This is a genomic window from Streptomyces sp. NPDC048416 (genome assembly GCF_043200435.1).
GTDB lineage: Bacteria > Actinomycetota > Actinomycetes > Streptomycetales > Streptomycetaceae > Streptomyces.
This window is the reverse complement of sequence record NZ_JBICXU010000035.1, coordinates 1-57,671: the sequence shown is the minus strand read 5'-3', so window position 1 is coordinate 57,671 and position 57,671 is coordinate 1. Positions and strand designations below refer to the sequence as shown.

The window sequence follows — 57,671 nt, the reverse complement described above, 5'->3', positions numbered from 1 at the left end:
TACGAGGTCGACGAGAAGAAGCGCACCGTCGCCATCCACGAGCCGGGCGTCGCCAAGGTCGAGGACTGGCTGGGCATCGACAACCTCTACGAGTCGGTGAACACCCCGCTCGTCGGCTACCTGAACAACGCCATCAAGGCGAAGGAACTGTTCAAGAAGGACAAGGACTACGTCGTCATGGACGGCGAAGTCATGATCGTCGACGAGCACACCGGCCGTATCCTCGCCGGCCGCCGCTACAACGAGGGCATGCACCAGGCGATCGAGGCGAAGGAAGGGGTGGACATCAAGGACGAGAACCAGACGCTCGCCACGATCACCCTTCAGAACTTCTTCCGCCTCTACAAGCGGCACGACCAGCAGGACAAGGAAGAGCCCGGCCTGTCGGGCATGACCGGCACGGCGATGACCGAGGCCGCGGAGTTCCACCAGATCTACAAGCTGGGCGTCGTCCCGATCCCGACCAACCGGCCGATGGTCCGCAAGGACCAGTCCGACCTGATCTACCGCACCGAGGTCGCCAAGTTCGAGGCGGTCGTCGACGACATCGCGGAGAAGCACGAGAAGGGCCAGCCGATCCTGGTCGGCACCACCTCGGTCGAGAAGTCCGAGTACCTCTCGCAGCAGCTCTCCAAGCGCGGCATCCAGCACGAGGTGCTCAACGCCAAGCAGCACGACCGGGAGGCGACCATCGTCGCCCAGGCCGGCCGCAAGGGCGCCGTCACCGTCGCCACCAACATGGCCGGCCGAGGCACCGACATCAAGCTCGGTGGCAACCCGGACGACCTCGCCGAGGCGGAGCTGCGCCAGGCGGGTCTCGACCCGGTCGAGCACGTCGAGGAGTGGGCCGCCGCGCTGCCCGCCGCCCTGGAGAAGGCCGAGCAGGCCGTCAAGGCCGAGTTCGAAGAGGTCAAGGAGCTCGGCGGTCTGTACGTGCTCGGCACCGAGCGCCACGAGTCGCGCCGCATCGACAACCAGCTGCGCGGCCGCTCCGGCCGTCAGGGCGACCCGGGCGAGTCCCGCTTCTACCTGTCGCTCGGCGACGACCTGATGCGCCTGTTCAAGGCCGCGATGGTCGAGCGCGTCATGGCGATGGCCAACGTGCCGGACGACGTGCCGATCGAGAACAAGATGGTGACGCGCGCGATCGCGTCCGCCCAGTCGCAGGTCGAGCAGCAGAACTTCGAGACCCGTAAGAACGTCCTGAAGTACGACGAGGTGCTGAACCGTCAGCGCGAGGTCATCTACGGCGAGCGCCGCCGCGTCCTTGAGGGCGAGGACCTGCACGAGCAGGTCAGGCACTTCATGGACGACACGATCGACGCGTACATCCAGGCCGAGACGGTCGAGGGCTTCGCCGAGGAGTGGGACCTGGACCGGCTGTGGGGCGCCTTCAAGCAGCTCTACCCGGTGAAGGTCACCGTGGAGGAGCTGGAGGACGCGGCGGGCGACCGGGCCGGCATCACCGCCGAGTTCATCGCCGAGTCCGTCAAGGACGACATCTACGAGCAGTACGCCGCGCGTGAGGAGCAGCTGGGCTCCGACATCATGCGTGAGCTGGAGCGCCGCGTGGTCCTCTCGGTCCTCGACCGCAAGTGGCGCGAGCACCTGTACGAGATGGACTACCTCCAGGAGGGCATCGGCCTGCGGGCCATGGCGCAGAAGGACCCGCTGGTGGAGTACCAGCGCGAGGGCTTCGACATGTTCAACGCCATGATGGAGGGCATCAAGGAGGAGTCGGTCGGCTACCTGTTCAACCTGGAGGTCCAGGTCGAGCAGCAGGTCGAGGAGGTCCCGGTCGTCGACGCGCCCGCCGACGCCCCCTCGCTCACCAAGGAGGACATCCCGGCCGCGCGTCCGGAGATCCGGGCCAAGGGCCTGGACGCCCCGCAGCGCCCGGACCGGCTGCACTTCTCGGCGCCGACGGTGGACGGCGAGGGCGGCATCATCGAGGGCGACTTCGACAACGGTGACGACGAGCCGGTCCGCTCCGAGGGCGACGGCCTGACCCGCGCCGAGCGCCGCAAGGCGCAGAAGACCACGGGTGGGCGCCGCCGCAAGAAGTAGGCGTTAGTACGCGATCGAGGGCCCGGCACGGGAAGGTGCCGGGCCTTCGCCGTGCCGTGGGCGGACGGGCGCGGGGCCGTGCCCACCGCCGTTCCGCCCACGGCGGGCGCGACCGGCAGCTCCGGGTGCCCTACAGGCGCGCGGGAACCCGCTTGCTCGGCCACGCAGGGTCCGCAGCCGGGCTTCTGTAGCCCAGCGGCGCGTGGCTGTGGCGCGCGCGTGTGGTTACACCGGTACGCGTTCCCCGCCCAGCTCCACCGCCGCGCAGCGCCAGCGCAGGTCCGCGCCGCGCTCCAGGCGGAAGGCCATGGCGCGCACCTGGCCGCCCGCCGCGATGCAGGCGGCGGCCTCGACGATCCCGCGGTCCAGCGGGGCCGCGCGGCAGGACCGTACGACGGGACGGGTGCCTCGCGTACGGAAGGGCGTGCGCGGGGCGAGCCGCACCAACTGCTCGTATGCGTCCCCCACGGTCAGGCCCAGCATCCAGTGCACCGGGCGTTCGCCGCTGAGTACGGCGAGCAGCTTCTGCGCGAACAGCTCGTGCGGAGCCAGCCGCTGGGGCCGCCCGCTTCCGGTGCTGCCGGGCCTGCGCTGATCGCCGCGTCCCGCCGGCCCGGTCGTGGTCCTGCTCATGGCTGCCGCCCCCTTCAATACCAGTGGGTAACCTCTGCTGGGGATCTTGTACGGGGCGGGCGGGAACGGCCGCAAGGAGCGGGACTCGGGTGCCGCGGGGCCGCGATGATTCACCTATCCGGGCGATCGGGTGGTCCGTCTTCGCAGGTGGGAGCCGTTCGGGCGGGCTCGGCGGGAGAGAGGCGCCGAACGGGCACCGGCACCTCGAAGGGGGACTCCCGCGCGTATCCTGAACCCGTCTCCCGGCCCCGATGAGACGACGAGAAGAGAGCGGTCTGTCATGCGCGTGTACGTACCCCTGACCATCTCCGGTCTCGCGACGGCGCACCGTACGGGGGAGCTCGGCCCCGGCCCGCTCACCGCCTACGCCGTCACGCCCGGCTTGCGCGAGTGGTACGTCTCGGACGACATCGAGGAGCTGGAGTACGCGGCCCTGAGCCGGGCCGCGGCCGCCTCGCTGCGGCTGCTCGCCGGAGAGCCGGGCACGGCCAGGCGCCGCGTCGTGATCGCCGCCGACGTGCCGGACGGCGCCGCGGCCGCCGACCCGGACAGCGCACTGGACGCGAGCTCGGTGGGCGAGGTGCGGATCGCCTCGGCGGTGGCGCTGGCCAAGGCGGCCGCCGTCCACGTGGACGCCGAGGACGCGGTCGCCGACGTGACGGCGGCTGCGGACGCGCTCGGCGCCGCCGACCACGGCGACGACGACGCCCAGTTCGTCGTGGACGGGGCCGAGGACCACGAACTGCTGTGGTTCGGCGTGCAGGAGATCCCCAACCTCATCGCCTGACTCCGCGCCTGCCCCCGACCCCCTCCGACCCCCGCCGGGTCCGCCGCCGGACCCCCTCTGACCTGCGCATACGGGCGGCCATGGTCGATTGTCAGTGGGGCTAGGTACCTTTTTGGCATGGGGAACGGCAGGCAGCAGACGGTGAAGCGCCCGGCGCATCTGGTCTGGGACTGGAACGGCACACTGCTCGACGACATCGCGACGGTCATCGAGGCGACCAACGCCGCCTTCGCGCACATCGGCCTTGAGCCGATCACGCTGGAGCGGTACCGCGATCTGTACTGCGTGCCGATACCGCTGTTCTACCAGCGGCTGATGGGGCGCCTGCCCACGGACGACGAGTGGCTGGTCATGGACGCGGCCTTCCACGAGCAGTACTGGGCACGCGCGGATTCCTGCGGGCTCACCGCGGGCGCCGCGGAGCTCCTTGCCGCGCGCTGGACGGCCGGTCTCAGCCAGTCCCTGCTGTCCATGGCGCCGCACGAACACCTGGTGCCCATCGTGCGGCGGCACGGCATCACCGAGCACTTCCTGCGCGTCGACGGACGTACCGGGCCCTCGCACGGCAGCAAGGCCGAGCACATGGTGCGCCACCTGACCGCGCTGCGCGCGGCGGACCCGGAGATATCCGGCGAGCGGATCGTCGTGATCGGGGACGCGGTGGACGACGCGGTGGCCGCGGCCGCCGTGGGCGCACGGGCCGTGCTGTTCACCGGCGGCTCGCACAGCCGGGCCGGCCTCGCGGTCGCGGGCGTCCCGGTCGTCGACACCCTCACGGAGGCGGTGGCGGTGGCCGAGGAGCTGGTGGGCTGAGGGCTGAGGGCGGCCGTCCGCGCACCCCGTCGGACGTGCCCACGGACGCGAGGCCGGTTCCGGACGTCACGTCGCTGTCCAGACTGTCAAACTTCGGGCCCAGCTTTTGTACACATAAGGCTCATGACGGTTCGGGGGGAAGGGGCGATAGCCTTGTCCCGTGATCAGCGCGATATGCCGCGGAGGCACTGATGCCTCTGCCCTGCGCCCGGAGCGCCACCGTGCCCGGGCAGTCGCTGATTCCCTCCGCCCGGAAACAAGCCCCGAAGCCACAAAATTGGCCGGTATGCGCCCGGGTATCTCTCATCGCGGCATAGCGTCGACTCCGACCGGACACCCCGCGTCGTGGCGTTGCGTCGCTTCTTTCCCCTACGTCACGCAACGGCGCGCGACAGGAGCCAGAGGACATGCAGACCAAGCTGGACGAAGCCAAGGCCGAGCTGCTCGCACGGGCGGCCCGGGTAGCTGAGAACAGCCCGGCCGGGGGGCCCGGAGCCCTGGGGGACACCCCCAGGAGCGACCGGGCGGCCACGACCGAGGCCACGAGCGAGGAAGGTCCCGACCAGGGCGTCCTCCTCGGATACCTCCAGCGCTACTACCTGCACACCGCACCCGAGGACCTGGCCGACCGCGACCCGGTCGACGTCTTCGGCGCAGCGCTCTCCCACTACCGCCTCGCGGAGAACCGGCCGCAGGGCACCGCCAACGTCCGGGTGCACACCCCGACCGTCGAGGAGAACGGCTGGACCTGCAGCCACTCCGTCGTCGAGGTCGTCACCGACGACATGCCCTTCCTGGTCGACTCGGTCACCAACGAGCTGTCCCGGCAGGGCCGCGGCATCCATGTGGTGATCCACCCGCAGGTGGTCGTGCGCCGCGACCTGACCGGCAAGCTCATCGAGGTCCTGGACACCGGGGCCCAGACCGCAGAGCTGCCGCACGACGCGCTCACCGAGTCCTGGATCCACGTCGAGATCGACCGTGAGACCGACCGGGCCGACCTGAAGCAGATCACCGCCGATCTGCGCCGCGTCCTGTCCGACGTACGGGAAGCCGTCGAGGACTGGGAGAAGATGCGCGACGCCGCGCTGCGCATCGCCGACGAGCTCCCCAAGGAGCCCAAGGCCGGTGACCTGCTCGACGAGGACATCGACGAGGCCCGCGAACTGCTGCGCTGGCTCTCCACCGACCACTTCACCTTCCTCGGCTACCGCGAGTACCAGCTGACCGACGACGACTCGCTGTCCGCCGTCCCCGGCACCGGGCTCGGCATCCTGCGCTCCGACCCGAAGCACGGCGAGGACGACGCCCACCCCGTCTCGCCGTCCTTCAGCCGGCTGCCCGCCGACGCCCGCGCCAAGGCCCGCGAGCACAAGCTGCTCGTGCTGACCAAGGCCAACAGCCGCTCCACCGTGCACCGCCCGTCCTACCTCGACTACGTCGGCGTGAAGAAGTTCGACGAGCAGGGCAACGTGATCGGCGAGCGCCGCTTCCTCGGCCTGTTCTCCTCGGCCGCGTACACCGAGTCGGTGCGCCGGGTGCCGGTCGTGCGCCGCAAGGTCCAGGAAGTCCTCAAGGGCGCCGGCTTCTCGCCCAACAGCCACGACGGCCGCGACCTGCTCCAGATCATGGAGACCTACCCGCGCGACGAGCTGTTCCAGACCCCCGCCGACCAGCTGCGCTCCATCGTGACGTCGGTGCTCTACCTCCAGGAGCGGCGCCGGCTGCGGCTCTACCTGCGCCAGGACGAGTACGGCCGCTACTACTCGGCGCTGGTCTACCTGCCGCGCGACCGCTACACCACGGGCGTACGGCTGCGGCTCATCGACATCCTCAAGGAGGAGCTCGGCGGCACCAGCGTCGACTTCACCGCCTGGAACACCGAGTCGATCCTGTCCCGGCTCCACTTCGTGGTCCGTGTCCCGGCCGGCACCGAGCTCGCCGAGCTCACCGACGCCGACTCCGAGCGCATCGAGGCCCGCCTGGTCGATGCCGCCCGCTCCTGGGCCGACGGCTTCTCCGACGCGCTGAACGCCGAGTGCGGCGAGGAGCGCGCCGCCGAGCTGCTGCGCCGCTACGGACACGCCTTCCCCGAGGGCTACAAGGCCGACCACTCGCCGCGCGCCGCGGTCGCCGACCTCGTACACCTGGAGCAACTGACCCACGGGCGCCGGGACTTCGCGCTCTCCCTGTACGAGCCGGTCGGCGCCGCACCCGGCGAGCGCCGCTTCAAGATCTACCGGATCGGCGAGCAGGTCTCCCTGTCCGCGGTGCTCCCGGTGCTCCAGCGCCTGGGCGTCGAGGTCACCGACGAGCGCCCCTACGAGCTGCGCTGCGCCGACCGCACCCACGCCTGGATCTACGACTTCGGCCTGCGTATGCCGAAGAAGACCGACGGCGCCGGGGACTATCTCGCCGACGACGCCCGCGAGCGCTTCCAGGAAGCCTTCGCCGCCACCTGGACCGGCGCCGCCGAGAACGACGGCTTCAACTCCCTGGTGCTGCGCGCCGGCCTCAACTGGCGCCAGGCGATGGTGCTGCGCGCCTACGCCAAGTACCTGCGCCAGGCCGGCTCCACCTTCAGCCAGGACTACATGGAGGACACCCTCCGCGACAACGTCCACACCACCCGGCTGCTGGTCTCGCTCTTCGAGGCACGGCTCTCGCCGGAGCGCCAGAAGGCCGGCACCGAGCTCATCGACGGCCTCCTCGAAGAGCTCGACGGAGCCCTCGACCAGGTCGCGAGCCTGGACGAGGACCGCATCCTGCGCTCCTTCCTCACCGTCATCAAGGCGACGCTGCGCACCAACTACTGGCAGAAGAACGCCGAAGGCAAGCCCCACGCGTACGTCTCGATGAAGTTCGACCCGCAGGCGATCCCCGACCTGCCCGCGCCCCGCCCGCAGTTCGAGATCTGGGTGTACTCGCCGCGCGTCGAGGGCGTCCACCTGCGCTTCGGCAAGGTCGCCCGAGGCGGCCTTCGCTGGTCCGACCGCCGTGAGGACTTCCGCACCGAAATCCTGGGCCTGGTCAAGGCGCAGATGGTGAAGAACACCGTCATCGTGCCGGTCGGCGCCAAGGGCGGTTTCGTCGCCAAGCAGCTCCCCGACCCGTCGGTGGACCGCGACGCCTGGCTCGCCGAGGGCATCGCGAGCTACAAGACGTTCATCTCGGCGCTGCTCGACATCACCGACAACCTGGTGGCGGGCGAGGTCGTCCCGCCGGCCGACGTGGTCCGCCACGACGAGGACGACACCTACCTGGTGGTCGCCGCCGACAAGGGCACCGCGACGTTCTCGGACATCGCCAACGACGTGGCGATCAGCTACAACTTCTGGCTCGGTGACGCCTTCGCCTCCGGCGGCTCCGCCGGCTACGACCACAAGGGCATGGGCATCACCGCCCGCGGCGCCTGGGAGTCCGTCAAGCGGCACTTCCGCGAGCTCGGCCACGACACGCAGAGCGAGGACTTCACGGTCGTCGGCGTCGGCGACATGTCGGGCGACGTCTTCGGCAACGGCATGCTGCTCTCCGAGCACATCCGTCTGATCGCGGCCTTCGACCACCGGCACATCTTCATCGACCCGAAGCCGGACGCGGCGGTCTCCTACGCCGAGCGCCGCCGCCTGTACGACCTGCCGCGCTCCAGCTGGGCCGACTACAACAAGGAACTGCTCTCGGCGGGCGGCGGCATCCACCCCCGCACCGCCAAGTCGATCCCGCTGAACGCGCACGTCCGTGAAGCCCTCGGCATCGAGGCCGGCGTCACCAAGCTGACCCCGGCCGACCTGATGAAGGCGATCCTCAAGGCCCCGGTCGACCTGCTGTGGAACGGCGGCATCGGTACGTATGTGAAGTCGTCGGCGGAGTCCAACGCGGACGTCGGCGACAAGGCCAACGACGCGATCCGCGTCAACGGCGAGGAGCTGCGGGTCAAGGTCGTCGGCGAGGGCGGCAACCTGGGTCTGACCCAGCTCGGCCGGATCGAGTTCGACCGCAAGGGCGGCCCCGACGGCGAGGGCGGCAAGGTCAACACCGACGCCATCGACAACAGCGCGGGCGTGGACACCTCCGACCACGAGGTGAACATCAAGATCCTGCTCAACGGGCTCGTCACCGACGGCGACATGACCGTCAAGCAGCGCAACAAGATCCTCGCGGCGATGACCGACGAGGTCGGCCACCTGGTGCTGCGCAACAACTACGCGCAGAACGTGGCGCTGGCCAACGCGGTCGCCCAGTCGCCTTCGCTGCTCCACGCCCACCAGCGCTTCATGCGCCGCCTGGGCCGCGACGGACACCTGGACCGGGCGATCGAGTTCCTGCCCAACGACCGCCAGATCCGCGAGCTCCTGAACAGCGGCAAGGGGCTCAGCCAGCCCGAGCTCGCCGTGCTGCTCGCCTACACCAAGATCACGGTGGCCGAGGAGCTGATCCACACCGTTCTGCCGGACGACCCGCACCTGGCCGAGCTGCTGCACGCCTACTTCCCGCAGGAGCTCCGCGAGAAGTTCACCGAGGCGGTCGACGGGCACGCGCTGCGCCGCGAGATCATCACCACGGTGCTGGTCAACGACACCGTCAACATCGGTGGTTCGACCTTCCTGCACCGGCTCCGCGAGGAGACCGGGGCGTCGCTCGAGGAGATCGTGCGGGCGCACGCCGCGGCCCGCGAGATCTTCGGCGTGAACGCGGTCTGGGACGCCGTCGAGGCGCTGGACAACAAGGTCGACGCCGAGGTCCAGACCCGCATCCGGCTGCACTCGCGCCGCCTGGTGGAGCGCGGCACCCGCTGGCTGCTCAACAACCGGCCGCAGCCCCTCCAGATCGCCGAGACGATCGAGGACTTCTCGGCCGGTGTCGCCCAGGTCTGGGACGCGCTGACGGGTCTGCTGCGGGGCGCCGACCTGGAGTGGCACCAGGGCATCCTGGACGAGCTGATGGGCGTGGGCGTGCCGGAGGACCTGGCACGCCGGGTCGCCGGGTTCTCCTCGGCCTTCCCCGCGCTCGACATCGTGGCCATCGCGGCCCGTACCGGCAAGGAGCCGCTGGAGGTCGCCGAGGTCTACTACGACCTGGCCGACCGGCTGCGCATCACCCAGCTCCTCGACCGGATCATCGAGCTGCCGCGGGCCGACCGCTGGCAGTCGATGGCGCGTGCCGCCATCCGCGAGGACCTGTTCGCGGCACACGCCGGCCTGACCCAGGACGTCCTGTCGGCCGGCAACGACGCCAGCTCGCCGGAGGAGCGCTTCAAGGCGTGGGAGGAGAAGAACGCGGCGATCCTGGGGCGTGCGCGCACGACCCTGGAGGAGATCCAGTCCTCCGACGCGTTCGACCTCGCGAACCTCTCGGTGGCGATGCGGACCATGCGGACGCTGCTGCGTACGCACAGCTGAGCACGCACGGCTGAGCACGCACGGCTGAGCACGCACAGCTGAGTACGCCCAGCTGAGTACCGTGAGCATCTGAAAGGGGCGTCCACCGCCATGGTGGGCGCCCCTTTCGCGTGCCCCGCGCCGGACGGTGCAGGACGGGCGCGCGCGGCGTCGTACGGCTCCCCGCGAGGAGCGAGCAGCCGAGGAGGTACTGGTCCGGCCTGAGAGGGAGGCTCCCAACGGCCGCTCCTCAGGCGTCCGATGGCCTTGCGTCGCGGCGGCCGGGCTTCGTGGTGCCCGTGACCGTGGTCGCGGACGTCGTGACGGTGGAGGCCCACAGCCTGCGGCAGGAGAGCAGCGCGGCGGCCAGGAGCAGGGCGTTGCGCGCGGCCATGACGGCGGTGCCGAGGGCGGTTCCGGCGATCACCTCGTCGTACAGACAGGGGAAGGCCAGCGCGCTCAACGCGGCGGCGGGGAGCAGGAGATGGGCCACCGGGCGCTGGGTGGTGCGGCCCGATGTGAGGCAGACGGCGGCGAGGCCGAGGAGCCAGACCAGGTACTGGGGGCTGATGACCCGGCTCGTCACCGTGAACAGGAGCACCGCGCACAGCGCCGCGTCCAGCGGCACCGCCACCGTCCATCGCCGGGCGCGTACCCGCCAGAACACCAGCCAGCAGAACGCGAGCACGGTCAGGGCGAGGCTGAGTGCGGCGACGGCCGACACGTACGGGCCGGTGAACTCGATGGCCCCGTACCGGTGGACGACCCGGCCGGGACGGCCCGTGGCGAGGTGGGCGAGCTGGAACGCGGTGCCGCCCAGCGATTCGATCTGGAGGCCCCGGCTGCCCTGCTGACGGGCGAAGTCCAGGGTGTGGTCGAAGGCGAGGACGAGCACGGCGAGCAGGGCGCAGGCCGAGGCGAGGGCGCCGAGCAGGGCGCGGCGGGTGCCGCGGCCCGGCGGGGCACCGACGAGGGTGAGCAGCGGCCACACCTTGACCGTCGCCCCGAGGCCCGCGAGTACGCCGCCGAGCCCGGGTCTGCGGCGCAGCGCGAGCAGGGCGCCCACCGCGAGGGCGGTGACCTGGACGTCGTAGCGGGCGTAGGGGACGTGCAGGAGCAGCGGGAGGCCGCCGACCCACAGCCAGGCGCCGGCCGTGCTGCCGCCGGGCCGGGCGCCGGCCCGGGCCAGGGCGCGGGTGATCAGCGCGTCGCAGCCCACGGTGACGGCGGTGAAGGCCTGGAAGAAGGTGAGGAAGGGAAAGAGGGAGGGGGCGAGGAGGGCCGCGCCCGCGCCCGGCGGGTACTGCCAGGCGGGGTCCCCGAACGGGAAGACGCCCGTGCTGAGCTGGTCGTACCAGCGGCGGTAGAGGACGTACACCTCGCCGCTCACCCCGCCGACGCCGAGCCGGTCGGTGACCAGGAGGTGGAGCATCACCACGCGGGTGGCGAGCCAGCTCGCGACCAGCGCGGCGTACCGGGCCCGGCGGCCGAAGGCACCCGGGTCGGGCGCGGCCGCGGGAGCGGGGATGCGGACCCGGGCGGGTGGCGGCGGCATCTGAGAGGGCGTCATCGCGCGAAGTTTATGCGCGCTTTGTCCAGTTTACGGGGGCGCCGCGACGGGGTGGTTCGGGGGCGCGGTGCGGGGTGGTCCGGGGGCGTGGTGCGGGGCGTGCTGCGGCGCGGTGGGGTGTAGTGCGGCGTGGTGCGGGGCGGTGGGGTGTAGTGCGGCGTGGTGCGGGGCTCCGCGAGCGGGAGGCCCCGCACCATGGGGCGCGGCTACTTCTTCTTCGTGAACTGCTCGTACGCGGCGATCACCTCGGCCGTCGGGCCGTCCATCCGCAGCGTGCCGGACTCCAGCCAGAGCGTCCGCTCGCAGGTCTCCTTGATCGAGTGGTTGCTGTGGCTGACGAGGAAGACCGTGCCGGCCTCCTTGCGGAGCTCGGCGATGCGTTCCTGGCTGCGCCGCTGGAACCGGGCGTCGCCCGTGGCAAGGGCCTCGTCGATCAGCAGGACGTCGTGGTTCTTGGCGGCCGCGATGGAGAAGCGCAGCCGGGCGCCCATGCCGGAGGAGTACGTGCGCATGGGGAGCGAGATGAAGTCGTCCTTCTCGTTGATGCCCGAGAAGTCGACGATGTCGTCGTAGCGCTCGCGCACCTCCTCGCGGGACATGCCCATGGCGAGGGCGCCGAGCGTGACGTTGCGCTCGCCGGTGAGGTCGTTCATCAGCGCCGCGTTCACGCCGAGGAGCGAGGGCTGGCCCTGGGTGTAGATCTTGCCGCGTGCGGTCGGAAGGAGGCCCGCGATCGCCTTGAGGAGAGTCGACTTGCCCGAGCCGTTGGACCCGATCAGGCCGATCGCCTCGCCGCGGCGCGCCACGAAGCTCACGCCCTTGACGGCGTGCACCTCGCGCATGCCGGGGCGCTCCGCGCGGGAGACGATCCGGGTGAGCGCGGCGGTGGCCCCGCCCTTGCTCTTGGAGCCGGCTCCGTTGACCTTGTAGACGATGTGTACGCCGTCGGCGATCACGGTCGGGGTGCCGAGGGGATCCGCCTGGGCTCCCTCGCCCAGGGTCCGCGGCGGGCTCTCGGTGTGCGCGCGGGTCTTGGTCTGCGTCTGGGGCTGCGTCTGCGCCTGGGTGTGTGTCGGGGGCTGCGCCTGGACGCGTGTCTGGGTCTGGGTCTGTGTTCGGGTGTCAGCCACGGCCGTACTGCTCCTCTGCCTTCCAGAAGTAGATGAACCCCGCGGCCAGCGCCACGAACGCCCAGCCGCCGGCCACCAGCCACACGTGCGGGGGCAGCTGCTTGGCGTGGAAGCTCTTGATCATCGAGAACCTGACGAGGTCGATGTAGACCGCCACCGGGTTCAGTCCGAGCAGCCGGGCCACCACGTGCGGCAGCTTGTGGAGCTGCGGCGCGAGGTTCCACATCACGCCGGACATGTACATCCAGGTGCGCAGGATGAACGGCATCACCTGCGCGACGTCCGGGGTCTTCGCGGTGACGCGGGCCATCACCAGGGACAGGCCCGTGTTGAACATCGACTGGAGGACGAGAGCGGGGACGAGCAGCAGCCAGGAGACGCTGGGCAGCTGGCCGAAGCCCATGATGATGATCGCCAGCGCGGCCAGGGAGAACAGCAGCTGCTGGAGCTGCTGGAGCGCGAGCGAGACGGGCAGCGAGGCGCGCGGGAAGTGCAGCGCCCGCACCAGGCCGATGTTGCCGGTGATCGCGCGGGTGCCCGACATGATCGAGTTGGCCGTGAAGGTCCAGATGAACACGCCCGTGACCAGCCACGGGATGTAGTCGGGCGTGCTGCTCTTGTTGCCCATCAGGATGCCGAAGATGAAGTAGTACACCGCCGCGTTCAGGAGCGGGGTCATCAGCTGCCAGATCTGGCCCAGCTTCGCCTCGCTGTACTGCGCGGTCAGCTTGGCGGTGGCGAACGCGGTGATGAAGTGGCGCCGGGCCCACAGCTGCCGCGTGTACTCGGGCAGCGTCGGGCGGGCGCCGCTCACCTTCAGGCCGTACTTGGCGGCCAGCTCGGCCGGCGTGAGGGCCTGGTCGCCGGTGTGGCGGGCGGACTGCGTCGGGATGGAGGCCGACGCGGCCGGTGGTGCTGCGGTCGTCGGGCGCGCAGCTGCGGTCTGGCTCACTACGGTCGCTTTCGCCGGGCCCCGGGAGGCTCTTGGGGGCGGGGGATCACTCGCGACGGGAGGTTTCCCGGGGCGGGGGGATGACTCGCGACGGAACGGAACCGTATCGTCGCTACGGCGAGAGTAGGACGGCAGTACGTCGCAACGCAACCGTCTCGTCGCAACGCTATGCTCAAGGCATGACCAAGACGGACCCGGAGACCGCCGACAACCGCCCGCCGTCACGCCGCGCTCCGGCCGGTGCGGCCGTTCTGCGCGAGGACGTGACGGACGCGATCCGGGGGGCCGTTTTCGAGGAGCTCGCCGCGGTCGGTTTCGCCCGGATGTCCATCGAGGGCATCGCGCGGCGCGCCGGGGTCGGCAAGACGGCGGTCTACCGGAGGTGGAAGTCGAAGCTCGCCATGGTGCTCGACCTGGTGTCCGTCTTCGCCGAGCAGGGCCTTCCGGTGCCGCACACCGGGTCGCTGTACGGGGACATCCGGGCTTTGCTCGCCGTCGCCTCGATGGCCCTGCGCCATCCGATCGCCTCGCAGGTCATTCCGGACCTGCTCGTGGAGTCGGTGCGGCATCCGGAGATCGCCGACGCGATCAAGGCGGCGCTGCTCGATGGGCAGCAGGGGGTGGCGGTGGTGGTGGTGCGCGAGGCCGTCGAGCGGGGTGAGCTGCCGGCCGGGGCCGATCCCGACCGGGCGCTCGATCTGATCGTGGGCCCGCTGTACTGGCGGCTTGTGGTGGTGAAGGGCGGGTTGCCCAAGGGGTACCTGGACGACTTGGCCAAGTCGGCGGTGGCGGCGCTGACGGCTGTCGCCTAGCGAGAGAGTCCGGTTGAGGTACAGGCTCCTGGGGCTCCGCCCCAGACCCCGTTCGCGCCTGAACGGTGCTCGTCCTCAAGCGCCGGACGGGCTGAGGGTGCCGAAACTGGCCACGCTGCCGAGGCCGACCCTCCTGGGGGCGCGGGGAACTGCGCGGGTGCCCCGGCACGGTCTGCGGCCGCAGGCGGCGGGGTTGCTGGGGCTCCGCCCCAGACCCCGGGAGGTGCCCCACCCCGCCCCTTCCCGAAACCCTCCGGGGGTGAGAGTCCGGTTGAGGTACAGGCTCCTGGGGCTCCGCCCCAGACCCCGTTTCGCGCCTGAACGGCGCTCGTCCTCAAGCGCCGGACGGGCTGAGGGTGCCGAAACTGGCCACGCTGCCGAGGCCGACCCCCCTGGGGGCGCGGGGAACTGCGCGGGTGACCCAGCATGGTCTGCGGACGGAAGCGGCGCGGCCGGTTTCCTCACTTCACCGCCCCCGCCATCACCCCCGACACGAACTGCCGCTGGAACGCGAAGAAGACGGCCAGCGGGATGACCATCGAGACGAAGGCGCCGGGGGCCAGGACGTCGATGTTGTTGCCGAACTGGCGGACCTGTTGTTGCAGGGCCACCGTGATCGGCGGGTGCTTGGAGTCGGCGAAGATCAGCGCGACCAGCATGTCGTTCCAGACCCACAGGAACTGGAAGATGCCGAGCGAGGCGATTGCCGGGCCGCCCAGCGGCATCACGACCCGGGTAAAGAGGCGGATCTCGCCGGCGCCGTCGAGCCGTGCCGCTTCCAGGAGTTCCCTCGGGATCTCCGCGAAGAAGTTCCGCAGCAGGAAGATCGCGAACGGCAGGCCGAAGGCGACATGGAAGATGATCACGCCGATGGTCGTCTCGAAGATTCCGACCTGCCCGAAGAGCTTGGCCACCGGCACGAGGGCGACCTGCACCGGCACGACGAGCAGGCTCACCACGACCATGAACCACCAGTCGCGCCCGGGGAAGTCCATCCAGGCGAACGCGTAACCGGCGAGCGAGCCGATGACGACGACCAGGAGCGTGGCCGGGACGGTGATCGCGACCGTGGACAGCAAGGAGTTGGTGATCGTGCTGTTGTCGAGCAGGCTCGCGTAGTTGTGGAAGGTGAGGCGGGACGGGTCGGTGAACGTCCTCCACCAGCCGGACGAGGCGATGTCCGAGGGGCTGCGGAGCGAGGAGAGCAGCAGCCCGACGGTCGGCATCAGCCAGAAGAGCCCGACCAGGATGAGGAACACGCGCAGCACGCCCCCGCCCGCACGCGACGCGATGCGCGCGGGCAGCGACTGCCGGGCCCTGACGACCCCGTCGACAGCGGTCATCGCCTGGCCTCCTTGCGCATGCGCCGTACGGTGCTGTGCTGTCCCGGGGTGCGGCCCCCGGGCCCCCGGCAGGGGGCGGTCGTCGTGCGGCGGGGCCTCATCGCCTGGCCTCCTTGCGCATGCGCCGGATGTTGAAGAGCATCACCGGGATCACAAGGAGCAGCAGCAGGACGGCGATGGCGCTGCCGATGCCGAGGTCCGCCTCGGTGCCGAAGGACGAGCGGTAGAGCTGGAGCGCCAGGACGTTCGCGTCGGCCTGGCTGGAGCCCGGCGCGATGATGAAGACCAGGTCGAAGATCTTCAGGACGTTGATCATCAGCGTGACCAGGACGACCGCGAGGACCGGCGCGAGCAGCGGGACGGTCACCCGCCGGAACACCTGCCACTCGTTCGCGCCGTCCACCCGCGCCGCTTCCAGGAGTTCACGCGGAAGACCCGCGAGGCCCGCCGCGATGAGCACCATCGCGAACCCGGCCCACATCCAGATGTACGAGCCGATGATGGCCGGGTTCACCAGGGCCGGGCCCAGCCACTCGACGCCATTGTACGGGGCGTGGAAGTTGCTTGCGGGCAGCCGGAGTTGGGCCCCGTCGGCCGCGGCGGGCAGGGTGAACGTACCGTCGGCCGCGGCGGTCGTCGACGCGACCACCTTGCCGTCGCGCACGGCCTCCACCTTCATGCCCTTGAGGCCGAGCTCCTTGGCGTCGATGACGGACGGATGCCCGCCGCCGCCCTTGGTGAAGTCGAGCCAGACCGTGCCGGTGACCTTGCCCGGCTCGCTCGGGCCGGGCTTCGCGGGCGCGGCCGACGCGGGCATCGTGCCGGCCGCGACACCCACCAGGGGCAGCAGCACGGGATGGCCGGCACGCACCGAACCCCGGGTGATGAACGTGCCGCCGCCACCGTCCTTCAACGGCGCGGTGGGCAGCGGATGCGCCTTCGGGTACCCGGCCGCGTCGGTGAACGTGTCGTGCACGCCCACCACCACCGCGTTGGCGACCCCGCGCGCCGGGTCCTGCTCGTACACCAGGCGGAAGATGATGCCGGCCGCGAGCATGGAAATGGCCATCGGCATGAAGACGACGAGCTTGAACGCCGTTCCCCAGCGCACCCGTTCGGTCAGGACGGCGAAGATCAGGCCGAGGGCGGTGGCGATGGTCGGGGCACAGACGACCCAGATCGCGTTGTTCTTCACCGCCGTGCGGATGGTGTGGTCGGTGAACAGGGTCTTGTAGTTGTCGAATCCGGCGAACGAGTTCCCCGACTGGTCGAAGAACGACCGGTAGACCGAGAAACCGATCGGATAGACGACGAGCGCACCGAGCAGGACGAGCGCGGGCAGCAGGAACACGACCGCGATCCACTTGCGCGTGGCGGTGACGCTCTTGACGGTCCGGGGCGCGGGGGGCGTGGCGGGAGGCGGTGCGCCTCCCGCCGTGGCGGTGGTCATCGCCGGGTCAGTTCTTGAACGCCGCGGCCGCGTCGGCCTCCAGCTTGGACTGGGTGCCCGCCACGTCGGACGGGTTCTTCAGGAAGTCCTGGAGGTCCTTCCACTCGCCCTTGCCCGGGGTGCCGCCGAAGGACTGCGGGGCCTGGTCCGACATGTCGAAACGTACGTTGTCGCCGGCGCCGATCAGCGCCTTGGCGATGCCGCGCTGCACGTCGTTGGGGTACGCGCCGAAGTCCAGGGCCTTGTTCGGCGAGATGAAGCCGCCCGACCCGGCGGCGATCTTCGCGGCGTCGGTGGACGCCAGCCAGGTCAGCAGGGCCTGGGCGCCCTTGGTGTCCTTCAGGGCCACCGCCGCGTCGCCGCCGGTGACGACCGGGGCCTTGTCGCCGACCGCGGGGAACGGGAACGCCTTGGCGTCGGTGCCGACCTTGGCGGAGGTCTCCGCGATGTTCACCGCGGCGAAGTCGCCCTCGAAGACCATGCCCGCCTTGGGCTGGTCGCCCCCGGTGAAGGTCTGCGTGACGGAGGCGGGGAACTCGGTCTGGAGCGCCCCGTCGGCGCCGCCCGCGATGAGGCTCGGCTTGCCGAAGAGCTGGGCGAGCGTGGTCAGCGCGTCCTTGACCGACGGGTCGGTCCATTTGATCGCGTGCTTGGCCAGCTGGTCGTATTTGTCGGGCCCGGCCTGGGAGAGATAGACGTTCTCGAACCAGTCGGTGAGGGTCCAGCCGTCCGCGCCGCCGACCGACACCGGGGTCACGCCCGAGGCGGAGATGGTGTCGGCGGTGCTGAGGAAGTTCTTCCACGTGGTGGGCGCGGTGGCACCGGCGTTGTCGAAGACCTTGGTGTTGTACCAGACGAGCGACTTGTTGGCGGCCTTGAAGTACACCCCGTACTGGGTGCCGTCGACCGCGCCCAGGTCCTGCCACACCTTCGAGTAGTTCGCTGCGAGCTGCGCCTTGGCCTCGGGGCCGGCCGGCTTGGCCCACTTCTTCGCCACGGCCTGCTGGATCGCGCCGACCTGCGGGAGCAGCGCCACATCGGGCGGGCTGCCACCGGCGATCTTCGTACCCAGGAAGTTGACGATCGGGTCCTGGGCGGGCACGAAGGTGACGGTGGCGCCGGTCCGCTTCTCGAACTCCTTGAGCACCTTCACGAAGTTGGCCTGCTCGGCACCCGTCCACACCGCGGCGACCTCGACCTTCTCCCCGTCCAGCTTGGGGAGTTGGACGCCGCCCGCCGAGGTCGTGGTGGTCGCAGCCGGCGTCTTCTTCGGGCCGTCGTCGCTGCTGCTGCACGCGGCGGCGCCGAGCGCGAGGCCGCCGACTGCCAGGGCGGCGATGAAGGTGCGGCCCGGCGTGCTGGTGCGTGTGCTGGTGCGGCCTGTGCGAGTGGTGCGCATGCGTGCCCCGTCTCTCCCGTGCGCGTACGAACCGCCGCGCCCGGTGACGCAGGCGCCGCCGCTCTCGTCCCGAGCGACAGTCCTACGCCGGGTGCGGGGGCGCCGCAATACCGCCTTCGCCGTCCCTTCGATGATCGTGATGGGCTTGTGACGTTGGGTCATGCGGGATGTCCCGACTACCGGCCATTGCTGCCGTGTTGATCGCCCGCGCTGGGCCCCGTTGGGCACCCCGTCCGGGGCACGATCCGGGGCACCCCCTCTGGGGCAACCCGTTGGGGACACTCCGTCCGGGGCACCCCGTCCGGGACGCCCTGTCCGGGGCACCCCGTCGGGACGCTCCGTCGGGGACACCCCATCGGGACACCCCCGGACAGGACGCCCCCGTCCGGGTCGGCCCATCGGGGCTCGCCCTCGCGACGGCGCGAGGGCGTCCCCGCGCCCGCGTCGGCGCCGGGAGGCCGCGCCGCGAGACCCCTTTACGCCAGCGGTGCCATTACGTCAGCGGTGCCCTTACGTCAGCGGTGCCCTTACGTCAGCGGTTTCTCTACGTCAGCGGTGCCATCGGAGGCGCATTGACCAAGGACGCCGCGCGCTCCAGGGCGCTGGCCAGCAGGGCCAGGTCCGTCGGGCCGTTGCCGAGCTCGCGGACGGGCCGGCGGGCCGGCGGGTCGCCCATCCGCTCCCACTCCAGGACCACGACCGTCGGCCGCTGCGTCGCGGTGCGCGGTATGCGCCCCGTGACCCGGCCGCTCTGGAACGGCACGGACACCCCGTCCGCCTGGTGCAGCCAGCCACGGCCCGGTGACGGCTCGTCCGGTGACGGCGTGGCGGGCGGCGCGTCGAGCACCACCCGGTGCCGTACGCCCCGCGCGAGCTCGGTGTCGGCCGTCCGGTCGGGCCTGGCCGACGCCGCCACGAGGTGCACCCCAAGCCGCTCGCCGTCCCGGGCCACCGCCTCAAGGGCCCGTACGACGGAACCGGCGGCAGGGCGGCCGGGGCTGCCCAGGGCGGGCGCGACCAGCGCATCCAGATCGTCGACCAGGACGACCAGACGGGGCAGCGAGGGCCCCTCGTCAGCGCGGCTGCGCGACACCGGACGCAGCCGCAGAGTGCTGCTTCCCGGCGGGTCGAGGTCGCCGCGATGCTCAGTGGCGGGCGCCTGGCGCTGGCCCACCAGCCGGCCCGCGACTTCGCGCCGGGTCTGCCACTCCGCGAAGCCGAGCCCGCCGAGCAGTTCCGCCCGGCGCTTCAGCTCGGCCCCCAGCGCCTGGGCGAACTCCCGCATGCGGACCGGGTCGGACGCGACCAAGTGGGTGGACACATGCGGCAGTTCGGTACAGGGGCGCAACCCCTCGCCCCGCTCGCCACCCGCGCCGTCGACCAGGATCAGGCCGAGCCGGTCGGGCCGCGCTCCTGCGGCGAGCGAGGCGGCGACGGCGCGCAGCAGCTCCGTACGCCCGCTGCCGGGCGGTCCCTCGACCAAAAGATGGGGGCCGTCGGACGCGAGGTCCACACCGATGGGGCCGCGCGGCCCGGTGCCGAGCACGACCGCGCCGTCCGGCGCCGACTCCCAGCGGGCCATCAGGGAGGCGGGGGTGGCCCGTGCGAGCCCCAACTCGTCCAGCAGGCGCGAGGTTTGGGGAAGTGACGAGGCGAGACGCCCGGCCGATGACGCCGAGCCGTCATGGGTGCGCAACGGGGCGAGGGCCCGGGCGAACCGCTCGGCCCAGGGGCGCGACACCGCGTCCACCGTCGCCACCGTGCCGTGCCCCGCCGGGCGGCCGCCGGCGATGCGTACGAGGCGCAGGGCGGTGGCCACGTCACCGCTGAGCAGGGCGACCGCCCCGCACTCCCGGAACGCGAGCGAGGCCGCGCACGCCGTCTCGTACGTGGCGTCGACGGGGGACGCCGGGGAGGCCGCCGGGGTGTCGGCCAGGCACAGCAGATGGATGCCGGCCGCGGCACCGGCCGCGGCAAGGCGCGCGGTGGTCTCGCGCAGCGGGGCCGAGCCGGGGTCGCCGTCCACGACGACCACGGTGAACGGGCCCGTGTGGCGGGCGGCCGCCTCGGCCACCGCCGCCCGGTCCGCCGAGGCCCAGCCGGGCCCGAGCGGGCCCGCGTCGAGCCGTCTGACCAGCTCGGACGTGCGGGCCGTGGCCTGGTCGCGGTCGTAGGCGAGGAGCAGCCGGCAGTCCTGGCCGTGCGCGGGGCGTACCTGGGGGAGCCAGCCAAGCCAGTCCCACTCGGCGGTGCGCGCCTGGAGGCCGCGCGCCCGGTCCGTGCTGATGAGGACGATCTCCAGGGTGGTCGGCGCGTGCAGCGCGGCAAGCTGGGCGATCACCGAGCGGGCCAGACCGGCCAGACGTTCGCGGGGCCCCGCGAGGCCCAGTGAGCCGGCCTCGCCCAGTCCCACCGTGACCGGCACGGCCGCAAGCTCGCCCCGGTCCGCGGTGCCGACCCGGACGGCGAGCGCTTCCGGGTGGCCGGGCTCGCGCTCCCACAGCCGGGGCCCGGGGCCGAGCGCGGTCAGGAGCAGGGTGGCCGGGTCGGGCCAGCTCTCGGGTGCCGGCTCGGCCGGGACATGCCGCGCCTGCGGTGGCTCCTGCTCGGGTGCCGCCTCGCCGCGCGCGCCGGTCAGCCGCCGCGCCCAGGCGCCTATGCCGCCCCGCCTGCGGCCGCCGTCCGCCTGGTCCGCGCGGTCGTGCTCGACCTCGTCCACGGTGCGGGCACCGTCGGGCAGACGGGTGCCGCGTGTCGGAGTGCCCTGGCGGCTGCTGGGGCGCGGCTCACGCTGGTCGTCCCGGCCGTCGTGCCCGTACCCCTGGGGCACGTCGTACCCCAGGGGCGCGCCGAGCGCATCGAACCGCTCGCCGTACCGCGGGTCGTGCGCGCCCGACCCGCCGTACCGCTCCTCGTGCGCGCCCGGCCCGCGGACCGCACCGGAAGGTCCCGAGGTGCCGGGAGGAGTCGACGCGCCGAAAGCACCGGGAGAACCCGGGGAACCGAAAGAAACGGGAGACCCGGGAGATCCGGGAGCACCAGAGGAGCCGAAGGAACCAGAGGAACCAGAGGAACTGGAAGACCCAGAGGAACCGGAAGAGCCAAAGGAACCGGAACCGGAAGGACCAGAGGACCCAGCCGAGCCGGAAGCGCCCGAACGACCGGCAGGGCCGGAAGGACCGGCAGGACCGGACGGACCGGAAGAGGCGGACGCGCCCATGGCGGACGGGCCCGCAGGAGGCGGGGTCGCGCCGAAGGCGTACGTGCCTCCGGCGGTCACAGCGGTCACGGCGGTCACGGCGTCCCGTCGGCCCGCGGTGCCTGCCTGGGGGGAACCCGGCGGACGCCGCACCTCCGGAGTCGGCGTCACCCGGAGGTGGCCCTCACCGTCCGGCGTGGTCGCGAGCGAGGGCTCCGCCTCGGGGCCGCCCGGCGTGAGCCGCAGCGCGGACTCGCCGATCCGCAGTAGCGCCCCGGGGGCGAGGCGGACGGGCCGGGCGCCGATCTCCCTGCCGTCGACCCGCGTGCCGTTGGTGGAATTGAGGTCGGCGACGCTGACGCGGCCGTCCTCGCCGACGGTCACCGCGCAGTGCCGGCGCGACACGTCCGGATCGTCGAGCGCGACGTCGGACTCCGTGGAGCGGCCGATGCCGATGTGACCGCCGTGCAGCAGATGGACGCCGCCCGCGTCGGGCCCCGCCACCACGTGCAGCCTGGCCGGGGCCGGGCCGTCGTGGGCCGGCTCGTCCTCGGCGGGGGCGGCGAGCGAGAGCACCGCGCCGTCCAGCAGGGGAGGCTCGCCGAGGACGCGGCGCTGGGCGTCGAGCCGCTCGCGGCCCGCGAACAGCACCACGGAAGCGCCCGAGACCTCGGCGCCGGAGGCGGCCGACGCCAGGCCGGAGGCGACGGCCGCGAGGGCCGTCCCCGCCGGGGCGGTCACGAGCACGTCGCAGGCGCGCGCCACAGCGTGGCCGCTGCGCGGCGCGAGGACGGTCAGCCGGATCTGCATCGCCTCGGCGGTCCCTTCTGCGCGGGGGTGCCAAGAACGGGGACCAGCCCTGTGATTCCCCCCACCCGGCACACAATTCGTGCTGGGGGCATCCTCGCACCTGCCACTGACAACACGCCCGTCGCCCACCTCGAATTGATCTTGATTGGTCGGCCGACGACGCAAATGTGGACGCAAAAGTGGCTGGTTGCGATCGAGTGGGGCATGCGCGACGGATGCCTGGCACGGCCGTTCGGCAACCTTCCGTGCGAAGGCCGCGTCTTCCCTGAGAAGCATGAGAAGACGGTGAACAACCTGGTGGCGCCGACGCCACGACCCCTCGGCACCGTCGGGAGCAGCACTAGAGTGGGCCGGAAACCCCCACAGCAGATGACGCGAGTAGCAGGGAGCGCATGACGTGCGGCCGGTAGGCAGTAAGTACCTGCTTGAGGAGCCGCTCGGACGCGGCGCCACGGGCACCGTCTGGCGAGCCCGCCAGCGAGAGACCGCCGGTTCCGAGGCATCCGTCGCGGGTCAGCCGGGTGAAACCGTGGCCATCAAGGTCCTCAAGGAGGAGCTGGCCAACGACGCGGACGTGGTGATGCGCTTCCTGCGCGAACGCTCCGTGCTCCTGCGGCTGCGGCACGACAACATCGTGCGCACCCGCGACCTGGTGGTCGAGGGTGATCTGCTTGCCCTGGTCATGGACCTGATCGACGGCCCGGACCTGCACCGCTACATCCGCGAGAACGGCCCGCTCACGCCGGTCGCCGCGTCCCTGCTCACCGCGCAGATCGCGGACGCGCTCGCCGCGAGCCACGCCGACGGCGTCGTCCACCGCGACCTCAAGCCCGCCAACGTCCTTCTGGACAAGCGGGACGGCGCGATGCGTCCGATGCTCACCGACTTCGGCATCGCCCGCCTCGCCGACTCCCCGGGCCTGACCCGTACGCACGAGTTCGTGGGCACCCCCGCCTATGTCGCGCCGGAGTCCGCCGAGGGCCGCCCGCAGACCTCGGCCGTCGACATCTACGGCGCCGGCATCCTGCTGTACGAGCTGGTCACCGGCCGGCCGCCGTTCGCCGGCGGCACCGCGCTCGAAGTGCTGCACCGCCACCTCAGCGAGGAGCCGCGCCGGCCCACCACCGTGCCGGGCCCGCTGTGGACGGTCATCGAGCGCTGCCTCAGCAAGGACCCGGAGCGGCGCCCGAGCGCGGAGAACCTGGCGCGCGGGCTGCGTGTCGTCGCCTCCGGGATCGGCGTGCACTCCACATCGGCCCAGGTCGAGGCGGCCGAAGGCGTGGGCGCGCTGCTCGCGCCCGACCCGGCGCCCGCGCCCGTGCCGGACGCCCCGGGCGCGGCCGACCCCACGCAGGTGCTGCCGAGCAACGCGGCCTCCTACGATCCGGCCGCGCGCACCTCGGTGCTGCCGCAGACCGGTGGCCAGGGACCGCAGGGCGGCGCCGCCGACCCGACGGCCGTGATGCCGCCCGTGCCGCCGGGGCAGCCCACGCCGCAGGAGCCGCATCCCTGGCAGTCCCAGCTCCAGGCGGCGCGCGACCGCAACGAGCAGACCCAGGTCGGCTACCTCCCGCCCGACCAGGACCCGCTGCGCCGCCGCCCGCACCGCCAGCAGCCCCCGCAGGGTTACGGCCAGCAGGGCCAGCAGCCCCCGCCGGGTTACGGCCAGCAGAACCCCCAGTCGCAGCAGGGGTACGGCCAGCAGCGCCCGCCGCAGGGCCGGCCGCCCCAGCACCAGCAGTACGCGCCGCCGCCGCAGCCCTACCAGCAGCACGCCCCGCAGCGTCAGCAGTACGCGCCCCCGCAGCCGCAGCAGCCGCAGCAGCCGCAGCAGCCGCAAGCCCCGGCGCGTGAGCCGAGGGAGCCGCGCGAGCCGCGTCGGCGCAGCCCGAACCGGATGCGGATTCCGGGCCTCGGCTGCCTCAAGGGCTGCCTGTTCACGTTCGTGCTGCTCTTCGTGGCGGGCTGGCTGATCTGGGAGCTGACGCCGCTCCAGGACTGGGTCGCCCAGGGCAAGAGCTACTGGCAGGCGATCGGTGACGGAATTTCGACGGTATCCGGCTGGATCAAGAGCATCGGCAACTCGGCGAGTCAGTGATCAAGGGGCCCTGAGCGGCCCTGGGAAGCCCGGCCCGGGACACGAGTTCGTGGATTTGTCGACTTCCAGAGGGTGATTTCGGCGCCAGAAGTGAAGGTTGGCGTCCCGGCCGCGTAGCCTCAGCGTGCACAGCCAGCCGCTGAGGGAGCAGTCTTGGCACGGAATATCGGCAGCCGGTACACCGCCCACCAGATCCTGGGCCGGGGGAGCGCCGGCACGGTGTGGCTCGGCGAGGGACCCGAGGGGCCCGTCGCCATCAAGCTGCTGCGCGAAGACCTCGCGGCCGATCAGGAGCTGGTGGGCCGCTTCGTGCAGGAGCGCACCGCCCTGCTCGGCCTCGACCATCCCAACGTGGTGGGCGTCCGCGACCTGGTTGTGGACGGCAACGACCTCGCCCTGGTCATGGACCTGATCCGGGGCACCGATGTGCGGACCCGTCTCGACCGCGAACGCCGGCTCGCCCCCGAGGCGGCCGTGGCCATCGCGGCCGATGTCGCCGACGGGCTCGCCGCCGCCCACGCGGCGGGCATCGTGCACCGCGACGTGAAGCCCGAGAACATCCTCCTGGACATGCAGGGCCCGCTCGGCCCCGGCGGCGCCCACCCCGCGCTGCTCACCGACTTCGGCGTCGCCAAGCTCATCGACACCCCGCGCCGCACCAAGGCGACCCGCATCATCGGCACGCCCGACTACCTCGCGCCCGAGATCGTCGAGGGCCTTCCGCCGCGCGCCGCCGTCGACATCTACGCGCTCGCGACCGTCCTGTACGAACTGCTCGCCGGCTTCACGCCCTTCGGCGGCGGCCATCCCGGCGCCGTCCTTCGCCGCCATGTGACCGAGACCGTGGTGCCGCTGCCCGGCATCCCCGACGAGCTGTGGCAGCTGATCGTGCAGTGCCTGGCCAAGGCGCCGGCCTCCCGCCTGCGCGCGTCCGAGCTCTCGGTCCGGCTGCGCGAACTGCTCCCCCTGGTCGCCGGCATGCCCCCGCTCGACGTGGACGAGCCGGACGCCGAGGGCGAGCAGGACGAAGAGGCGTACGAGGACCCGTACCCCACCGCCCCCACCACCCCCCGCCGCGGCGCGGTCCCGCTGGTGCCCGGCGCGCCCCACGACTCCGCGAACCGCGACACCCACACCAGCATGCGCGTCCCCGCCCCCGACGAGCTGGCCGGCGGACCCCTGGGCACCGCCCGCGCCCCGCGCTCCTCGGGCGCCCCGCGGCCAGGCTCCGCCCGCCACCGCGCCGACCAGGTCCGCAAGCGCCGGCTCGTCCTGACGAGCGCCGCCGTGGTCCTGGCCGCCGCGGTCGGCGTCGGCGGCTGGCTGGCCCTGAACGACGACTCCGGCTCGCAGTCGCCGCCGCAGGACACCAAGAACTCGGCGCCCGTCATCCCCTAGGACCGCCCGCGATCGGACCACCCGGGGAACGCCGGAGCGCGCAGCCGTTACGCTGGACCCGTGGCAGTCGTCGATGTATCCGAAGAGCTGAAGTCCCTCTCCTCGACCATGGGGTCGATCGAGGCCGTCCTGGACCTCGACACGATGAGGGCAGATATTGCTGCGCTCGAAGAGCAGGCGGCCGCCCCGTCCCTGTGGGACGACCCGGAGGCGGCGCAGAAGATCACCAGCAAGCTGTCGCACCTCCAGGCGGAGCTGCGCAAGACCGAGGCCCTGCGCAGCCGGATCGACGACGTCGCGGTGCTCTTCGAGCTCGCCGAGGAGATGAACGACCCGGACACCCGCAGCGAGGCCGAGACCGAGCTGGAGTCCGTGCGCAAGGCGCTGGACGAGATGGAGGTACGCACCCTCCTGTCCGGCGAGTACGACGCCCGTGAGGCGCTGGTCAACATCCGCGCCGAGGCCGGCGGCGTCGACGCGTCCGACTTTGCCGAGCGCCTTCAGCGCATGTACCTGCGCTGGGCCGAGCGGCACGGCTACAAGACCGAGGTGTACGAGACCTCGTACGCGGAAGAGGCCGGCATCAAGTCGACCACCTTCGTCGTCAGCTCGCCCTACGCCTACGGCACGCTCTCCGTGGAGCAGGGCACGCACCGCCTGGTCCGCATCTCGCCGTTCGACAACCAGGGCCGCCGTCAGACGTCCTTCGCGGGCGTCGAGGTGCTGCCGGTCGTCGAGCAGTCCGACCACGTCGAGATCGACGAGTCCGAGCTGCGCATCGACGTGTACCGCGCGTCCGGCCCCGGCGGCCAGGGCGTCAACACCACCGACTCCGCGGTCCGCATCACGCACGTCCCGACCGGCATCGTGGTGTCCTGCCAGAACGAGCGCTCCCAGATCCAGAACAAGGCGAGCGCCATGAACGTCCTCCAGGCCAAGCTCCTTGAGCGCCGCCGCCAGGAGGAGCAGGCGCTGATGGACTCCCTCAAGGGCGACGGCGGCAACTCCTGGGGCAACCAGATGCGTTCGTACGTCCTGCACCCGTACCAGATGGTCAAGGACCTGCGCACCGAGTTCGAGGTCGGCAACCCGCAGGCGGTCCTCGACGGCGAGATCGACGGCTTCCTCGAAGCGGGCATCCGCTGGCGCAAGCAGCAGGAGAAGTAACTCCCCTACTGACAACTACTGACAACCCCCGTACCGGGCACGCCCCGTACGGCTACGACGGCGCCGGACTCCCGACAAGGGACCCGGCGCCGTCGTGTGTCCGGCCCCGGCGCCGAATTCGCTGACGCAATCGGCGACATGGGCGACTCGACGCTTTGTCGACATGGGAACTGCCGGTCCGGGAACGGCAGTTCCCCTCTTGTGTCACAGTCGTATTCCCGTACGACGGGCAAGTAGCCCGATTCCGGACATCGCGTACGCAACGACCTTGACGTCATCTTTAAAACTGGCAAAGCTAGCGCGCGGCATGCGTATCTCTGGGGCGCGTGTGACGGGGAGGGGGTCCCATCGCCCTCCCGCGTTGCCGCCCCGGGCGCTGCTCCATGACGAGATCAGCTACTGGGGGTAGCAAGCAGATGACCAAGAACACGCGGGTCCGGTTCGCGCGGATAGCGGCCGGTGCGGTGATCGCCGCCGGCGCGTCCCTGACCGCCGCGGGGGCGGCCCAGGCCGTCGGCTCCGAGCCCACGGACAGCAAGTCCGTAACCACTTTCGACGACGACTGCATCCCGGGCATGCCCCTCTGCGGCACCTCGGGCACCTCGGGCACGACGGGCTCCACCGGTTCGACCGGCACCACGGGCTCCACGGGCTCCACGGGCACCACCGGTACCACGGGTACCACCGGTTCCACGGGCTCGACCGGTTCGACCGGCACCACGGGCACCACCGGTTCGACCGGCACCACGGGCTCGACCGGCACCACTGGTTCCACGGGTTCCACCGGCAGCACGGGCTCGACGGGCTCCACCGGCTCCACCGGTTCGACCGGCACCACGGGCTCCACCGGTTCGACGGGCTCCACCGGCAGCACGGGTTCCACGGGCTCGACCGGCACCACCGGCACCACGGGTTCCACCGGTTCGACGGGCTCGACCGGCACCACCGGCAGCACGGGCTCGACCGGCAGCACGGGCTCGACCGGCACCACGGGTTCCACCGGCACCACGGGTTCCACCGGTTCCACGGGCTCGACCGGCAGCACGGGTTCCACGGGCTCGACCGGCACCACCGGTTCGACGGGCTCGACCGGCACCACCGGCACCACCGGCACCACCGGCTCGACCGGCACCTCGGGCAACACCGGCACCAACCCCGACACCGTCGGGTCGCAGCCGGTCGAGCAGGGGCAGCAGAAGGAGGAGCTGGCCGCCACCGGTGCGGGCGGGACCACCTTCCTGCTGCTCGGCGCCGCGACCATGATCGCGGGCGGCATCGGCTTCCGCTTCATGCCGCGCCTGGTCAACGGCCGTAACGTCGCGTAACCAGAAGCGACCGCGAGGCACAGTACGCAAGAGGAGGGCCCCGGGTGCGATCACGCACCCGGGGCCCTCCTCTGTCGCATACGGCGCGGAGGCCGTCGCTCAGACGGTCTGGTGGGCCAGCAGGGCAAGCGCCCCGACCAGCACGATCAGCATGGTGACCAGCGCCGCGGGGCTCAGGGACCCCCACTGGTTCTCCTGCTGGAGGCGTTCCCGGTTCGCCCGGCAGACGCGGCAGCGGCCCTCGCTCACGGGCGCCGCGCAGTTGGCGCACACCAATCGGTCATAGGTCATGCGCTCTCCTCCTCCCGCGCGGCGGAGCCGGCGTGCACAGCTGTCAACCCGCTATCTCTCCGCTCAACGCTCAGGGAAACGGAAGGGTTCCCCCTACCACTGTGCCAGCTCCGGCGCGGTTCGGCGCGCCCCGCCGGATTCCTCCCCGTCCCGCCCCCGCGATGTGAGGGACATAAGGGGCATCCCAGGACGGGGCCTGCGCGGGCTCGTCCCGTTCGCGTAAGGTCACGCACACCCATACTCCCGGCCGACCCGTGGTGCACCCGTGATCCGATTCGACAATGTCTCCAAGACCTATCCCAAGCAGAACCGACCAGCCCTGCGGGAAGTCTCCCTCGACATCGAGAAGGGCGAATTCGTCTTCCTCGTCGGTTCGTCCGGTTCCGGCAAGTCGACCTTCCTGAGGCTCGTCCTGCGTGAAGAGCGTGCCAGCCAGGGGCAGGTGCACGTGCTCGGCAAGGACCTGGCCCGGCTCTCCAACTGGAAGGTGCCGCACATGCGGCGCCAACTGGGCACCGTCTTCCAGGACTTCAGGCTGCTGCCCAACAAGACCGTCGCGGAGAACGTCGCGTTCGCCCAGGAGGTCATCGGCAAGCCGCCCGGCGAGATCCGCAAGGCCGTGCCGAGGGTGCTCGACCTCGTCGGGCTCGGCGGCAAGGAGGACCGCAGGCCCGGTGAGCTCTCCGGTGGTGAGCAGCAGCGCGTGGCCATCGCCCGCGCCTTCGTCAACCGGCCCATGCTGCTCATCGCGGACGAGCCGACCGGCAACCTCGACCCGCAGACCTCCGTCGGCATCATGAAGCTGCTCGACCGGATCAACCGCACCGGCACCACGGTCATCATGGCGACCCACGACCAGAACATCGTCGACCAGATGCGCAAGCGCGTCATCGAGCTGGAGTCGGGCCGCCTCGTGCGCGACCAGGCGCGTGGCGTCTACGGCTACCAGCACTGAGCGCCGTAGAGCACTCGTCGAGCACTGAAAGGCTGAAATAGTCGCCATGCGCGCCCAGTTCGTACTCTCGGAGATCGGGACCGGTCTCCGTCGCAATCTCACGATGACGATCGCCGTCGTCATCTCGGTCGCGTTGTCGTTGTCCCTGTTCGGCGGGTCGCTGTTGATGCGCGACCAGGTCAACAGCATGAAGGACTATTGGTACGACAAGGTCAACGTCTCCATCTTCCTCTGCAACAAGGGCGACGCGACGTCCGACCCGAAGTGCGCCAAGGGCGCCGTCACGGCGGAGCAGAAGAAGGGCATCGAGGCCGACCTCAAGAAGCTGGACATCGTCCAGACGGTCATGTTCGAGACGGCCGACGAGGCGTACAAGCACTACCAGCAGCAGTACAGCAGCACCCCGATGGCCAGCACCATCACGCCCGACCAGATGCAGGAGTCGTTCCGCGTCAAGCTGAAGGACCCGCAGAAGTACGCGGTGATCGCGACGGCCTTCGCCGGGCGGGACGGCATCCAGTCGGTCCAGGACCAGAGGGGCACGCTTGACACCCTCTTCAAGATCCTCAACAGCATGAACGCGGCGGCGATCGTCGTCATGGTGATCATGCTGGTCGTGGCGCTCATGCTGATCGTGAACACGGTCCGCGTCTCGGCATTCAGCCGGCGCCGCGAGACCGGGATCATGCGCCTGGTCGGCGCGTCCAGCTTCTACATCCAGGCGCCGTTCATCATGGAGGCGGCCGTCGCGGGGCTGCTCGGGGGGCTCGGCGCCGCGGGTCTGCTGGTCGCCGCCCGGTACTTCATGATCGACCACGGGATGTCGCTCGCCCACAACCTCGTACTGATCAAGTTCATCGGCTGGGGATCGGTGCTGGCGAAGATCCCGCTCGTGCTCGCCGCGAGCGTTCTGATGCCGGCCCTCGCGGCCTTCCTGGCGCTGCGCAAGTACCTCAAGGTCTGACCATAGGTGTGACACACGCCCCGGGCGCCGTAGGAGCAACACCCCCTACGGCGCCCGGCGCTTGTCCTAGACTCGGCGCCATGTCGGGCCCGGACCTCTGTCCCAGGCCCCGCGGTGTGCTCCGCGGGGCTGCTCTGGCATTGGTCTTCGTGACCGTCCTGGCGACGGCTGCCGCCACCAACTGCCTGCCGGGCGCCGCCCAGAGGCCCGCGGCGTCCCCCGTCGGCTCCGCGTCCTTCGGCGACCGCGACCCGCGCGAGGGGCACACGACCCGCGGCGGCGACCGCACCGTCGACGACGTGACCCGCGCGGCCGCCGAGGCCGAGGCCGACGGCAAGTCGGGCACCCGGGCCGCCGAGGAGGCGGTGGGGCGCAGCGGCGACCGGTGGGGCGCGGTGTACGACAAGGCGGAGTACGAGCAGTACGCGGACGCCCTCGACGGCCGGTACACCGGCGTCGGCCTGTGGCTCGCCCGCACGGGCGACGGCCGGACGCAGGTGACCCGCGTCCAGGCCGGTGGTCCCGCCGCCCGGGCCGGCATCGAGCCCGGCGACTATCTGGACAGCGTCGACGGCCGGCCCGCCGACGGGCAGCCCGTCACCGATGTGGTGGCCCGGCTCCGGGGTGACGCGGTGGGAAGCGCTGTCGTCGTCGGTCTGCGGCGGGGCTCGCGCGCCTGGACCAGAACCCTGGACCGGGCGGTGCTCGGCACCGAGGACGTGTCCGTCACCCGCCTCTCCGCCAAGGCCGTGGTGATCAAGGTGGCGGCGTTCAGCAGGGGCTCGGGCGAGCGGGTGCGGGCCGCGGTACGTCAGGCGCCGCGCGGCGCCGGGATCCTGCTCGATCTGCGGGGCAACAGCGGCGGTCTGGTGAGCGAGGCCACCACGGCGGCCTCGGCCTTCCTCGACGGCGGTCTGGTCGCCACGTACGACGTGCACGGCAAGCAGCGCGCGCTGTACGCGCAGGGGGGCGGGGACGGCGCACGCCCGCTGGTCGTGCTGATCGACGGCGGCACCATGAGCGCGGCCGAGCTGCTGACCGGCGCGCTCCAGGACCGTGGCCGCGCGGTCACCGTCGGCTCGCGCACCTTCGGCAAGGGCTCGGTCCAGATGCCCACCGGCCTCGCGGGCGGCTCGGTGGCCGAGCTGACCGTCGGCCACTACCGCACCCCGGCGGGCCACGGGCTCGACGGCTCGGGCATCACCCCCGACCTGCCGGTCACCGAGCACGCCCTTGAGCACGCCGAGACGGTTCTGAGCGGTCTGGGCGGCACGGCTTAAACCGCTTGCGCCGGAGTGCGAAAATGGCCGCACTATGGCTAAGAACACGGGCAAGGACAAAGAGAAGGACAGCAAGCGCAAGATCGTCGCGCAGAACAAGAAGGCACGGCACGACTACCTCATCATCGACACCTACGAGTGCGGTCTTGTGCTGACCGGCACCGAGGTGAAGTCGCTGCGGCAGGGCCGGGCCTCACTGGTCGACGGGTTCGTCCAGATCGACGGCGGCGAGGCGTGGCTGCACAACGTGCACGTCCCGGAGTACGCACAGGGCACGTGGACCAACCACAGCGCGCGGCGCAAGCGGAAGCTGCTGCTGCACCGCATCGAGATCGACAAGCTGGAGTCGAAGTCGGGGGAGTCGGGTCACACGATCGTGCCCCTCGCGCTCTACTTCAAGGACGGCCGCGCCAAGATCGAGATCGCGCTGGCCAAGGGCAAGAAGGAGTACGACAAGCGGCAGACCCTGCGCGAGAAGCAGGACCGGCGCGAGACGGACCGGGCGATCTCGGCGGTCAAGCGCAAGGAGCGGGCGAGCCTGCGCCAGGCCCGCGCGGAATAGGCTGGCACCCTCGGGCGTTGGTCACGTACGATGGCACTGCACCTCAGCGAAGGTGTGGCACCACCTTGAAAAAACAACATGGGGATGATCGGTTTCGACAGCGGATGTCGAAGCAGGGGAAGCGTGTCGAGGAAGCGGCAATGATCTCGTAAACCATATGTCGCAAACAATAATCGCCAACACCAAGCGCGATTCCTTCGCCCTCGCTGCCTAAGTAGCGACTTGCGAAGTGTCAGCCCGGGGCTGTTCCCGACCCGGATCCTGGCATCAGCTAGGGAACTAAACTTCTAGACCCGGTCACGGGGTTTAGAAGGAAATCAAACAGTGGCTGGGCCCGTCGGCGACTTGTTCGCGTGATTGCCGGGGCCGAGAAAATCGCAGCGAACTGCACACGGAGAAGCCCTGTTTTTGCACCGTTGGACGCGGGTTCGATTCCCGCCATCTCCACCGTCGAGGAGCACCGGATGTCCGGTCCCCCTCGCCCCATGTGGGCACGGGCCCGGTCGCTTTCGAGCGGCCGGGCCTTTGTCGTGCCCGGGGCACGGATCAGGCGACCGGCTGTCCGGTCAGCATGCCGAGGAGCTGGTCCATCTCGTTGCGCCAGATGCGGTGGACGTTCATGCGGACCGGCTTCGGCTGCCCCGGCAGCTGGCAGCGGAACGAGCTCCACAGAGTGTTGCGCCGGACGTCGCTGATCATCTGCATCGCCTCGTTCGGCGGAATCGCGGTGACGATCTCCTGCGGGCGGTTGCTCATCCGGCTGGCCCGGTGCAGCACCACGGCCTGCTGGGTCACGGTGATGAAGTAGTACGTCAGGAAGCACTGGCCTATGACGCCGAACATGCTCATCAGCCAGACGCTGGGGCCGGCTATCGCCTGGATCGTGACGATCGGGCGGTCCTGCGGGTTGGCCTGCGCGAGGGCCTCGGCGACCTGTCGCTGGATGGTCGATTTCTTCATGGCCATGAGGAGCGGCCTTTCCTGACACACGGTCATACTCAAGCGGAGGGGGACGTCCCGCTTATCTGCGGGGCGGTGCAGAGTACCGCCCCCGCCCCGCGGCGCATACCGCGAGGGCGAGGGTCGCCGCGCAGACCGGGACCAAGTAGCCCATCGCGGCGCCCGCTTGCTCGATGACCTGACCGCCGGTCGCCGAGCCGAGCGCGATTCCGCCGAGTATCGCGGTCACGGCGAGCGTCATGCCCTCGTTCAACTGGCCCCGCGGGGTCAGGCGCTGCACCAGCGTCATGCCGGTGACCATGGTCGGCGCGGTGGCGGCGCCCGCGCACAGCAGGGCCGCCGCGAGCAGCCCCAGCGAGCCGGTCCGCGCGGCGAGCAGCGGCAGGCACATCAGTACGCTCATGGCCGCGACGCAGGCGAGGAACCGTCCGGGCACGCCGCGTGCCGGGCGCACCGAGCCGTACACGAGCCCCGCGACACAGGACCCGGCCGCCTGGAGCGCGAGCACCCCGCCGGCCGCTGAGCGGTGGCCGAGCCGGTCGGCGTAGGCGATCGTCACCACTTCGAGGGCGCCGAACACCGCGCCGGTGGCGAGGAAGACGGCGAGCAGCGGCACGAAACCCCGGGTGCGGGCAGGGGACTTGGGGCGTGCGGTACGGGGCGTGACGGGCGGCTCGGTCGCGCGCTGGGCGGCGAAGAGCAGCACCCCCGACATCAGCAGGACCGCGCCGGCCAGGGTGCCGGCCTCGGGGAACAGCGCCGAGCACAGGAACGCGGCGGCGACCGGGCCGAGCAGGAAGCAGAGTTCGTCCACGGCCTGCTCGAAGGAGTTGGCGGTGTGCAGGGCGGCCGCGTCCTCGGCCGACGGGCCCCGGTGCAGATGGGCCCAGCGGGCGCGGGACATGCCCCCGGTGTTGGGGGTGGTGGCGGTCGCCGCGTACGAGGCGAACAGGGTCCAGTCGGGGGCGCCGGCGTGCACGCACAGGAGCAGGGCGAGCGAGCCGAGGACCGCGATCGCCGTGGCCGGTACGGCGACCCGGGCCTGGCCGTGCCGGTCCACGAGCCGGGCCGTCCAGGGGGCCACCAGCGCGGTCGCGGCGAGCCCGGTCGCGGTGACCGCGCCCGCGAGGGCGTACGAGCCGCGCGACCCCGCGATCATGAGCACGGCGCTGACGCTGAACATGCCCATGGGGAGCCGGGCCACGAGGTTGCCCAGCGTGAAGGCGAGGGTGCCGGGGGTGCGGAACAGACGGATGTAGGGGTTCGTGCGGCGGCGGGCGAGCGGGGTCGTGGGCGGCATGCCCCGATCCTTTCCGGGGCCGTACGCAGGGGTCCAACACCTGATCGGAGCCCATTGACGCACTCTTGTTGTCAACGCCCGTGTCGTTGTTGACTGCCTGCGTGCCGCACGACACCGACCCCCGCCTGTTGCGCTCCTTCGCCGCCGTCGCCGAGGAGCTGCACTTCACCCGCGCCGCCGCGCGGCTCTTCGTCGCCCAGCAGGCCCTGAGCCGTGATGTCCGGCGGCTGGAGCGGGAGTTGGGCACCGAACTCTTCGTCCGTACCACCCGAGCCGTGGCGCTGACGCCGGACGGCGCCCGGCTTGTGCCGTACGCCCGCCGGGTGCTCGCCGCCCATGACGAACTGCGGGCCGCGTGGTCGGGCGCCGGCCACGAGCGGCCGCTCCTGGTCGACGTCTCGTCGCCCGTCGGCACCGGCGCGCGGGTGCTAGCGGCGGCCCGTGCACACGCCCCGGGGGCCGAGTTCGTGGCGAGGTTCATCAGTGGCCTCACGGGCGCCGCCGCCGAGATCGTCGCCGGTCGCCTCGACGTCTCCTTCGGCCGGGTGGCCGGGCTCGACCCGGCCGTCCTGGCGGGTCTGGGCCACCAGCCGGTGCGCTACGAGCGGATGGCGGTGCTGCTCGACGCCGGGCACCGCCTCGCCCGCCTGCCCGAGGTCCCGGTGGGCGCGCTGGCCGGCGAGACGCTGTACGTGGCGGCCGGCAACCCGGCCACCGCGGAGTGGACCGACCTGGCCGGGCGGCTCTTCGCGGGGCGCGGCATCGAGGCGGCCGCGCCGTTCCCGGAGATCGCGGGGGAGGAGGAGTTCGTGCGGGTGGTGCGCAAGCGGGGCTGGTCGGTGCTGGCGAGCACCGACTTCATCGAGGTCCCCGGCATGGTCGTGCGGCCGCTGACCGCGCCGGTGCCGCTCTCGCCGGTGTCGATGGTGTGGCGCAAGGGGCTTACGCACAGCGGCGTGGGTGTCCTGCGCAGGGTCGCGTCCGACGCCGCGGCGGCCCACGGCTGGCTCGTGCGGCCCCCGGAGAGCTGGCTTCCCGCGCCCGACATGTCCCTGATGGTGGCTGATGCCCCTGATGTGGGGCGCCTAAGGCGAACATCACGCGATACGTGAACACATGTCCACAGCAGCGTGCGCTACATTCAACGCCCGGGTGCGGCGGGATGGTGGGGGCACGCGGAACGGGTGGGTCTTCCCTGTTCCGTATGTGGTGCCCGGGAGTCGTGCGCGCAACCCGCGAACATATTTCAGGGAGTGCGTACGAACATGGACAGTCGGATAGATGGCGGCCCGGGTGGACAGCCCCGCGCCGGCCGCGCGGCCAAGGAACACCCGCAGCACGATGCGACGATGCAACTCGGCGTGTTCACCGCGCAGTTGATCAAGCCAGGGGCGACCACGCCCGGCTCGGACAAGCCCGGTGCGGCCCGGCCCGGCTCGGACAAGCCCGAGGCGAGCAAGCCCGAGCTGGCCAGGACCGGGCAGGTGAACACGCCCGAGCAGGTGGACCGGGTCGCGACCCAGCAGATCCCCGTCTTCAAGCCGCTCTCCGCCATACCGAGCCAGCGGGGCCACGACCGGCCCGTGTTCGTCGACGCCAGCGGGCGCCGCGGCAAGAAGCTGCGCTGGCTCGGCTGGATCTTCGGACTGGCCGCCACCGGCTTCGCCGTGGCGCTCGTCGGCTCGCTGCTCGGCGGCAGCGCCAGCGCCCCCGGCCTGACGATCCCCGACGACGGCACGGACGACGCCGTGACGGCGCCCCCGCAGGCGACCGCATCGCAGGCGCCGGAGCCCAAGGCGTCGCCGAAGAAGATCGTGCTGCCTTCGCACAGCATCCCCAAGGCGCCCTCGCCCAAGGCCCCCAAGTCCTCCAAGGTCCCGCACAACGCGACGCCCGTCACGGGCCACAGCCCGGTGAACACCAAGGCGTCCCCGCCCGCCGGTGCCTCGCACAAGCCGGCCACCGGCGCGGTCTCCCCTTCCGGCGGCAAGACCGGCGCCTGAGTTCCGGCGCCCCGCACCGCCCGCGGCGGCCCTGAAAGCCACCCCACGCGAAACCCCCACGCGCCGGCCCGGCCGGCGCGCCTGAGCACCAACCCCGTACGGCCCCGTCGGCGTACCGGCCCGAAGGCGTAACGACACCTGCCATGAGAACCACCAAGGCCAAGCCGCGGCCCATGCGGCGCAAGCGGCTGCCCATGCGCTATCTGCTGCCGCTCCTGCTCCTCGTCGCGCTCGTCGCGATGCTGATGCTGCGCGGCTATGTGCACAGCGAGATCTCCGCGGACCACCGCGTGCGCGACCCCGCGCCCACCGACAAGGTGCCGGACAAGATCATTGACGGCGGCCCGGTCATCGACGCCCGCGAGCCCGGCAAGCCCGTCAGCCTGGACATACCGGACCACAAGATCGTCCTCACCTTTGACGACGGCCCGGACCCCACCTGGACCCCGAAGGTCCTGGACGAGCTGAAGAAGTACCACGCGCACGCCGTGTTCTTCGTGACCGGAACCAACGCCTCGCGTTACCCGGACCTCATCAAGCGCATGGTCGCCGAGGGCCACGAGGTGGGCCTGCACACCTTCAACCACCCCGACCTGTCCTACCAGTCGAAGTCACGGATCGACCGCGAGCTCTCCGAGAACCAGCTCGCGCTCGCCGGCGCCGCCGGTGTGCACAGCTCGCTGTTCCGGCCGCCGTACTCCTCCTTCGCCGACGCCATGGACAACGACACCTGGCCGATCGTCCAGTACGTCGGCTCCAAGGGGTATGTCGTGGCGCTCGACTCCACCGACAGTGAGGACTGGCAGCGCCCCGGCGTCAAGAAGATCATTCACAACGCCACCCCGGAGGACGACAAGGGCGCCATCGTGCTGATGCACGACTTCGGCGGCGACCGCTCGCAGACCGTGGCCGCACTCGACAAGTTCCTGCCGGACATGCAGGAGTCGGGCTACACCTTCGTCAACCTCACCACCGCGCTCGGCGCGCCCAGCGCCCTGACGCCGGTCAGCGGCATGGACCTGTGGAAGGGCCAGGCGTTCGTCGGCGCCGTCCAGGTCGCCGAGCACACCACCGACTTCCTGGTCGTCGGTCTCGCCGTCATCGGCGTGCTCGTCTTCGCCCGCTTCGGCCTGATGCTGGTGCTCTCCTTCGTGCACGCCCGCAAGGTCCGCAAGAAGGACTTCCAGTGGGGCCCGCCGGTCACCGAACCGGTCTCGGTGCTCGTGCCCGCGTACAACGAACGCGAATGCATCGCCAACACCATCCGGTCGCTCATGGCGAGCGACCATCCGATCGAAGTGATCGTCATCGACGACGGTTCGAGCGACGGCACCGCCGACATCGTCGAAGCGCTCGGCCACCCCAATGTGCGCGTCGTGCGCCAGGAGAACGCCGGCAAGCCCGCCGCCCTCAACAACGGCATCGCGCACGCCCGGTACGAACTCGTCGTCATGATGGACGGCGACACCGTCTTCGAGCCGTCGACCGTACGCGAACTCGTGCAGCCCTTCGGCAACACGCGCGTCGGCGCGGTCGCCGGCAACGCCAAGGTCGGCAACCGCAACTCGCTCATCGGCGCCTGGCAGCACATCGAGTACGTGATGGGCTTCAACCTCGACCGCCGCATGTACGACCTGATGGGCATCATGCCCACCATCCCCGGCGCCGTCGGCGCCTTCCGCCGCCAGGCCCTGGAACGCGTCGGCGGCATGAGCGAGGACACCCTCGCCGAGGACACCGACATCACCATGGCCATCCACCGCGACGGCTGGCGCGTGGTCTACGCCGAGAACGCCCGCGCCTGGACCGAGGCCCCCGAGTCCGTCCAGCAGCTGTGGTCCCAGCGCTACCGCTGGTCGTACGGCACCATGCAGGCGATCTGGAAGCACCGCGGCGCCATCACGGACCGCGGCGCGTCGGGCCGCTTCGGCCGCGTCGGCCTGCCGTTGGTCGCCCTGTTCATGGTGGTGGCCCCGCTGCTCGCCCCGCTCATCGACATCTTCCTGCTGTACGGAATCGTCTTCGGCAAGACCGAACAGACGATCCTGGCCTGGCTGGGGGTGCTGCTGATCCAGGCGGTGTGCGCGGCGTACGCCTTCCGGCTCGACAAGGAACGCCTCACCCACCTCCTGTCGCTGCCCCTCCAGCAGGTCCTGTACCGGCAGTTGATGTACGTCGTGCTGCTCCAGTCCTGGATCACCGCGGTCACCGGCGGCCGGCTCCGCTGGCAGAAGCTGCGCCGCACCGGCGTGGTCGAGGCGCCCGGCAACCCGGCCGAGCGGAAGGCAGCGCGATGAGTTCGTACGTGGAGGTGCCCCAGGCGGCGGCGACGCCGCCCGCCCCGGCGCCCCGGCCGCCCGCGCGCGACCGGTACTTCGACTTCCTGCGCGCCCTCGCCCTGTTCCGGGTGGTGCTCTACCACCTGATGGGCTGGGCCTGGCTGCCGCTCGCCTTCCCCTCCATGGGCGTCATGTTCGCGCTCGCGGGCAACCTCATGGCCCGCTCCCTGAAGCGGCCCGCCGTGCAGGTCGTACGCGGCCGGATGCGCCGCCTGCTTCCGCCGATGTGGCTGCTCGGCGCGGTCGGCATCACCGGCATGCTCGCCCAGGGCTGGGGCCCCGACTTCGACGGGCACCCCGCCTGGTGGTGGGGGCACCTACTGTTCTGGGTGGTCCCGCTCAGCGACCCGCCGTACGCGGCGGGCCTGCCCGGCATCCACCACGTCCTCGGTGACAACTGGGGCGCCAACCTCGCCGAACCGCTCTGGTACCTGCGCGCCTACCTGTGGTTCGTGCTGCTCTCGCCGCTCTTCCGCGCCATGCTCCGCCGCGCCGCCTGGCCCACGGTCCTCGCGCCGGTCGCCCTGTCCGCGCTCCTGGAATTCGTCGACCTCGGCCTTCCCGAGCGCATCGACTCCGCGCTCACCGACTTCGCCACCTTCGGCGCCTGCTGGATCCTCGGCATGGCCCACCAGGCGGGCGTCCTGCGGAAACTGCCGGGCTATCTGGTGCCCTCGCTCGCACCCATCGTGATGGCCATCGGCTACTGGTGGGCAGTGCACGGCGGGTACTCGATCACCGGCGACACGGAACTCGACTCGATCCCGCTCGCCCAGACCCTGTGGTCGCTCGGCTCGGTCCTCCTGCTGCTGCACATCAGCCCCTCATGGGCCCAGTGGCCCGCCCCGCTGCGCCGCTGGGACAAGCTGATCACCCTGCTCAACTCCCGCGCCGTGACGGTCTACCTGTGGCACAACCTGTGCATCCTGGTCGCCGCCACCGTCTGGGACGACCTGTGGAGCATCGACGCGCTCGCGGGCTGGGGCGAGTTCCTCAACAGCTCCTGGCCGGTCCTCGCGGTGACCTGGCTCCTCGTCGGACTGTGCGTGGTGTGCTTCGGCTGGGTCGAGGACGTGGCGGCCAAGCGCAGGCCCCGGCTCTGGCCCGCCTGACACCCGGGTGCGGGCGGCGGTCTCACCACCGCCGCCCGCACCACGTGAAGACACGGTTGCACCCCGGTCACCGGGCGCCACGCGGCCGAAACCCGCCCTCCCTACGGTCGGGTTCGCAACGATGGCGAACCCGACCGTGGAGGCATGATGACCGGCCGTTGGATCGAGCGGTGGGAGCCGGAGGACGACACCTTCTGGCACGAGACGGGCAAGCGCGTCGCCCGCCGCAACCTGTTCCTGTCCGTGTTCTGCGAACACATCGGATTCTCCATCTGGAGCCTGTGGTCGGTCATGGTCCTGTTCATGGGACCGGCTTACGGAGTGGACCCGGCGGGCAAGTTCTTCCTCATCTCGGTGGCGACCCTCGTCGGCGCCCTCGCCCGCATCCCCTACACCTTCGCCGTCGCCCGCTTCGGCGGACGCAACTGGAGCGTCGTCAGCTCCCTGCTGCTCCTCGTCCCGGCACTCGCCGCCTGGTACGCCATGGAGCCCGGCACCTCGTACACCACGTTCCTGGCCGTCGCGGCCCTCGCCGGGGTCGGCGGCGGCAACTTCGCGTCCTCGATGACCAACATCAACGCCTTCTTCCCGCTGCGCGAGAAGGGCTGGGCGCTCGGCCTCAACGCGGGCGGCGGCAACATCGGCGTACCGGTCGTGCAACTCGTCGGCCTGCTCGTCGTCGCGACCGCGGGCGCCGGGCACCCGCGCATCGTGCTCGCCGCGTACCTGCCGCTCATCGCGCTCGCCGGGCTCGCCGCGGCACTGGGGATGGACAACCTGGCGCCCGTACGCAACGACACGGGCGCCGTGCGGGAGGCGCTGCGCGACGCGCACACCTGGATCATGGCGTTCCTCTACCTCGGCACGTTCGGCTCGTTCATCGGCTACAGCTTCGCCTTCGGCCTCGTCCTCCAGACCCAGTTCGGCCGCACCCCGTTGCAGGCCGCCTCCCTCACCTTCATCGGGCCGCTGCTCGGCTCCCTCGTGCGGCCGGTCGGCGGCCGCCTCGCCGACCGCTACGGCGGCGCCCGCATCACCCTCGGCAACTTCGCCGCGATGGCCGCGGCGACCTGCGTCGTCCTGTACGCCTCCCTCCACACCTCGCTGCCCGTCTTCCTCGCCGGGTTCATCGCCCTGTTCGCGCTCAGCGGGCTCGGCAACGGCTCCACGTACAAGATGATCCCCGGCATCTTCCAGGCGCGGGCGCTGAACCGCGGGCTCTGTGGGGAGGCCGCCGCGGCCTACGGGCGGCGCCTTTCGGGGGCCGCCATGGGCCTGGTCGGCGCGGTCGGCGCGCTCGGCGGTCTCGCCGTCAACCTCGCCTTCCGCCAGTCCTTCCAGGCCGCCGGGACCGGCACCGCCGCGTTCACCGCCTTCCTGGCCTGCTACGCGGCGTGCTCCGCGGTGACGTGGGCCGTCTACGTCCGCAAGGCCGCCGAGAGCCCCGCACGCGTCGGGCCCGCACCCGTCAGCGCCGAAGTGTGATCCTTGTCGGCGGGACGCGACGTAACAGCGGGGAAACCACGGCGAACCGTGCGCGTCACGCCCCGTTGACAGGCTCGGCCGTCACCGCACCACCTGGGAGAGTCATGACCGCAGCACCTCAGGCGGCCGCCCCCCACGGGCCGCTCGCCGGGTTCACCGTCGGGGTCACCGCCGCCCGCCGCGCCGACGAACTCGCGGCCCTGCTCACCCGGCGCGGCGCCGCCGTGCTGCACGCGCCCGCCCTGCGCATCGTCCCGCTCGCCGACGACCGCGAACTCCTGGCCACCACGCGGGAGTTGATCGCCTCCGCGCCCGACACGGTGGTCGCCACCACCGCCATCGGCTTCCGCGGCTGGATCGAGGCCGCCGACGGCTGGGGGCTGGGGGACGCCCTCCTCAAGACCCTGGGCGGCGTCGAACTCCTCGCCCGCGGGCCCAAGGTCAAGGGCGCGGTACGGGCCGCCGGGCTCACCGAGCGCTGGTCGCCGGCCTCGGAGTCGATGGCCGAGGTCCTCGACCGGCTGCTCGCCGAGGGCGTGGCGGGCCGGCGCATCGCGCTCCAACTCCACGGCGAACCCCTGCCGGGCTTCGTGGAATCGCTGCGGGCGGGCGGCGCGGAGGTCGTCGGGGTGCCGGTGTACCGGTGGATGCCGCCGCAGGACATGGCGCCGCTCGACCGGCTCCTGGACGCGGCCGTGACGCGCGGCCTCGACGCGCTCACCTTCACCAGCGCGCCCGCCGCGACCTCCCTCCTGAACCGGGCCGAGGAGCGCGGCCTGCTCGACGCGGTGCTGCTCGCGCTCCGCGACGACGTGTTGCCGGCCTGCGTCGGCCCCGTCACCGCCCTCCCGCTCCAGGCCCGCGGCATCACGACCTTCGCCCCCGAGCGCTTCCGCCTGGGCCCGCTCGTCCAGCTCCTGTGCACCGAACTCCCGGCCCGGGCAGGGGTGTTGCCGCTGGCCGGGCACGCCGTGGAGATCCGGGGCCACGCCGTCGTGGTGGACGGCGAACCGCGCCCGGTCCCCCCGGCGGGCATGGCCCTCCTGCGCACCCTGGCCCGCCGCCCCGGCTGGGTGGTCCCCCGCGCCGACCTGCTGCGCGCCCTGCCCGGCTCGGGCACCGACGAACACGCCGTGGAAACGGCGATGACCCGCCTGCGCACGGCCCTCGGCACCCCCCGCGTCATCCAGACCGTGGTCAAGCGCGGCTACCGGCTGGCCCTGGACCCGGATGAGCCCGAGTGACCCGGCCGGGCGCGGTGCCGGGCGGTGCGCATGTCCTTAGGTCGTTTTGCGCAGTTCCCCGCGCCCCTGGACTGTTCGGTGCGGGGCGGTGCGCATGTCCTTAGGTCGTTTTGCGCAGTTCCCCGCGCCCCTGGACTGCGCGGTGCCGGACGCCGCGCAAGTCCGTAGGCCGTCCTGCGCAGTTCCCCGCGCCCCTGGACTGTTCGTGCCGGGCGGCATCTTTAGCCTGTCATGGGGGCCCCTGGCCCTTTAGGCCTTGGGGGAGCTTGAGGACGAGGGCCCTTCAGGCGCGAACGGGGTCTGGGGCGAGCCCCGGAGGCCTGTCCCTCAGCCCACCTTTCACTCCCGGAGGGTTGCGGGAAGGGGTGGGGTGGGGCCGCCCGGGGTCTGGGGCGGAGCCCCAGCAACCCCGTCGCATTTCGGGTGCGGACCGTGCCCGCGTCTCGCGCAGTTCCCCGCGCCCCTAGTAGGGCACCCGGCATGCCGAGTGCTCCCGTGCCTGCCGTGGGGTTCCGGGGGCGGCCCCGGGCGGGCACTCTGGAGGATGGCACTCACCGGTGACTCCCTGGGCGGTGGCAGGCGCATGGTGCGGTTCGACTCCGGGCGGATCTGTCTCGATCTGCTGGCGACCGGGGCGTACGACAGTGAACAGCTCGATGGCACCGCCCAGTTGGAGCGGTGGCTCCTCGATGCGGGGCTGCTGCCGCGGGACGCGCCGTGCGGGGTGGTCGGCGGCGACTGGCCGCCTCGGTTCGTCGAACTGCGATGCTGCGTAGGGGCGTTGGTCGTCGCGGAGCTGCGCGGCGCCTGCCCCGACGGCGCCCCGGATGCCCTCGACCGCCTCAACGCCCTGGCCGCCGCCCCGCCCCCTGGCGTACGGGCCGTCCCTGGCGCCGACGGCGTTCTCGTGCGCACCCTGGACCGCGCCCCCGAGTGCGCCGCGCTGCTCGCCCTCGTGGCCCGGGACGCCATCGACCTGCTCACCGACCCCGGCGCACTTGCCCTGCTGCGCCAGTGCGAGGGCGACTCCTGCCGGCTGCTCTACCTCGACACCTCGCGCGGGCGCAGACGCCGCTGGTGTTCGAGCGAGGCGTGCGGCAACCGCGAACGGGTGGCCCGGCACCGGCGGCGCCTGGCCGCGCTCTGAACCGGGCACTGCGCAGTGTGGCTGAGCCGCGCCGCTGAGCCGCGCCCCGAGCCGCGCCGCTGGGCCGGGCTCCGATCAGCGTTCCGGGCCACGCTGCCGCCCGCCCGGGGGCGACCGCGGCGGCCGTCCGGAGAAAGTGGCTCCGGATTTGAATGGTTCCGGTCAACCGTCCGTATGGAGGGACGTACCGGCTCGCAGCCGCGCGCCGGATGGTCTCGACCTGGAGGTGCCGGTTGCGCAAGGATGCCGCCGTGGCCGATGACCGTCCGCGCGGCGCCCGACACCGCTCCGCGCCCGACGAGGAGCTGATGCGGGCGCTGTACCGCGAACACGCGGGGCCGCTGCTCGGGTACGTCATGCGTCTCGTCGCCGGCGACCGCCAGCGGGCCGAGGACGTCGTGCAGGAGACGCTCATCCGTGCCTGGAAGAACGCCGGTCAGCTCAACAGGGCCACCGGTTCGGTCCGCCCCTGGCTGGTGACGGTCGCACGCCGCATCGTCATCGACGGCCACCGCAGCCGGCAGGCCCGGCCGCAGGAGGTCGATCCGTCGCCGCTGGAGGTCATGCCCGCGGAGGACGAGATCGACAAGGCGCTGTGGCTCATGACCCTCTCCGACGCGCTCGACGACCTGACCCCGGCCCACCGGGAGGCGCTGGTCGAGACGTACTTCAAGGGACGTACGGTCAATGAGGCTGCCCAGGCGCTCGGCGTGCCCAGCGGGACCGTGCGGTCCCGGGTGTTCTACGCCCTGCGCTCCATGAAGCTCGCACTGGAGGAACGGGGGGTGACGGCATGACGAGTGAGTACGCCGAGGGCTCGGCGCACGAGGCTGTCGGCGCGTACGCGCTCGGCATCCTGGACGACGCCGAGGCCACCGCCTTCGAGGCCCACCTCGCGGGCTGCGAGATGTGCGCGGCCGAACTGGACACCCTGGCCGGCATGGAGCCGATGCTGGCCACCCTCAAGGAGTTCCCCGGCCCGGCCGCCCAGCCGCTGCGGCCGGTGCCGCCCGGGATGACCCAGGGCCTGATCAACGAGGTCGCGGCCCAACGCGCCAAGCGCAGGCGCCGCGCCACCTACCTGGTGGCGGCCGCGGCCGCGCTGATCGTGGGCGGCCCGGCGGTCGCGGTGGTGGCGACCTCGTCGGACACCGGCACCCACCAGAGCGCCCAGGCCAACCCGGTCAACCCGGCCGCGGACGCCTTCGACCACATGACCCAGAAGGTCTCCGCGACCGACCCCACCACCGGGACCACCGCGACCGTGGGCACCGAGGCCAAGGCCTGGGGGACCCACACCGTCCTGGAGCTCAAGAACGTCAAGGGCCCGCAGAAGTGCAGCCTGATCGCGATCGGCAAGAACGGCGACCACGAGACCGTGACGTCCTGGGCGGTCCCCGCCTGGGGCTACGGGATCAAGGACAGCCCGCACGAGTCGGCGCGCTACCCGCTGTACGTGCACGGCGGCACCGCGATGAACCGCGACCAGATCGACCACTTCGAGGTCCGTACGTTCGACGGGAAGGCGCTCGTGGACGTCCCCGCGTGAGCCCGGGGCCCAGACGGGGCTCCCGACATGCGGGGCCGCACCGGACAGTGGCCTGACAAGGGGTCCCCCTTCGCGTACGGTTGACGGCTGCCCAATGCACGTCAGAAGGGGGCCTCGGTGGCCGCGCAGGATGCCGCTGTCGATTCCGCTTCCGGTACCGCCCAATCCGTGGCGGATTCGGTCCGGGAACGCGAAATCGCTGGTGAACAGGTACATCTGGACCAGGTGTACCGCCGCCTGGAGGAGAAGATCCATGAGGCGGAGTTCCTGATGAACGACGCCGCCCAGCGCGGTCAGGTCGGCACGCCCGGCGCCCTCGCCGAGCGGGACGCCCAGGTCTTCCGGGCGGGGGTCCATCTGAACCGGCTCAACAACGAGTTCGAGGACTTCCTCTTCGGCAGGATCGACCTCCTGCTCGGCAAGGACGGAAAGAAGGGCCCGGACGGCGCGTACACCTCGGTGGAGGCCGCGGAGGACGCCGTGCGTCCCGACGGCACGGCCGACATCGCCGAGACCCTGCACATCGGCAGGATCGGTGTCCTGGACGCCGACTACTCGCCGCTGGTCATCGACTGGCGGGCGCCGGCCGCGGCGCCCTTCTACCGCTCGACCCCGGTCGACCCCGGCCGCGTCGTGCGCCGCAGGGTCATCCGCTCCAAGGGCCGCAAGGTGCTCGGCGTCGAGGACGACCTGATGCGTCCCGAGCTGACGGCGACCCTGGACGGCGCCGGTCTCGCCGTGGTCGGCGACGGCGCCCTGATGGCCGCGCTCGGCCAGGCCCGCAGCCACACCATGCGGGACATCGTCGCCTCCATCCAGGCCGAGCAGGACATGGTGATCCGGGCGCCCGCCGCCTCCGTCACCTACGTCGAGGGCGGCCCCGGCACCGGCAAGACGGCCGTCGCGCTGCACCGCGCGGCCTACCTCCTCTACCAGGACAGGCGCCGCTACGCGGGCGGCATCCTGATCGTCTCGCCGACCCCGCTGCTCGTCTCGTACACCGAGGGCGTGCTGCCCTCGCTCGGCGAGGAGGGCCAGGTCGCGATCCGCGCCGTCGGCAACCTCGTGGACGGCGCGGAGGCCACCGAGTACGACGATCCCGCGGTCGCCCGCGTCAAGGGCTCCTCCCGCATGCTCCATGTGCTGCGCAAGGCCGCCAGGGGCGCCCTGGAGGGGCCGGGAGAGCGCCCCGGGCGGTCCCGGCGGCGCGGGGGTGAACAGCTCGTCCTCGGCGAGCAGGCGCCCGCACAGCAGCCCGCACCCTCGCAGCGGCTGCGGGTCGTCGCGTTCGGCGCCCGCGTCGAGCTGGAGGGCGAGGAGCTGCGCCGCATCCGCCAGACGGTGCTGGGCGGCACCGCGCCCGTCAACCTGCTGCGTCCGCGCGCCCGCAGACTCCTGCTCGACGCGCTGTGGTCGAAGTCGGGCGCCGGCGGCCGGCACACCGACCCGGAGCTCGCCGCGGAACTGCGCTCCTCCTTCGACGACGACATCGCCTCCGAGGACAGCTTCATCGCCTTCCTCGACGCGTGGTGGCCCGAGCTGACCCCGCGCGGGGTGCTCGCCGCGATGGCCGACGAGCGGCGCCTTTCGCGCTGGGCCCGGCGGGTCCTGAACCAGGGCGAGGTGCGCCGCCTGGCCCGCTCGCTCGCCCGGGCCGCGGAGGGACGGTTCTCCGTGCACGACGTGGCCCTGCTCGACGAGCTCGAAACGCTCCTGGGCGCCCCGGCGCGGCCCAGGAAGAAGCGCGAGTACGACCCGCTGGACGCGCTCACCGGTCTCGAAGAGCTGATGCCGCACCGCGAGGAGACCCAGCGCGAGCGCGCCGAGCGGCTGGCCCTTGAGCGCACCGAGTACGCGCACGTCATCGTGGACGAGGCGCAGGACCTGACGCCCATGCAGTGGCGCATGGTCGGCCGGCGCGGGCGCACCGCCACCTGGACGATCGTGGGCGACCCCGCGCAGTCCTCCTGGTCCGACCCGGACGAGGCGGCCGAGGCCCGTGACGAGGCGCTGGGCAGCCGCCCGCGCCGGCGCTTCGAGCTGACCGTGAACTACCGCAACCCGGCCGAGATCGCCGAACTGGCCGCCAAGGTCCTGGAGTTGGCGATGCCGGGCATGAAGTCCCCGGCCGCGGTCCGCTCGACGGGCGTGCGGCCGAGGTTCGCGGTCGTGGGCGGCGGTGACCTCGCCGACCGCGTACGGGAGGAGGCGGCGCGCCTGCTCGACCAGGTGGACGGCACGGTCGGCGTGGTGGTCGCGATGCGGCGCCGCGACCAGGCCGCGCGCTGGCTCGCCGGGCTCGGCGACCGGGTGGTGGCGCTGGGCAGCCTGGAGGCCAAGGGCCTGGAGTACGACGCCACGGTGGTCGTGTCGCCGGCCGAGATCGCGGACGAGTCCCCGGCCGGACTGCGGGTCCTGTACGTGGCGTTGACCCGGGCGACGCAGCAGCTCACGGTCGTTTCCGGGGACCGGGACGAGCCCGACGCGGACGGGGTGCCGGACCTGCTCCGCGATTAAATTCGCGGTCAACTCGCGATGCGGGGATCACTTGCCGGAGTGGTTTGTTAGCCTGGTTGTGGCACCGGCTCGATCCAAGCCCCCGGGCCCAACCTTAGTCGCTCAGAGCGACCACTTGCCGCGAGGCGAGCATGGCGGGTCGGTGTCATGAACGTGAGCGACAGGCCCACGTCATCTTCGGATGGCGTGGGCCTGTCGTCGTTGGGGGCCCCTGGCCCGCGCCCTGGCCCGCGTCGCGGCTCCGCCACGGCTCCGTCGGCGGGTTGTAGCTTTCGGGGCTTCCGCCGAAGAGACAGTTTCTCGTATGGTGGAAATCACTTTCCGAAAAGGGGCGCCCATTATCGGCTACCAGCCAGTAGGTGCGACCATCGGATGGCACCGCCGCGCCACAGCCGGGGCGGCGCAGCAACGAAGCCAGGGAAAGCAGAGGAACACGGTCATGGCAACGGCGCCAAGCGTCTCGTACTCGATGACGGTCCGTCTTGAGGTGCCCGCAAGCGGCACGGCGGTCTCCCAGCTCACCACGGCGGTGGAGTCCTCGGGCGGTTCCGTCACCGGCCTCGACGTGACCGCATCCGGCCACGAGAAGCTGCGGATCGACGTCACCATCGCGGCCACCTCCACCTCGCACGCCGACGAGATCGTCGAGGAACTGCGCCGCATCGAGGGCGTCACCCTCGGCAAGGTCTCCGACCGTACGTTCCTGATGCACCTCGGCGGCAAGATCGAGATGGCGTCCAAGCACCCCATCCGCAACCGTGACGACCTCTCGATGATCTACACCCCGGGTGTCGCCCGGGTGTGCATGGCGATCGCCGAGAACCCCGAGGACGCGCGCCGCCTCACCATCAAGCGCAACACCGTCGCAGTCGTGACGGACGGCTCCGCGGTGCTCGGCCTCGGCAACATCGGTCCGATGGCCGCCATGCCGGTCATGGAGGGCAAGGCGGCCCTCTTCAAGCGCTTCGCCGACATCGACGCCTGGCCGATCTGCCTGGACACCCAGGACACCGACGAGATCGTGACCATCGTCAAGGCGATCGCCCCCGGCTTCGCCGGCATCAACCTCGAAGACATCTCCGCGCCGCGCTGCTTCGAGATCGAGGCCCGCCTGCGCGAAGCGCTCGACATCCCCGTCTTCCACGACGACCAGCACGGCACCGCCATCGTGGTGCTGGCCTCGCTGACCAACGCACTGCGCGTGGTGGGCAAGGGAATGGGCGACGTACGCGTCGTCATGTCCGGCGCCGGCGCCGCCGGTACGGCCATCCTGAAGCTGCTGCTCGCGGCCGGTGTCAAGAACGCCGTCGTCGCCGACATCCACGGCGTGGTGCACGCGGGCCGCGCCGACCTGGTCGACGCGGACCCCGAGTCGGCACTGCGCTGGATCGCCGACAACACCAACCCCGAGGGCCTGACCGGCACGCTCAAGGAGGCCGTGGTCGGCGCCGACGTCTTCATCGGCGTCTCCGCCCCCAACGTCCTGAACGGCGACGACGTCGCGGCGATGGCCGAGGGCGCGATCGTGTTCGCGCTCGCGAACCCGGACCCCGAGGTGGACCCCGCGATCGCCCGTCAGACGGCGGCAGTTGTGGCCACCGGCCGCTCGGACTTCCCCAACCAGATCAACAACGTGCTGGTCTTCCCGGGTGTCTTCCGCGGCCTCCTGGACGCGCAGTCCCGCACCGTCAACACCGACATGATGCTGGCCGCGGCCGGCGCGCTCGCGGACGTCGTCGCCGAGGACGAGCTCAACGCGAACTACATCATCCCGTCGGTCTTCAACGACAAGGTGGCCGGGGCGGTCGCGGGCGCGGTCCGCAACGCCGCGAAGGCCGCCGGCGCCGCTGTGACGGGCCCCACGTCGGCCTGAGCTCCGGCGCGTCGCGGGATGCGGGCCCAGTAACGCCCCCTTAGGGTGACGGACCATGACCCGCATCCGCACCGGCCCCGTCCCGGGAGTCCAGACCAGGTCGACGGAGCGTCACCTTGATGAGGCAGTGGCGCTTTTCGTGTGACTCGGTGTGACCCGGGAGGGTGCCGGATTGGCTTTCCCGCCGTGGGTGGGGGCAGGATGCTCCCCCAAGGACTTCGTCCAGGGGGGACCCCCAGGACACGAGGTCGTGCAAGCGGACCCGGGTCCGGGGACTGTCCGAGGGCCCTGGCAGCATCGGCTTCGCTGTACCCAACATGCGGCTTCCGCCGCGTGGCACGCCTCACAGGCAAGAAGAACACGGGAGTAAGAACATGAACCGCAGTGAGCTGGTGGCCGCGCTGGCCGACCGCGCCGAGGTGACCCGCAAGGACGCCGACGCCGTGCTGGCCGCTCTCGCCGAGACCGTCGGCGAGATCGTCGCCAAGGGCGACGAGAAGGTCACCATCCCCGGCTTCCTGACCTTCGAGCGCACCCACCGTGCCGCTCGTACCGCTCGTAACCCGCAGACCGGCGACCCGATCAACATCCCGGCCGGCTACAGCGTGAAGGTCTCCGCGGGCTCGAAGCTCAAGGAAGCCGCCAAGGGCAAGTAAGCGTCCTTCGCTCTGCGAGGTCGCTCAGCAGCAACACTGAGGGCGGCCACCCTGGAAACAGGGTGGCCGCCCTCTGCGTCGCCCTGCAGGCCCCGCCGACGCCCGCCCGCGGACCGGCCGCGGCTGGCCGCGCGGTTCCCCGCGCCCCTGAACCCGTCGTCCCCTACGGGTCGTGGCGGCGTCTCGCGCAGTTCCCCGCGCCCCTGAAACCCGTTCTCGTCCGCGGGCCGTGGTCGCTTCTCGCGCAGTTCCTCGCGCCCCTGAAACCCGCCTTCGCCCGCGGACCGTGATCGCTTCTCGCGCAGTTCCCCGCGCCCCTATCAGCACTGGTGCAGGGGCCGTGCCGGCCTGCACGGGCATCCTCAGCCTGTCCGGCGATTGAGGACGAGCGCCGTTCAGGCGCGAACGGGGGTGCAGGGGGCGGAGCCCCCGCAGGGGGTCTGGGGCGCAGCCCCAGGGAGCTGCACCCCCAAGTAGCCGCACGGGCGGGAGGGTGGGAAAACCCCCCGGGGGGCCTGGGGCGGGCGGCCCCAGGGGGGTTAGACCAGTGAACCGTTGGGGAGTTCGACCTTCGCGCCGAGACTCTCCAGCTTCTCCATGAAGTTCTCGTAGCCCCGGTTGATCAGGTCGATCCCATGGACCCGGGACGTGCCCTGCGCAGCCAACGCAGCGATGAGGTACGAGAAACCGCCCCGCAGGTCCGGGATGACCAGATCGGCGCCCTGGAGCTTCGTGGGGCCGCTCACGACCGCGGAGTGCAGGAAGTTGCGCTGCCCGAAGCGGCAGTCCGAACCGCCCAGGCACTCGCGGTACAGCTGGATGTGCGCACCCATCTGGTTGAGCGCGGAGGTGAAGCCGAGCCGGGACTCGTACACCGTCTCGTGGACGATGGACAGGCCGGTCGCCTGCGTGAGGGCGACGACCAGCGGCTGCTGCCAGTCCGTCTGGAAGCCCGGGTGGACGTCCGTTTCGAGCGCGATGGACTTGAGTGAGCCGCCCGGGTGCCAGAAGCGGATGCCCTCGTCGTCGATCTCGAAGGCGCCGCCGACCTTCCGGTAGGTGTTCAGGAACGTCATCATCGAGCGCTGCTGGGCGCCGCGGACGTAGATGTTGCCCTCGGTCGCCAGCGCGGCGGACGCCCAGGAGGCGGCCTCCAGGCGGTCCGAGAGGGCCCGGTGGGTGTAACCGCCGAGTGCGTCGACACCGGTGACCCGGATGGTCCGGTCGGTGTCCATGGCGATGATCGCGCCCATCTTCTGCAAAACGCAGATGAGGTCTTCGATCTCGGGCTCGACCGCCGCGTTGGACAGCTCGGTGACGCCCTCCGCGAGCACAGCCGTCAGGAGCACCTGCTCGGTCGCACCGACCGACGGGTACGGCAGCGTGATCTTGCAGCCGCGAAGCCTCTGCGGGGCCTCCAGGTACTGGCCGTCCGCCCGCTTCTCGATGGTCGCGCCGAACTGGCGCAGCACCTCGAAGTGGAAGTCGATGGGCCGGCCGCCGATGTCGCAGCCGCCCAGGCCCGGGATGAAGGCGTGGCCCAGGCGGTGCAGCAGCGGGCCGCACAGCAGGATCGGGATCCGCGAGGAACCCGCGTGCGCGTCGATGTCGGCGACGTTGGCGGACTCGACGTGGGAGGGGTCGAGGATCAGCTCGCCCGGCTCGTCGCCGGGGCGGACCGTGACGCCGTGCAGCTGCAGCAGACCCCGTACGACGCGGACGTCGCGGATGTCGGGCACGTTGCGCAGTCTGCTCGGGCCGCTGCCGAGGAGGGCGGCGACCATCGCCTTCGGCACGAGGTTCTTCGCGCCGCGGACGCGGATCTCGCCCTCAAGCGGGGTTCCGCCGTGGACAAGCAGTACATCGTCTGTGCCGGTCATGAATCTCGCGTTCCGGAGTCGTCGGGCAAGGGGCAGGGATAAAGGGTAAGGGGCTTTCGACCCTGCCCTGTATGGCCGGGGACGGTTCACGTAGGTAATGAATTCGCTACAGCACGCTCCGCGCAGGACCGCTCTGCGGAGGGTCACCCTCCGGGCGGTGAGCCGAGCGCGCGGCGAGTGCGAGGTGGGCGGGAGGTGGGCGCGCGGCGCGCGCGAGGTAGGCGGGAGGCGGGCGCGAGGTGGGCGCGCGGCGGTGGTGGTCCGGTCCGTGCGCCCCGCTGCGTCCGTACGCCCGCCGGCCGCTCCGGCCGCCACCCCCGGGTGACCCGGTCCGCGCCGCACCCCGTCTCCCGCGGGGGCCCGTTATGCGGGATCATGTCGGCATGACCGAGGTGTCCTCGCTCACAGGGCGGCTGCTCGTCGCCACTCCGGCCCTCGCGGACCCGAATTTCGACCGCGCGGTGGTGCTGCTCCTCGACCACGACGAGGAGGGCACGCTCGGCGTGGTCCTGAACCGGCCGACGCCCGTCGGGGTCGGCGACATCCTGGAGTCCTGGGCGGCCCTCGCAGGCGCGCCCGGTGTGGTCTTCCAGGGCGGTCCCGTCTCGCTCGACTCCGCGCTCGGAATCGCCGTCATCCCCGGTGACGAGGGGCCCCTGGGCTGGCGCCGGGTGTACGGGGCGATCGGCCTCGTCGACCTGGAGGCACCGCCGGAACTGCTCGCGGCGGCCCTCGGCTCGCTGCGGATCTTCGCGGGGTACGCGGGCTGGGGACCGGGCCAGCTGGAGGGCGAGCTCAGCGACGGCGCCTGGTACGTGGTCGAGTCGGAGCCCGGTGACGTCTCGTCCCCGGAGCCGGAGAGTCTGTGGCGGGCGGTGCTGCGCCGCCAGCGCAGCGATCTCGCCATGGTCGCCACCTATCCGGACGACCCCTCGCTCAATTGACGCCCTGACGACGCCCTTCCCCTCGATCCGGTTGCCTTCAGTACCCTTGGTGGTTATGAGCACTCTTGAGCCCGAGCGCGGGGCAGGTACGGGGACCCTCGTAGAGCCGACACCCCAGGTGTCGAACGGCGACGGCGACCACGAGCGCTTCGCCCACTACGTCCAGAAGGACAAGATCATGGCGAGCGCGCTCGACGGCACACCCGTCGTCGCGCTCTGCGGCAAGGTCTGGGTGCCGGGGCGCGACCCGAAGAAGTACCCGGTCTGCCCGATGTGCAAGGAGATCTACGAGTCCATGAGCGCCGGTGGCGACAAGGACAAGGGCGGCAAGGACAAGAAGTAGCGGTAGTCCCTTCCGTTCGAACGGCCCCCGGGGTGTGCGCCACGCACACCCCGGGGGCCGTTCTGTGTGCCCGGGTTGTCCAGACCTCTTGCCGGAGGCTTTGGCTCCGCCATAACCTCCTCCCTGTCGTGCAGTATGCGAAACGCTCGTTGCGTATGTTGCAACGCACTAGGGGAGGATCACGCCGTGAAGCTGTCTGCCCGAACCGCCCTGCCGTGGGCGGCACTTGCCCTCGCCGGTCTGGCCGCCTGCGCCCCGCAGACGTCCGACAACAGAGCCACGAGCGACGACCGGAGCGGCACCCTGCGGGTCTGGCTCTTCCAGGAGGTGAGCAACGGCCCCAAGCAGCAGGTGGTGGACAAGGCCGTGGCGGCGTTCAAACAGGCGCACCACGGCTCCGACGTCCAGGTCGACTACATCCCGGTCGACACCCGCGCCCAGAAGATCAAGGCTGCCTTCAACGACCCCGGCTCCGCGCCCGACCTGATCGAATACGGCAACACCGACACGGCGGGCTACGTGAAGGACGGCGGACTCGCCGACGTGAGCGCCGAGTTCGCCGCGTGGAACGAGGCCAAGGACACCGACCCGACGGCGAAGCAGTCCGTCACGGTGGGCGGAAAGGTGTACGGCGCGCCGCTGTTCGTCGGCGTACGCGCGCTGTACTACCGCACCGACGTCCTGAAGGACCTGGGGCTCGCCGCGCCCACGACACAGGACGAACTGATCACGACCGCGAAGAAGGTGCACCGGGCGAAACCCGATCTGTACGGGCTCGCGGTCGGCGGTGCCTACACCTATGGGGCGCTTCCGTTCATCTGGGCCCAGGGTGGAGAACTGGCCACCGAGAACGGCGGAAAGTACACCTCGGCGCTCGACAGCGAGGCGGCCCGCAAGGGCATCACGGCGTACACCTCGCTCTTCGGCGACGACAACTGCCCCGCCGCCAAGTGCGCCCAGATGGGCGGCAACGCCACCATCACCGCCTTCGCCAACGGCAAGGCGGCCATGGCCATCGGGGGCGACTTCAACCACGCCGCCGTCGAGGCCGGCACCGTCAAGGGCACGTACGCGGTCGTGCCGCTGCCCGGCCAGACGCCGGGCTCGGTCGCCCCGGCGTTCGCCGGCGGCAACAACATCGGCGTCCTGAAGAGCAGTTCGCACCGCACGCTCGCCGTCGACCTGATGGAACAGCTCACCGGGAAGGCCACCCAGCGCGAGATGTTCGACGCGATGGGTTTCCTGCCGACGTACACCGACGTACGGGCCGACGTCGCCAAGAAGCAGCCGTTCGTCGAGCCGTTCGTCCGCACGCTGGCGTCGGGCACCAAGTTCGTCCCCGCATCGCCCGGTTGGGGACAGATCGACTCCTCGCTCGTCCTGCCGACGATGTTCCAGGAGGTCGTCAGCGGCAAGAAGGACGTCGCGAAGGCGTCGTCGGACGCGGCGAAGAAGATGAACAACGCGTTCGGGTCGGCGGGTTGAGCACCGGGCGAGGCGGGACGGAGGCGGGGCCCGCGCGCCTGGCGGTGGCGAAGGCCACGGCCACGGCCGGCGCAGGGCGCCGATCGCGCGGCCGCGCCCCTGGGCGGGCCGGGGCGACGCCGTGGCTGTACCTGGCCCCCGCCCTCGCCGTCCTCGGCGCACTGCTGGCCTACCCGATCTACCAACTCGGCCTGATCTCCTTCATGGAGTACACGCAGGCCCAGGTCAGCGGCGGCGAACCGGCCGGCTTCCAGGGCCTCGGGAACTACGCCACGCTGTTCTCCGACCGCCAGTTCTGGTCCGTCCTGCTGGCCACCCTCGTCTTCGCGGCGGCCTGCGTCCTGAGCACGCTCGCCGTCGGATGCGCACTGGCCATGCTCCTGACCCGGGTACGGGCGCTGCCCCGGCTCGCGCTGATGCTGGCCGCGCTCGGCGCATGGGCGACGCCCGCGATCACCGGCTCCACCGTGTGGATGTTCCTGTTCGACCCCGACTTCGGGCCGGTCGACCGAGTACTCGGCCTCGGCGACCACTCGTGGACGTACGGCCGCTACAGCGCCTTCTCGCTCGTGCTGCTCGAAGTGGTGTGGTGCTCCTTCCCGTTCGTCATGGTCACCGTGTACGCCGGGATCCGGGCCATCCCGGGCGAGATCCTGGAAGCGGCCGCCCTGGACGGGGCCTCGCAGTGGCGGATCTGGCGGTCCGTCATGGTGCCGATGCTGCGCCCGATCCTGACGGTGGTCACGATCCAGTCCGTCATCTGGGACTTCAAGGTGTTCACGCAGATCTACGTCATGACGAACGGGGGCGGCATCGCGGGCCAGAACCTGGTCCTCAACGTGTACGCGTACCAGAAGGCGTTCGCCTCGTCGCAGTACAGCCTCGGCTCCGCGATCGGGGTGGTGATGCTGCTGATCCTGCTGGCGGCGACGCTGGTGTATCTGTGGCTGCTGCGGCGCCAGGGGGAGGGGGAGGAGCTGTGAGAGGGCGTAGGTCTGTTGGCGCCGTTGACTCCGTCGGTTCTGTGGGTTCTGTCGGTTCTGTGGGCTCTGTCGGCTCTATCGGTTCTGTCGGCTCTGCGGGGTCCGGCCGTTCTGTTGGCTCTGGTGGTGGTGTCCGACCGGCCGGGTCTGGCCGTTTCGGTGGGTCTGGGTCTGGGTCTGGGTCTGGTTCTGATTCGGGTGCTGGTGCTGGTGCTGGTGCCGGTGCCGGTGCCCGGTCGGCCGGGTCTGGCGGCGTCGGGGGTTCTGTCGCGTCGTTGCTGCGGATACGCCGGCCGTGGCGGCTGCTGGCCGAAGGGGCCGCGCTGGTCGTGGCCGTGGTGGTCGCCTTCCCCCTCTACTGGATGATCCTCGCCGCCTTCAAACCGGCCGGGGAAGTACAGTCCGCGCACCCCAGGCCCTGGACGCTCTCCCCCTCCCTCGACTCCTTCCGGCGGGTCTTCACCCAGCAGGACTTCGGGCGGTACTTCCTCAACAGCCTGATCGTGGCGGGGAGCGTGGTGGTGGCCTCCGCGCTCATCGCCTTCCTGGCGGCGACGGCGGTGACACGCTTCCGGTTCAGGTTCCGTACCACGCTGCTGATCATGTTCCTGGTGGCGCAGATGGTGCCGGTGGAGGCGCTGACCATCCCGCTCTTCTTCCTCATGCGGGACTTGGGGCAGCTCAACACGCTGGGGTCGTTGATCCTGCCGCACCTCGCGTTCTCGCTGCCCTTCGCGATCTGGATGCTGCGGGGGTTCGTGAAGGGGGTGCCGGTCGCCCTGGAGGAGGCGGCGGCCCTCGACGGTGCGAGCCGCACGCGCTTCCTGTGGCAGATCCTGTTCCCGCTGGTCTTCCCGGGGCTGGTGGCGACGAGCGTCTTCTCCTTCATCTCCGCGTGGAACGACTTCCTGTTCGCGAAGTCGTTCATCATCAGCGACACCTCGCAGTCCACGCTGCCGATGGCTCTGCTGGTCTTCTTCAAGCCGGACGAGAACGACTGGGGCGGGATCATGGCGGCGTCCACGGTGATGACCGTGCCGGTGCTGGTGTTCTTCGTGCTGGTGCAGCGGAGGCTGGTTTCGGGGGTGGGGGGTGCGGTCAAGTGAGAGGGGTTGTTCTGCCCACCCGCCCGCCCGTACGCGGGGAGTTGGCCGGCCCCGCCCCCTGGGCTGCGCCCCTGAGCCCCGGGGGTTTTCCCACCCTCCCGCCCCGTGCGGCTACTTGGGGGTGCGGCTCCCTGGGGCTCCGCCCCAGGCCCCGGGGGGTTTTCCCACCCGCCCGCCCGTGCAGCTACTTGAGGGTGCAGGTCCCTGGGGCTGCGCCCCAGACCCCGGGGGGTTTTCCCACCCGCCCGCCCGTGCAGCTACTTGAGAGTGCGGCTCCCTGGGGCTGCGCCCCAGACCCCATGCGGGGGCTCCGCCCCCTGCACCCCCGTTCGCGCCTGAACGGCGCTCGTCCTCAATCGCCG

Annotated in this window: 42 protein-coding genes and 1 other RNA gene (1 of these 43 running past the window's edge); 31 read left to right on the top strand and 12 right to left on the bottom strand. The window is 71.4% G+C overall.

Annotated features, from left to right (window positions below):
• Nucleotides 1–2,067, top strand: partial view of a preprotein translocase subunit SecA gene (secA, locus tag ACGFW5_RS30770; RefSeq protein WP_393837593.1) — the 3' portion only. It extends 783 nt beyond the left edge of the window; 2,067 of the gene's 2,850 nt are visible here — the last part of the coding sequence; the start codon falls outside the window, past its left edge; its stop codon occupies nt 2,065–2,067.
• Between the two features lie 225 nt (nt 2,068–2,292).
• On the opposite strand, the gene ACGFW5_RS30765 is transcribed toward secA, so the two are convergent.
• Entirely contained in the window at nt 2,293–2,700 is a 408-nt protein-coding gene (locus ACGFW5_RS30765) for an Rv3235 family protein (RefSeq protein ID WP_393837592.1), read from the bottom strand.
• A gap of 280 nt (nt 2,701–2,980) precedes the next feature.
• On the opposite strand from ACGFW5_RS30765, the gene ACGFW5_RS30760 reads away from it, so the two are divergent.
• From ACGFW5_RS30760 to ACGFW5_RS30750, 3 genes are all read left to right on the top strand, one after another.
• Nucleotides 2,981–3,487 carry a DUF6912 family protein gene (locus ACGFW5_RS30760; protein ID WP_393837591.1) on the top strand — a complete coding sequence of 169 codons (507 nt, stop codon included), beginning with the start codon at nt 2,981–2,983 and terminating at the stop codon, nt 3,485–3,487.
• Between the two features lie 117 nt (nt 3,488–3,604).
• Complete coding sequence (locus ACGFW5_RS30755) at nt 3,605–4,300, top strand: HAD family hydrolase (RefSeq protein WP_393837590.1); 696 nt, start codon at nt 3,605–3,607, stop codon at nt 4,298–4,300.
• A 407-nt stretch (nt 4,301–4,707) separates the two neighbouring features.
• Nucleotides 4,708–9,699 (top strand): NAD-glutamate dehydrogenase, encoded by a 4,992-nt coding sequence (locus tag ACGFW5_RS30750; protein ID WP_393837589.1) that lies wholly within the window; start codon nt 4,708–4,710, stop codon nt 9,697–9,699.
• A 229-nt stretch (nt 9,700–9,928) separates the two neighbouring features.
• Here ACGFW5_RS30750 and ACGFW5_RS30745 read toward each other — a convergent pair whose 3' ends face one another.
• The 3 genes from ACGFW5_RS30745 to ACGFW5_RS30735 all read right to left on the bottom strand — a co-directional run bounded on the left by ACGFW5_RS30745 (nt 9,929) and on the right by ACGFW5_RS30735 (nt 13,270).
• Nucleotides 9,929–11,248, bottom strand: a complete 1,320-nt coding sequence (locus tag ACGFW5_RS30745; RefSeq protein ID WP_393837588.1) for a glycosyltransferase 87 family protein — start codon at nt 11,246–11,248, stop codon at nt 9,929–9,931.
• A gap of 206 nt (nt 11,249–11,454) precedes the next feature.
• A complete protein-coding gene (locus tag ACGFW5_RS30740; protein WP_393837612.1) occupies nt 11,455–12,246 on the bottom strand; it encodes an ABC transporter ATP-binding protein in 792 nt (263 codons plus the stop codon).
• A gap of 124 nt (nt 12,247–12,370) precedes the next feature.
• Entirely contained in the window at nt 12,371–13,270 is a 900-nt protein-coding gene (locus tag ACGFW5_RS30735; RefSeq protein WP_393837611.1) for an ABC transporter permease, read from the bottom strand.
• Nucleotides 13,271–13,509: 239 nt separating this feature from the next.
• On the opposite strand from ACGFW5_RS30735, the gene ACGFW5_RS30730 reads away from it, so the two are divergent.
• Nucleotides 13,510–14,142: a TetR/AcrR family transcriptional regulator gene (locus ACGFW5_RS30730; protein WP_393837587.1), complete on the top strand. Its 633-nt coding sequence runs from the start codon at nt 13,510–13,512 to the stop codon at nt 14,140–14,142.
• A 461-nt stretch (nt 14,143–14,603) separates the two neighbouring features.
• On the opposite strand, the gene ACGFW5_RS30725 is transcribed toward ACGFW5_RS30730, so the two are convergent.
• From ACGFW5_RS30725 to ACGFW5_RS30710, 4 genes are all read right to left on the bottom strand, one after another.
• A complete protein-coding gene (locus tag ACGFW5_RS30725) occupies nt 14,604–15,485 on the bottom strand; it encodes a carbohydrate ABC transporter permease (RefSeq protein ID WP_393837586.1) in 882 nt (293 codons plus the stop codon).
• 97 nt (nt 15,486–15,582) lie between these two features.
• Entirely contained in the window at nt 15,583–16,935 is a 1,353-nt protein-coding gene (locus ACGFW5_RS30720; protein WP_393837585.1) for a carbohydrate ABC transporter permease, read from the bottom strand.
• 7 nt (nt 16,936–16,942) lie between these two features.
• Nucleotides 16,943–18,334: an ABC transporter substrate-binding protein gene (locus tag ACGFW5_RS30715; RefSeq protein WP_393837584.1), complete on the bottom strand. Its 1,392-nt coding sequence runs from the start codon at nt 18,332–18,334 to the stop codon at nt 16,943–16,945.
• 544 nt (nt 18,335–18,878) lie between these two features.
• Complete coding sequence (locus tag ACGFW5_RS30710) at nt 18,879–22,343, bottom strand: FtsK/SpoIIIE domain-containing protein (protein ID WP_393837583.1); 3,465 nt, start codon at nt 22,341–22,343, stop codon at nt 18,879–18,881.
• Nucleotides 22,344–22,740: 397 nt separating this feature from the next.
• Here ACGFW5_RS30710 and ACGFW5_RS30705 point away from each other — a divergent pair, with 397 nt between their 5' ends.
• From ACGFW5_RS30705 to ACGFW5_RS30690, 4 genes are all read left to right on the top strand, one after another.
• The gene (locus ACGFW5_RS30705; RefSeq protein ID WP_393837582.1) at nt 22,741–24,441 is read left to right on the top strand and encodes a serine/threonine-protein kinase; all 1,701 of its coding nucleotides are present in this window, start codon (nt 22,741–22,743) and stop codon (nt 24,439–24,441) included.
• 153 nt (nt 24,442–24,594) lie between these two features.
• Nucleotides 24,595–25,839, top strand: coding sequence for a serine/threonine-protein kinase (locus tag ACGFW5_RS30700; protein ID WP_393837581.1), 1,245 nt, complete (start codon nt 24,595–24,597; stop codon nt 25,837–25,839).
• Nucleotides 25,840–25,899: 60 nt separating this feature from the next.
• Nucleotides 25,900–27,006, top strand: coding sequence for a peptide chain release factor 2 (prfB, locus tag ACGFW5_RS30695; protein WP_393837580.1), 1,107 nt, complete (start codon nt 25,900–25,902; stop codon nt 27,004–27,006).
• A 416-nt stretch (nt 27,007–27,422) separates the two neighbouring features.
• Nucleotides 27,423–28,331, top strand: a complete 909-nt coding sequence (locus tag ACGFW5_RS30690) for a hypothetical protein (protein WP_393837579.1) — start codon at nt 27,423–27,425, stop codon at nt 28,329–28,331.
• Nucleotides 28,332–28,430: 99 nt separating this feature from the next.
• On the opposite strand, the gene ACGFW5_RS30685 is transcribed toward ACGFW5_RS30690, so the two are convergent.
• The gene (locus ACGFW5_RS30685) at nt 28,431–28,622 is read right to left on the bottom strand and encodes a hypothetical protein (RefSeq protein ID WP_393837578.1); all 192 of its coding nucleotides are present in this window, start codon (nt 28,620–28,622) and stop codon (nt 28,431–28,433) included.
• Nucleotides 28,623–28,887: 265 nt separating this feature from the next.
• Here ACGFW5_RS30685 and ftsE point away from each other — a divergent pair, with 265 nt between their 5' ends.
• The 5 genes from ftsE to ssrA all read left to right on the top strand — a co-directional run bounded on the left by ftsE (nt 28,888) and on the right by ssrA (nt 32,833).
• Nucleotides 28,888–29,577 (top strand): cell division ATP-binding protein FtsE, encoded by a 690-nt coding sequence (ftsE, locus tag ACGFW5_RS30680; RefSeq protein ID WP_393837577.1) that lies wholly within the window; start codon nt 28,888–28,890, stop codon nt 29,575–29,577.
• A 46-nt stretch (nt 29,578–29,623) separates the two neighbouring features.
• Entirely contained in the window at nt 29,624–30,541 is a 918-nt protein-coding gene (gene ftsX, locus ACGFW5_RS30675; protein ID WP_393837576.1) for a permease-like cell division protein FtsX, read from the top strand.
• Between the two features lie 80 nt (nt 30,542–30,621).
• Nucleotides 30,622–31,821 (top strand): S41 family peptidase, encoded by a 1,200-nt coding sequence (locus ACGFW5_RS30670; RefSeq protein WP_393837575.1) that lies wholly within the window; start codon nt 30,622–30,624, stop codon nt 31,819–31,821.
• A gap of 34 nt (nt 31,822–31,855) precedes the next feature.
• The gene (smpB, locus tag ACGFW5_RS30665; protein ID WP_393837574.1) at nt 31,856–32,383 is read left to right on the top strand and encodes an SsrA-binding protein SmpB; all 528 of its coding nucleotides are present in this window, start codon (nt 31,856–31,858) and stop codon (nt 32,381–32,383) included.
• 80 nt (nt 32,384–32,463) lie between these two features.
• Nucleotides 32,464–32,833, top strand: a transfer-messenger RNA (tmRNA) gene (gene ssrA / locus ACGFW5_RS30660).
• 96 nt (nt 32,834–32,929) lie between these two features.
• Here ssrA and ACGFW5_RS30655 read toward each other — a convergent pair.
• Entirely contained in the window at nt 32,930–33,349 is a 420-nt protein-coding gene (locus tag ACGFW5_RS30655) for a hypothetical protein (protein WP_393837573.1), read from the bottom strand.
• Between the two features lie 55 nt (nt 33,350–33,404).
• The gene (locus ACGFW5_RS30650; RefSeq protein ID WP_393837572.1) at nt 33,405–34,643 is read right to left on the bottom strand and encodes an MFS transporter; all 1,239 of its coding nucleotides are present in this window, start codon (nt 34,641–34,643) and stop codon (nt 33,405–33,407) included.
• A 101-nt stretch (nt 34,644–34,744) separates the two neighbouring features.
• Here ACGFW5_RS30650 and ACGFW5_RS30645 point away from each other — a divergent pair, with 101 nt between their 5' ends.
• The 12 genes from ACGFW5_RS30645 to ACGFW5_RS30590 all read left to right on the top strand — a co-directional run bounded on the left by ACGFW5_RS30645 (nt 34,745) and on the right by ACGFW5_RS30590 (nt 50,568).
• Nucleotides 34,745–35,755, top strand: a complete 1,011-nt coding sequence (locus tag ACGFW5_RS30645; RefSeq protein WP_393837571.1) for a LysR family transcriptional regulator — start codon at nt 34,745–34,747, stop codon at nt 35,753–35,755.
• A gap of 153 nt (nt 35,756–35,908) precedes the next feature.
• Complete coding sequence (locus tag ACGFW5_RS30640) at nt 35,909–36,646, top strand: hypothetical protein (protein WP_393837570.1); 738 nt, start codon at nt 35,909–35,911, stop codon at nt 36,644–36,646.
• 194 nt (nt 36,647–36,840) lie between these two features.
• Nucleotides 36,841–38,943, top strand: coding sequence for a bifunctional polysaccharide deacetylase/glycosyltransferase family 2 protein (locus ACGFW5_RS30635; RefSeq protein ID WP_393837610.1), 2,103 nt, complete (start codon nt 36,841–36,843; stop codon nt 38,941–38,943).
• Nucleotides 38,940–40,097 (top strand): acyltransferase, encoded by a 1,158-nt coding sequence (locus ACGFW5_RS30630; protein WP_393837569.1) that lies wholly within the window; start codon nt 38,940–38,942, stop codon nt 40,095–40,097. The genes ACGFW5_RS30635 and ACGFW5_RS30630 overlap by 4 nt, the downstream gene beginning before the upstream one ends.
• A gap of 147 nt (nt 40,098–40,244) precedes the next feature.
• Complete coding sequence (locus tag ACGFW5_RS30625) at nt 40,245–41,582, top strand: nitrate/nitrite transporter (protein WP_393837609.1); 1,338 nt, start codon at nt 40,245–40,247, stop codon at nt 41,580–41,582.
• A gap of 104 nt (nt 41,583–41,686) precedes the next feature.
• Nucleotides 41,687–42,826, top strand: coding sequence for a uroporphyrinogen-III synthase (locus tag ACGFW5_RS30620; RefSeq protein WP_393837568.1), 1,140 nt, complete (start codon nt 41,687–41,689; stop codon nt 42,824–42,826).
• 544 nt (nt 42,827–43,370) lie between these two features.
• Nucleotides 43,371–43,973: a CGNR zinc finger domain-containing protein gene (locus ACGFW5_RS30615; protein ID WP_393837567.1), complete on the top strand. Its 603-nt coding sequence runs from the start codon at nt 43,371–43,373 to the stop codon at nt 43,971–43,973.
• A gap of 209 nt (nt 43,974–44,182) precedes the next feature.
• Nucleotides 44,183–44,770: a sigma-70 family RNA polymerase sigma factor gene (locus ACGFW5_RS30610; protein ID WP_328315186.1), complete on the top strand. Its 588-nt coding sequence runs from the start codon at nt 44,183–44,185 to the stop codon at nt 44,768–44,770.
• Nucleotides 44,767–45,522: an anti-sigma factor family protein gene (locus ACGFW5_RS30605; protein WP_393837566.1), complete on the top strand. Its 756-nt coding sequence runs from the start codon at nt 44,767–44,769 to the stop codon at nt 45,520–45,522. Before ACGFW5_RS30610 ends, ACGFW5_RS30605 begins: the two co-directional genes overlap by 4 nt.
• A 117-nt stretch (nt 45,523–45,639) precedes the next feature.
• Nucleotides 45,640–48,039 carry a HelD family protein gene (locus ACGFW5_RS30600; RefSeq protein WP_393837565.1) on the top strand — a complete coding sequence of 800 codons (2,400 nt, stop codon included), beginning with the start codon at nt 45,640–45,642 and terminating at the stop codon, nt 48,037–48,039.
• 439 nt (nt 48,040–48,478) lie between these two features.
• Entirely contained in the window at nt 48,479–49,912 is a 1,434-nt protein-coding gene (locus ACGFW5_RS30595) for an NAD-dependent malic enzyme (protein WP_393837564.1), read from the top strand.
• A 374-nt stretch (nt 49,913–50,286) separates the two neighbouring features.
• Nucleotides 50,287–50,568 carry an HU family DNA-binding protein gene (locus ACGFW5_RS30590; protein ID WP_003968811.1) on the top strand — a complete coding sequence of 94 codons (282 nt, stop codon included), beginning with the start codon at nt 50,287–50,289 and terminating at the stop codon, nt 50,566–50,568.
• A gap of 539 nt (nt 50,569–51,107) precedes the next feature.
• Here the strand turns inward: ACGFW5_RS30590 and murA are convergent.
• On the bottom strand, nt 51,108–52,448 hold the full coding sequence (murA, locus tag ACGFW5_RS30585; RefSeq protein ID WP_393837563.1) for a UDP-N-acetylglucosamine 1-carboxyvinyltransferase: 1,341 nt from the start codon (nt 52,446–52,448) through the stop codon (nt 51,108–51,110).
• A gap of 383 nt (nt 52,449–52,831) precedes the next feature.
• Here murA and ACGFW5_RS30580 point away from each other — a divergent pair, with 383 nt between their 5' ends.
• From ACGFW5_RS30580 to ACGFW5_RS30560, 5 genes are all read left to right on the top strand, one after another.
• A complete protein-coding gene (locus ACGFW5_RS30580) occupies nt 52,832–53,392 on the top strand; it encodes a YqgE/AlgH family protein (RefSeq protein ID WP_393837562.1) in 561 nt (186 codons plus the stop codon).
• A gap of 55 nt (nt 53,393–53,447) precedes the next feature.
• Entirely contained in the window at nt 53,448–53,735 is a 288-nt protein-coding gene (locus ACGFW5_RS30575; RefSeq protein ID WP_267052954.1) for a DUF3039 domain-containing protein, read from the top strand.
• A 186-nt stretch (nt 53,736–53,921) separates the two neighbouring features.
• Nucleotides 53,922–55,220, top strand: coding sequence for an extracellular solute-binding protein (locus ACGFW5_RS30570; protein WP_393837561.1), 1,299 nt, complete (start codon nt 53,922–53,924; stop codon nt 55,218–55,220).
• A gap of 44 nt (nt 55,221–55,264) precedes the next feature.
• The gene (locus ACGFW5_RS30565) at nt 55,265–56,203 is read left to right on the top strand and encodes a carbohydrate ABC transporter permease (protein WP_393837608.1); all 939 of its coding nucleotides are present in this window, start codon (nt 55,265–55,267) and stop codon (nt 56,201–56,203) included.
• 275 nt (nt 56,204–56,478) lie between these two features.
• Complete coding sequence (locus ACGFW5_RS30560) at nt 56,479–57,309, top strand: carbohydrate ABC transporter permease (protein ID WP_393837560.1); 831 nt, start codon at nt 56,479–56,481, stop codon at nt 57,307–57,309.
• Nucleotides 57,310–57,671: the final 362 nt, after the last annotated feature.

Bases quoted from the DNA above. Each gene is read 5' to 3' on its own strand.
- ACGFW5_RS30575 (WP_267052954.1), top strand. From the start codon at position 53,448: ATGAGCACTCTTGAGCCCGAGCGCGGGGCAGGTACGGGGACCCTCGTA.
- ACGFW5_RS30690 (WP_393837579.1), top strand. From the start codon at position 27,423: ATGACCAAGAACACGCGGGTCCGGTTCGCGCGGATAGCGGCCGGTGCG.
- ACGFW5_RS30610 (WP_328315186.1), top strand. From the start codon at position 44,183: ATGGTCTCGACCTGGAGGTGCCGGTTGCGCAAGGATGCCGCCGTGGCC.
- ACGFW5_RS30580 (WP_393837562.1), top strand. From the start codon at position 52,832: ATGACCGAGGTGTCCTCGCTCACAGGGCGGCTGCTCGTCGCCACTCCG.
- ACGFW5_RS30755 (WP_393837590.1), top strand. From the start codon at position 3,605: ATGGGGAACGGCAGGCAGCAGACGGTGAAGCGCCCGGCGCATCTGGTC.
- ACGFW5_RS30725 (WP_393837586.1), bottom strand. From the start codon at position 15,485: ATGACCGCTGTCGACGGGGTCGTCAGGGCCCGGCAGTCGCTGCCCGCG.
- ACGFW5_RS30765 (WP_393837592.1), bottom strand. From the start codon at position 2,700: ATGAGCAGGACCACGACCGGGCCGGCGGGACGCGGCGATCAGCGCAGG.
- ACGFW5_RS30685 (WP_393837578.1), bottom strand. From the start codon at position 28,622: ATGACCTATGACCGATTGGTGTGCGCCAACTGCGCGGCGCCCGTGAGC.
- ACGFW5_RS30605 (WP_393837566.1), top strand. From the start codon at position 44,767: ATGACGAGTGAGTACGCCGAGGGCTCGGCGCACGAGGCTGTCGGCGCG.
- ACGFW5_RS30640 (WP_393837570.1), top strand. From the start codon at position 35,909: ATGGACAGTCGGATAGATGGCGGCCCGGGTGGACAGCCCCGCGCCGGC.
- ACGFW5_RS30710 (WP_393837583.1), bottom strand. From the start codon at position 22,343: ATGCAGATCCGGCTGACCGTCCTCGCGCCGCGCAGCGGCCACGCTGTG.
- ACGFW5_RS30630 (WP_393837569.1), top strand. From the start codon at position 38,940: ATGAGTTCGTACGTGGAGGTGCCCCAGGCGGCGGCGACGCCGCCCGCC.
- ACGFW5_RS30655 (WP_393837573.1), bottom strand. From the start codon at position 33,349: ATGGCCATGAAGAAATCGACCATCCAGCGACAGGTCGCCGAGGCCCTC.
- ACGFW5_RS30670 (WP_393837575.1), top strand. From the start codon at position 30,622: ATGTCGGGCCCGGACCTCTGTCCCAGGCCCCGCGGTGTGCTCCGCGGG.
- smpB (WP_393837574.1), top strand. From the start codon at position 31,856: ATGGCTAAGAACACGGGCAAGGACAAAGAGAAGGACAGCAAGCGCAAG.
- ACGFW5_RS30590 (WP_003968811.1), top strand. From the start codon at position 50,287: ATGAACCGCAGTGAGCTGGTGGCCGCGCTGGCCGACCGCGCCGAGGTG.
- ACGFW5_RS30615 (WP_393837567.1), top strand. From the start codon at position 43,371: ATGGCACTCACCGGTGACTCCCTGGGCGGTGGCAGGCGCATGGTGCGG.
- ftsX (WP_393837576.1), top strand. From the start codon at position 29,624: ATGCGCGCCCAGTTCGTACTCTCGGAGATCGGGACCGGTCTCCGTCGC.
- ACGFW5_RS30625 (WP_393837609.1), top strand. From the start codon at position 40,245: ATGACCGGCCGTTGGATCGAGCGGTGGGAGCCGGAGGACGACACCTTC.
- ACGFW5_RS30635 (WP_393837610.1), top strand. From the start codon at position 36,841: ATGCGCTATCTGCTGCCGCTCCTGCTCCTCGTCGCGCTCGTCGCGATG.
- ACGFW5_RS30650 (WP_393837572.1), bottom strand. From the start codon at position 34,643: ATGCCGCCCACGACCCCGCTCGCCCGCCGCCGCACGAACCCCTACATC.
- ACGFW5_RS30595 (WP_393837564.1), top strand. From the start codon at position 48,479: ATGGCAACGGCGCCAAGCGTCTCGTACTCGATGACGGTCCGTCTTGAG.
- ACGFW5_RS30720 (WP_393837585.1), bottom strand. From the start codon at position 16,935: ATGACCACCGCCACGGCGGGAGGCGCACCGCCTCCCGCCACGCCCCCC.
- ACGFW5_RS30760 (WP_393837591.1), top strand. From the start codon at position 2,981: ATGCGCGTGTACGTACCCCTGACCATCTCCGGTCTCGCGACGGCGCAC.
- ACGFW5_RS30730 (WP_393837587.1), top strand. From the start codon at position 13,510: ATGACCAAGACGGACCCGGAGACCGCCGACAACCGCCCGCCGTCACGC.
- ACGFW5_RS30715 (WP_393837584.1), bottom strand. From the start codon at position 18,334: ATGCGCACCACTCGCACAGGCCGCACCAGCACACGCACCAGCACGCCG.
- murA (WP_393837563.1), bottom strand. From the start codon at position 52,448: ATGACCGGCACAGACGATGTACTGCTTGTCCACGGCGGAACCCCGCTT.
- ACGFW5_RS30620 (WP_393837568.1), top strand. From the start codon at position 41,687: ATGACCGCAGCACCTCAGGCGGCCGCCCCCCACGGGCCGCTCGCCGGG.
- ACGFW5_RS30750 (WP_393837589.1), top strand. From the start codon at position 4,708: ATGCAGACCAAGCTGGACGAAGCCAAGGCCGAGCTGCTCGCACGGGCG.
- ACGFW5_RS30745 (WP_393837588.1), bottom strand. From the start codon at position 11,248: ATGACGCCCTCTCAGATGCCGCCGCCACCCGCCCGGGTCCGCATCCCC.